This is a genomic window from Pseudomonas sp. GM25 (genome assembly GCF_000282255.1).
Taxonomy (GTDB): domain Bacteria; phylum Pseudomonadota; class Gammaproteobacteria; order Pseudomonadales; family Pseudomonadaceae; genus Aquipseudomonas; species Aquipseudomonas aphyarum.
Map to the genome: position 1 here is coordinate 57672 of NZ_AKJQ01000038.1, position 57473 is coordinate 115144.

Annotated in this window: 51 protein-coding genes and 1 tRNA gene (1 of these 52 only partly in view); 34 read left to right on the top strand and 18 right to left on the bottom strand. The window is 60.5% G+C overall.

Going from position 1 to position 57473, the window contains the following annotated elements:
• Positions 1–10 precede the first annotated feature (10 nt).
• A complete protein-coding gene (locus tag PMI24_RS14470; protein WP_162130481.1) occupies positions 11–1339 on the bottom strand; it encodes a D-arabinono-1,4-lactone oxidase in 1329 nt (442 codons plus the stop codon).
• A gap of 76 nt (positions 1340–1415) precedes the next feature.
• Positions 1416–1778, bottom strand: a complete 363-nt coding sequence (locus tag PMI24_RS14475; protein ID WP_007955117.1) for a c-type cytochrome — start codon at positions 1776–1778, stop codon at positions 1416–1418.
• Between the two features lie 294 nt (positions 1779–2072).
• Here PMI24_RS14475 and PMI24_RS14480 point away from each other — a divergent pair, with 294 nt between their 5' ends.
• Together PMI24_RS14480 and PMI24_RS14485 are read left to right on the top strand one after the other, a co-directional pair.
• Positions 2073–3698, top strand: a complete 1626-nt coding sequence (locus tag PMI24_RS14480) for an NADP-dependent glyceraldehyde-3-phosphate dehydrogenase (protein ID WP_007955118.1) — start codon at positions 2073–2075, stop codon at positions 3696–3698.
• 49 nt (positions 3699–3747) lie between these two features.
• On the top strand, positions 3748–4785 hold the full coding sequence (locus PMI24_RS14485; protein WP_177323251.1) for an FUSC family protein: 1038 nt from the start codon (positions 3748–3750) through the stop codon (positions 4783–4785).
• A gap of 3 nt (positions 4786–4788) precedes the next feature.
• Here the strand turns inward: PMI24_RS14485 and PMI24_RS14490 are convergent, their stop codons facing one another.
• A complete protein-coding gene (locus PMI24_RS14490) occupies positions 4789–5682 on the bottom strand; it encodes a DMT family transporter (protein ID WP_007955120.1) in 894 nt (297 codons plus the stop codon).
• Between the two features lie 139 nt (positions 5683–5821).
• On the opposite strand from PMI24_RS14490, the gene PMI24_RS14495 reads away from it, so the two are divergent.
• Entirely contained in the window at positions 5822–6259 is a 438-nt protein-coding gene (locus PMI24_RS14495; RefSeq protein WP_007955121.1) for an Lrp/AsnC family transcriptional regulator, read from the top strand.
• 40 nt (positions 6260–6299) lie between these two features.
• Entirely contained in the window at positions 6300–6626 is a 327-nt protein-coding gene (locus PMI24_RS14500) for a YceK/YidQ family lipoprotein (protein ID WP_007955122.1), read from the top strand.
• A gap of 72 nt (positions 6627–6698) precedes the next feature.
• On the opposite strand, the gene PMI24_RS14505 is transcribed toward PMI24_RS14500, so the two are convergent.
• The gene (locus tag PMI24_RS14505; RefSeq protein ID WP_007955123.1) at positions 6699–7370 is read right to left on the bottom strand and encodes a Bax inhibitor-1/YccA family protein; all 672 of its coding nucleotides are present in this window, start codon (positions 7368–7370) and stop codon (positions 6699–6701) included.
• A gap of 122 nt (positions 7371–7492) precedes the next feature.
• Here PMI24_RS14505 and PMI24_RS14510 point away from each other — a divergent pair.
• Both PMI24_RS14510 and PMI24_RS14515 read left to right on the top strand, forming a co-directional pair.
• Positions 7493–7580: transfer RNA gene (locus PMI24_RS14510), tRNA-Ser, on the top strand.
• A gap of 378 nt (positions 7581–7958) precedes the next feature.
• Positions 7959–8210 (top strand): DUF2790 domain-containing protein, encoded by a 252-nt coding sequence (locus PMI24_RS14515; RefSeq protein ID WP_007955124.1) that lies wholly within the window; start codon positions 7959–7961, stop codon positions 8208–8210.
• A 76-nt stretch (positions 8211–8286) separates the two neighbouring features.
• On the opposite strand, the gene PMI24_RS14520 is transcribed toward PMI24_RS14515, so the two are convergent.
• Complete coding sequence (locus PMI24_RS14520; RefSeq protein ID WP_007955127.1) at positions 8287–9213, bottom strand: LysR family transcriptional regulator; 927 nt, start codon at positions 9211–9213, stop codon at positions 8287–8289.
• Positions 9214–9451: 238 nt separating this feature from the next.
• Between PMI24_RS14520 and PMI24_RS14525 the strand changes: the two genes are divergently transcribed.
• The 4 genes from PMI24_RS14525 to PMI24_RS14540 all read left to right on the top strand — a co-directional run bounded on the left by PMI24_RS14525 (position 9452) and on the right by PMI24_RS14540 (position 12809).
• Positions 9452–10888: an NAD-dependent succinate-semialdehyde dehydrogenase gene (locus tag PMI24_RS14525; RefSeq protein ID WP_007955129.1), complete on the top strand. Its 1437-nt coding sequence runs from the start codon at positions 9452–9454 to the stop codon at positions 10886–10888.
• A gap of 11 nt (positions 10889–10899) precedes the next feature.
• Positions 10900–11232, top strand: a complete 333-nt coding sequence (locus PMI24_RS14530; protein ID WP_007955131.1) for a carboxymuconolactone decarboxylase family protein — start codon at positions 10900–10902, stop codon at positions 11230–11232.
• Positions 11233–12234, top strand: a complete 1002-nt coding sequence (locus PMI24_RS14535) for an NAD(P)H-quinone oxidoreductase (protein WP_007955134.1) — start codon at positions 11233–11235, stop codon at positions 12232–12234.
• 107 nt (positions 12235–12341) lie between these two features.
• Positions 12342–12809, top strand: a complete 468-nt coding sequence (locus PMI24_RS14540; protein ID WP_007955136.1) for a hypothetical protein — start codon at positions 12342–12344, stop codon at positions 12807–12809.
• Between the two features lie 127 nt (positions 12810–12936).
• Here PMI24_RS14540 and PMI24_RS14545 read toward each other — a convergent pair whose 3' ends face one another.
• Both PMI24_RS14545 and PMI24_RS14550 read right to left on the bottom strand, forming a co-directional pair.
• Positions 12937–16026, bottom strand: coding sequence for an efflux RND transporter permease subunit (locus PMI24_RS14545; RefSeq protein WP_007955138.1), 3090 nt, complete (start codon positions 16024–16026; stop codon positions 12937–12939).
• On the bottom strand, positions 16023–17132 hold the full coding sequence (locus tag PMI24_RS14550) for an efflux RND transporter periplasmic adaptor subunit (protein WP_007955139.1): 1110 nt from the start codon (positions 17130–17132) through the stop codon (positions 16023–16025). Before PMI24_RS14550 ends, PMI24_RS14545 begins: the two co-directional genes overlap by 4 nt.
• 190 nt (positions 17133–17322) lie before the next feature.
• On the opposite strand from PMI24_RS14550, the gene PMI24_RS14555 reads away from it, so the two are divergent.
• Positions 17323–18783 (top strand): efflux transporter outer membrane subunit, encoded by a 1461-nt coding sequence (locus PMI24_RS14555; protein WP_007955140.1) that lies wholly within the window; start codon positions 17323–17325, stop codon positions 18781–18783.
• A 25-nt stretch (positions 18784–18808) separates the two neighbouring features.
• Here PMI24_RS14555 and PMI24_RS14560 read toward each other — a convergent pair whose 3' ends face one another.
• Together PMI24_RS14560 and PMI24_RS14565 are read right to left on the bottom strand one after the other, a co-directional pair.
• On the bottom strand, positions 18809–19429 hold the full coding sequence (locus tag PMI24_RS14560; RefSeq protein WP_007955142.1) for a TetR/AcrR family transcriptional regulator: 621 nt from the start codon (positions 19427–19429) through the stop codon (positions 18809–18811).
• A gap of 126 nt (positions 19430–19555) precedes the next feature.
• Positions 19556–20152, bottom strand: a complete 597-nt coding sequence (locus PMI24_RS14565) for a TetR/AcrR family transcriptional regulator (protein ID WP_007955146.1) — start codon at positions 20150–20152, stop codon at positions 19556–19558.
• Positions 20153–20300: 148 nt separating this feature from the next.
• Here PMI24_RS14565 and PMI24_RS14570 point away from each other — a divergent pair, with 148 nt between their 5' ends.
• The 4 genes from PMI24_RS14570 to PMI24_RS14585 all read left to right on the top strand — a co-directional run bounded on the left by PMI24_RS14570 (position 20301) and on the right by PMI24_RS14585 (position 24247).
• On the top strand, positions 20301–21401 hold the full coding sequence (locus PMI24_RS14570) for an alkene reductase (protein ID WP_007955149.1): 1101 nt from the start codon (positions 20301–20303) through the stop codon (positions 21399–21401).
• Positions 21402–21440: 39 nt separating this feature from the next.
• Complete coding sequence (locus tag PMI24_RS14575; RefSeq protein ID WP_007955151.1) at positions 21441–22229, top strand: SDR family NAD(P)-dependent oxidoreductase; 789 nt, start codon at positions 21441–21443, stop codon at positions 22227–22229.
• A gap of 82 nt (positions 22230–22311) precedes the next feature.
• Complete coding sequence (locus PMI24_RS14580) at positions 22312–23181, top strand: alpha/beta fold hydrolase (protein WP_007955154.1); 870 nt, start codon at positions 22312–22314, stop codon at positions 23179–23181.
• A gap of 67 nt (positions 23182–23248) precedes the next feature.
• Positions 23249–24247 carry an NADP-dependent oxidoreductase gene (locus tag PMI24_RS14585; protein ID WP_007955164.1) on the top strand — a complete coding sequence of 333 codons (999 nt, stop codon included), beginning with the start codon at positions 23249–23251 and terminating at the stop codon, positions 24245–24247.
• 199 nt (positions 24248–24446) lie between these two features.
• Here PMI24_RS14585 and PMI24_RS14590 read toward each other — a convergent pair whose 3' ends face one another.
• Positions 24447–25655, bottom strand: coding sequence for an MFS transporter (locus PMI24_RS14590; RefSeq protein WP_007955166.1), 1209 nt, complete (start codon positions 25653–25655; stop codon positions 24447–24449).
• Positions 25656–25886: 231 nt separating this feature from the next.
• On the opposite strand from PMI24_RS14590, the gene PMI24_RS14595 reads away from it, so the two are divergent.
• From PMI24_RS14595 to PMI24_RS14610, 4 genes are all read left to right on the top strand, one after another.
• Positions 25887–26819, top strand: a complete 933-nt coding sequence (locus PMI24_RS14595) for an AraC family transcriptional regulator (RefSeq protein WP_007955168.1) — start codon at positions 25887–25889, stop codon at positions 26817–26819.
• Positions 26820–26896: 77 nt separating this feature from the next.
• The gene (locus PMI24_RS14600) at positions 26897–27352 is read left to right on the top strand and encodes a (2Fe-2S)-binding protein (protein WP_007955170.1); all 456 of its coding nucleotides are present in this window, start codon (positions 26897–26899) and stop codon (positions 27350–27352) included.
• On the top strand, positions 27352–29601 hold the full coding sequence (locus PMI24_RS14605) for a xanthine dehydrogenase family protein molybdopterin-binding subunit (RefSeq protein WP_007955172.1): 2250 nt from the start codon (positions 27352–27354) through the stop codon (positions 29599–29601). Before PMI24_RS14600 ends, PMI24_RS14605 begins: the two co-directional genes overlap by 1 nt.
• Before the next feature lie 17 nt (positions 29602–29618).
• Positions 29619–30971: a c-type cytochrome gene (locus PMI24_RS14610; protein ID WP_007955174.1), complete on the top strand. Its 1353-nt coding sequence runs from the start codon at positions 29619–29621 to the stop codon at positions 30969–30971.
• A gap of 90 nt (positions 30972–31061) precedes the next feature.
• Here the strand turns inward: PMI24_RS14610 and PMI24_RS14615 are convergent, their stop codons facing one another.
• Positions 31062–31796, bottom strand: a complete 735-nt coding sequence (locus PMI24_RS14615) for an SDR family oxidoreductase (RefSeq protein WP_007955175.1) — start codon at positions 31794–31796, stop codon at positions 31062–31064.
• 180 nt (positions 31797–31976) lie between these two features.
• Positions 31977–32921, bottom strand: a complete 945-nt coding sequence (locus tag PMI24_RS14620) for a helix-turn-helix domain-containing protein (protein ID WP_007955176.1) — start codon at positions 32919–32921, stop codon at positions 31977–31979.
• A 284-nt stretch (positions 32922–33205) separates the two neighbouring features.
• Between PMI24_RS14620 and PMI24_RS14625 the strand changes: the two genes are divergently transcribed.
• From PMI24_RS14625 to PMI24_RS14645, 5 genes are all read left to right on the top strand, one after another.
• Entirely contained in the window at positions 33206–33970 is a 765-nt protein-coding gene (locus PMI24_RS14625) for an SDR family NAD(P)-dependent oxidoreductase (RefSeq protein ID WP_007955177.1), read from the top strand.
• A 177-nt stretch (positions 33971–34147) separates the two neighbouring features.
• The gene (locus PMI24_RS14630) at positions 34148–34360 is read left to right on the top strand and encodes a hypothetical protein (protein WP_007955178.1); all 213 of its coding nucleotides are present in this window, start codon (positions 34148–34150) and stop codon (positions 34358–34360) included.
• A 25-nt stretch (positions 34361–34385) separates the two neighbouring features.
• Positions 34386–34643: an Atu4866 domain-containing protein gene (locus PMI24_RS14635; RefSeq protein ID WP_045121757.1), complete on the top strand. Its 258-nt coding sequence runs from the start codon at positions 34386–34388 to the stop codon at positions 34641–34643.
• A gap of 81 nt (positions 34644–34724) precedes the next feature.
• On the top strand, positions 34725–35642 hold the full coding sequence (locus PMI24_RS14640; protein WP_007955179.1) for an AraC family transcriptional regulator: 918 nt from the start codon (positions 34725–34727) through the stop codon (positions 35640–35642).
• A gap of 300 nt (positions 35643–35942) precedes the next feature.
• Entirely contained in the window at positions 35943–36362 is a 420-nt protein-coding gene (locus tag PMI24_RS14645) for an organic hydroperoxide resistance protein (RefSeq protein WP_007955180.1), read from the top strand.
• Between the two features lie 123 nt (positions 36363–36485).
• On the opposite strand, the gene PMI24_RS14650 is transcribed toward PMI24_RS14645, so the two are convergent.
• Entirely contained in the window at positions 36486–36926 is a 441-nt protein-coding gene (locus tag PMI24_RS14650) for a hypothetical protein (protein WP_007955181.1), read from the bottom strand.
• A 402-nt stretch (positions 36927–37328) separates the two neighbouring features.
• Between PMI24_RS14650 and PMI24_RS14655 the strand changes: the two genes are divergently transcribed.
• Both PMI24_RS14655 and PMI24_RS14660 read left to right on the top strand, forming a co-directional pair.
• Complete coding sequence (locus PMI24_RS14655; protein WP_007955183.1) at positions 37329–39503, top strand: TonB-dependent siderophore receptor; 2175 nt, start codon at positions 37329–37331, stop codon at positions 39501–39503.
• Positions 39504–39848: 345 nt separating this feature from the next.
• Positions 39849–40667 carry an alpha/beta fold hydrolase gene (locus PMI24_RS14660; RefSeq protein ID WP_052026233.1) on the top strand — a complete coding sequence of 273 codons (819 nt, stop codon included), beginning with the start codon at positions 39849–39851 and terminating at the stop codon, positions 40665–40667.
• Between the two features lie 111 nt (positions 40668–40778).
• Here the strand turns inward: PMI24_RS14660 and PMI24_RS14665 are convergent, their stop codons facing one another.
• A complete protein-coding gene (locus PMI24_RS14665) occupies positions 40779–41753 on the bottom strand; it encodes a LysR family transcriptional regulator (RefSeq protein ID WP_045121772.1) in 975 nt (324 codons plus the stop codon).
• Between the two features lie 416 nt (positions 41754–42169).
• Between PMI24_RS14665 and PMI24_RS14670 the strand changes: the two genes are divergently transcribed.
• The 5 genes from PMI24_RS14670 (at position 42170) to PMI24_RS14690 (ending at position 46439) form a co-directional block, all read left to right on the top strand.
• Positions 42170–42817: a response regulator transcription factor gene (locus PMI24_RS14670; RefSeq protein ID WP_007955189.1), complete on the top strand. Its 648-nt coding sequence runs from the start codon at positions 42170–42172 to the stop codon at positions 42815–42817.
• 360 nt (positions 42818–43177) lie between these two features.
• Positions 43178–44638 carry a PAS domain-containing sensor histidine kinase gene (locus PMI24_RS14675; RefSeq protein ID WP_007955190.1) on the top strand — a complete coding sequence of 487 codons (1461 nt, stop codon included), beginning with the start codon at positions 43178–43180 and terminating at the stop codon, positions 44636–44638.
• 47 nt (positions 44639–44685) lie between these two features.
• Complete coding sequence (locus tag PMI24_RS14680) at positions 44686–45396, top strand: AraC family transcriptional regulator (RefSeq protein WP_045121758.1); 711 nt, start codon at positions 44686–44688, stop codon at positions 45394–45396.
• A gap of 15 nt (positions 45397–45411) precedes the next feature.
• Complete coding sequence (locus PMI24_RS14685; protein WP_007955192.1) at positions 45412–45933, top strand: hypothetical protein; 522 nt, start codon at positions 45412–45414, stop codon at positions 45931–45933.
• Positions 45934–46064: 131 nt separating this feature from the next.
• On the top strand, positions 46065–46439 hold the full coding sequence (locus PMI24_RS14690) for a response regulator transcription factor (RefSeq protein WP_007955195.1): 375 nt from the start codon (positions 46065–46067) through the stop codon (positions 46437–46439).
• A gap of 132 nt (positions 46440–46571) precedes the next feature.
• Here the strand turns inward: PMI24_RS14690 and PMI24_RS14695 are convergent, their stop codons facing one another.
• Positions 46572–47522, bottom strand: a complete 951-nt coding sequence (locus tag PMI24_RS14695) for an MBL fold metallo-hydrolase (RefSeq protein WP_007955196.1) — start codon at positions 47520–47522, stop codon at positions 46572–46574.
• 266 nt (positions 47523–47788) lie between these two features.
• Here PMI24_RS14695 and PMI24_RS14700 point away from each other — a divergent pair, with 266 nt between their 5' ends.
• The 3 genes from PMI24_RS14700 (at position 47789) to PMI24_RS14710 (ending at position 50757) form a co-directional block, all read left to right on the top strand.
• Positions 47789–48808, top strand: a complete 1020-nt coding sequence (locus PMI24_RS14700; protein WP_007955197.1) for a GlxA family transcriptional regulator — start codon at positions 47789–47791, stop codon at positions 48806–48808.
• 148 nt (positions 48809–48956) lie between these two features.
• Positions 48957–49331 (top strand): response regulator transcription factor, encoded by a 375-nt coding sequence (locus PMI24_RS14705; protein WP_007955198.1) that lies wholly within the window; start codon positions 48957–48959, stop codon positions 49329–49331.
• A 223-nt stretch (positions 49332–49554) separates the two neighbouring features.
• Positions 49555–50757, top strand: coding sequence for an NAD(P)/FAD-dependent oxidoreductase (locus PMI24_RS14710; protein ID WP_007955199.1), 1203 nt, complete (start codon positions 49555–49557; stop codon positions 50755–50757).
• Between the two features lie 84 nt (positions 50758–50841).
• Here the strand turns inward: PMI24_RS14710 and PMI24_RS14715 are convergent, their stop codons facing one another.
• The 3 genes from PMI24_RS14715 to PMI24_RS14725 all read right to left on the bottom strand — a co-directional run.
• Entirely contained in the window at positions 50842–55968 is a 5127-nt protein-coding gene (locus PMI24_RS14715; protein ID WP_045121773.1) for a trifunctional serine/threonine-protein kinase/ATP-binding protein/sensor histidine kinase, read from the bottom strand.
• A 261-nt stretch (positions 55969–56229) separates the two neighbouring features.
• A complete protein-coding gene (locus tag PMI24_RS14720; RefSeq protein WP_007955201.1) occupies positions 56230–56655 on the bottom strand; it encodes a cupin domain-containing protein in 426 nt (141 codons plus the stop codon).
• A gap of 132 nt (positions 56656–56787) precedes the next feature.
• Positions 56788–57473: the 3' portion of a transcriptional regulator GcvA gene (locus tag PMI24_RS14725; protein WP_007955203.1), read on the bottom strand. Its footprint extends 202 nt past the window's final position; only the last 686 of its 888 coding nucleotides appear in the window; its start codon lies off the right edge, out of view; the stop codon is at positions 56788–56790.

Genomic DNA, 57473 nt, shown 5'->3' on the forward strand with positions numbered 1-57473 from the left:
TTGACCGCCATCAGCTCACCCCCAAGATCGACGACAGATGCCCGTTGAGAAACTTGCCGCTCGGGTCCAGCGCCTCGCGTACCTGAATGAATTCCTGCCAGCGCGGGTACAACGTCTGCAACGTCCGGGCATTCAGCGTGTGCAATTTGCCCCAGTGCGGGCGGCCGTTGTACTTCCAGAAGATCGGCTCGACGGCGGCGAAGAAGTTGTGGTGGTCCATCTGGTAATGCTGGTGGACCGAGATCGAGCAGCTGTCGCGGCCTTCGAACATGCTCAGCGGAATGTCATCGGCCTTGACGTAGCGGTACTCGATGGGAAACCAGGTACGCAGGTCCTTGTCGCGGATCAGCTTGAGAATCTCCCGCAGGCAGGCCGGGCCGTGTTCGGCGGGCACCGAATATTCCATTTCGTTGAAGCGCACAGTGCGCACGTTGGCGTAGATGTCGAACGAGTCGCCGACCCGGTCATCGAAACTCGCCAGATGCCGCAGGCTGTTGAGCAGCGAACTGCGCAGGTTCGGGAAATCGCTGCCGTACTTGTCGATCTTCTCGATCAGGGTCACGAACTCGTTGCCGCCCTCCTCTTCGGGCGGGATCGGTGGCGTGGGCGGGTCGGTGGTTTCGTTGAGGGCGATCGACAAGGCGTAGTCTGAATGGGTGACGACCAGCATTTCCCAGTGCTGGTTTTCGCGGGTGTTCTTGTCCAGGTCTTCGAGCAGTTCTTCGGTTTTGGCGATCCACTGGGTTTCCCGCAGGCGATAGGCCGGGCGGTTTTGCAGGCGGATTTTGGTGGCCACGCCGAGTGCGCCGAGTGACACCCGGGCGGCGTTGAATACCTCGGGATGACGCTGGCTGTCGCAGTCCAGCACCTCGCCGCTGGCGGTCACCAGTTGCATCCCGCAGACGTGTGCGGAATAGGACTGAAAGGTTTTGCCGGTGCCGTGGGTCGAGGTGGAAATGGCCCCGGCGAGGGTCTGGTAGTCGATGTCGGCCATGTTCTGCAGCGCCTGGCCGATGTCTTTGAGCGGCGTGCCCATGCGCGACATCGGCGTACCGGCGGCGAATTCGGCTTGCAGGGTTTTCGGGTCGTGGTCGAGCAGACCGTTGAAGTAGCTCAGCGACAGCAACGTGCCGTCGGTAGGCACCAGCGCGCTGAAGGAATGCGCCGAGCCGACCGGACGAATCTTGCCGGGGGCCTGCTGAATGATCGTCGTCAGTTCGTCCAGATTCTTTGGTGCCACCCGCGCCGCCGGCAGGCAACTCTGCCCGCCCGACCAGTTGCGCCAGGGAATCAGTCGCGGTGCGCGCATCAACTGGCCCAGCGCCGGATTGGAAGCCAGCGCGCTGAACGCACCGACGATGCTTGCCCGGTGCAAAAACTGCCGGCGTGTCAGATCTATCGGCATGCCAGGATCCTTATTGTGGGAGCGGCTGATCGGCCATGAAGCCGATCAACTGAAGGAATTGTTCTTCCGAGCACTCGACGCACTGGCCCATCGGCGGCATGCCGTTGTAGCCATTGATGGCGTGGTCGAGCAGCGTGTCGGCGCCCTGCTGGATGCGCGGCTCCCAGGCCTTGCGATCACCGGTCAGCGGCGCATTCGCGGCGGGGTTGGCGTGACAGAGCTGGCAGCTGTTGGCGTAGATCTGCGCCAGCGCCGGGTCGGAAGGCACGGCGCTACGGGCGATGCCGGATGAAGTCGGGGGTCTGGCGTCTTCGCCGCAACCGGCCAGTGCAACGGCCAGCATCAGCAGCCAGGTGAATCGGGATGCCCGCATAAAGATCCTCGCGTGAGGTGCCGCTTATTGTTGTGATCACACCTTAAGGCAGCGACGGCGGCGGGTTGAGGGCATTGCGGGCCAGTGAAGGGGGCATCCGGGGACAGTCAGGACTCGGCTCGGGACCGGGTACAAACACAAAACTCTGTCGAGGCTGATGTTGCCAGCCCTCTGCTCTGCGCCTTTGCGTGACATTCCCGTGACATTTGCGGGTTTAAATTTCAGTGAATTCAGGCGTATAACCTGTAAAGCCTTTTCCAATCGGCCCGCCGACATCTTCTACGGGGTAGCGACATGACCACAGCAAACATCCTTGGCAACCTGTTCCCTTCTGTCAGCGACATCCCGGAAAAATACCGCCTCGACGGCCAGGTCGAGCAACGCGAATACCTGGTCGATGGCGAGTTGCGCCGCTGGGACGGCCCGCTCGCCACCGTGCGCAGCCCGGTCTATCTGCATGGCGACAACGGCGATGAACAAGTGATCCTCGGCAGCACGCCGCTGCTGGATGCCGACACCGCCCTCACCGCCCTCGACGCCGCCGTGCGCGCCTACGACCGGGGCCAGGGCCTGTGGCCGACCATGCGCGTGGCCGAACGCATCCAGCATGTCGAGGCCTTCCTCGGGCGCATGCGCCAGCAGCGCGACGCCGTGGTGAAGCTGCTGATGTGGGAAATCGGCAAGAACCTGAAGGACTCGGAAAAAGAGTTCGACCGCACCTGCGACTACATCGTCGACACCATCAATGCGCTGAAAGAACTCGACCGCCGCTCCAGTCGTTTCGAGCTGGAACAGGACACCCTCGGCCAGATCCGCCGCGTACCGCTCGGCGTGGCGCTGTGCATGGGCCCTTACAACTATCCGTTGAACGAGACGTTCACCACGCTGATTCCGGCGCTGATCATGGGCAACACCGTGGTGTTCAAACCGGCCAAGCTCGGCGTGCTGCTGATCCGTCCTTTGCTTGAAGCCTTCCGCGACAGCTTCCCGACCGGCGTGATCAACGTGATCTACGGCAGCGGCCGCGAGACCGTCAGCGCGCTGATGGCCAGCGGCAAGATCGATATCTTCGCCTTCATCGGCACCAACAAGGCCGCCAGCGACCTGAAGAAACTGCACCCGAAACCGCACCGCTTGCGTGCCGCGCTGGGGCTGGATGCGAAGAACCCGGGCATCGTCCTGCCGGAAGTCGATCTGGATAACGCGGTGAGCGAAGCGGTTACCGGTTCCCTTTCGTTCAACGGCCAGCGCTGCACGGCGTTGAAAATCCTGTTCGTGCATGAAGATGTGGTGGACAGCTTCATCGAGAAATTCAACGCCAAACTGGCCAGCCTCAAACCGGGCATGCCGTGGGACAGCGGGGTTTCGCTGACGCCGCTGCCGGAGTCGGGCAAGGTCGATTATCTGCACGGGCTGGTGGCTGACGCGCAGAGCAAAGGCGCCCAGGTGGTCAACCCGAATGGCGGCGAAGCGCGGGCCTCGTTCTTCTATCCGGCGGTGCTGTACCCGGTGACACCGCAGATGCGCGTGTATCAGGAAGAGCAGTTCGGCCCGGTGGTGCCGATCGTGCCGTACCGTCACCTCGATACCGTGATCGACTACGTGCTGGAATCGGACTTTGGCCAGCAGTTGAGCATCTTCGGCACCAACCCGGTGGCGGTCGGCCGCCTGGTCGACACCTTCGCCAACCAGGTCGGGCGGATCAACCTCAACGCCCAGTGCCAGCGCGGCCCGGACACTTACCCGTTCAACGGGCGCAAGAACTCCGCCGAGGGCACGCTGTCGGTACACGATGCGCTGCGGGTGTTTTCGATCCGTACGCTGGTAGCGACCAAGTTCCAGGAACCCAACAAGGACCTGATCAGCGAGATCATTCGCGGGCGCGATTCGAATTTCATCGCCACCGACTACATCTTCTGAGGAGGAATCAGCGCTGAGCACTTTCAGCCCCCACCGCTGGCCGCCGCTGTTGCGGCGGATCCTGCGGCCGTTGCTCGACCCGTATCGACGTTATCGCCATGCACGCACGATTCACGCGGTGCGGGTGGCGCTGGGGTTGCTGGCGACGATCCTGCTGACCACCGGCATCAATCTGCCCCACGGCGAATGGGCGTCGGTGACCATGCTGGTGGTGATCGGCGGCTTGCAGCATCACGGCAACATCGGCAAGAAAGCCGCCGAACGCGCTACCGGCACCTTGATCGGCGCCGGCGTCGGTTTGCTGATAGTGGCGCAACAGGCATGGCTGGGCCTGCCATGGCTGACCTATTTTGCGATGGCGGTGGTGTGCGGATTCTTCTCGTATCACGCCATCGGCAAGGGCGGCTACACCGCCCTGCTCTCGGCCATCACCGTGTTCATCGTCGCCGGGCATGGCGACAACCCGATCACCGACGGGCTGTGGCGCGGGGTCGATATCCTGATCGGTATCGCCCTGGCCCTGGCCTTTTCCTTCGCCCTGCCGCTGTACGCGGTGTACTCGTGGCGCTACAACCTGGCCGACGCGCTGCGCGATTGCGCCACTGTGTACGGGCGGATCATCGGCGGCCAACCGGTGACCGCCGACGAACACTTGAAGTTGATGAACCGGCTGAACGCGGCGATGGTGCAATTGCGTTCGCTGATGCCGTCGGTGTCCAAGGAAGTCAAAGTCTCGATGACCGAACTGGACGCGATCCAGCGCAACCTGCGCATGTGCATCAGCACCCTGGAAATCCTCGGCAACATCCGCCCGGACGCCAACGACCCCGACGCCATGGCGCACCTGCAAGCGGCGCTCAAGGCCGAGCACCGGCATATTCGCGTGCAATTGATCGGCATGGCCCGGGCGTTGAAAACCGGTGCGTCCGGTCGATTGGGGCGTCCGGTGGAGTTGCCGGACGCCAGCCTCGATACGCCGGTCTATAGCCCGCTGGATGGCTACCGTTTGCTGACACGGCAACTGGCGGCCAACGTCGGTGAGATGCGCCAGCGCCTTGCGAAGACTGCGCCGCGCTGGAACATCTGAGGTTTACTGCGCGGCCAGGCGCCGCGCCTTCAGGCCCCAACCTTGTTGCATGCCCGCAGCGGCCAACAGGATCGCTGCCACGCCGATCCATTGCAGGGTTTGCAGTTGGTGGCCGAAGGCAAACCAGTCAACGAAAATCGCCGCAATCGGGTAGATGAACGAGAGAGCGCCGGTCAGTGCGGTCGGCAATTTCTGGATCGCGCCGTAGAGCAGCACGTACATCAGACCGGTGTGGACGATGCCCAGCGTCACCAGACTGGCCCAGGCACTCGGTGCCTCGGGCATCGCTGAAAAATGCGCGAATGGCGCGAGCAGCAACACCCCGGTGCAGACCTGGATCAGCGCAATCAGATGCGGCGGCGTGCCGGTCAGGCGCTTGATGATCAACGCGGCGATGGCGTAAAGAAACGCCGCCCCCAGCGCCAGCGCGATCCCCGTCAGGTAATCATTGCCGCCCTCGCCCTGCCCGCGGTGGGCACTGACGATGGCCAGCATTCCCATGAAAGAAATCGCCAGCCAGAACAGCTTCTGCAGGGTGATCTTCTCGCCGAGAAACAGCGCCGCCAAACCCACCAACATGAACGGCTGCACGTTGTACACCGCCGTGCCGATGGCGATCGAGGCCCGTGAGTAGGAGGCGAACAGCAGCACCCAGTTGCCGACGATTGCCACCCCGCTGAGCACCGCGAGCAGAAACGTGGTGCGGGTCAGGATGCCCGGCCGCAGGAACCCGAACGCGGTGCAAATCAGCAGCAAGGTCCCGGCGCCGAACACGCAGCGCCAGAACACCACGTCCAGCACCGGTTGCCCGGACACCAGCACAAACCAGCCAATCGTCCCGGATATCAGCATGGCGGCGGTCATCTCAAATGAGCCGCGACGGATTGTTTTGTCCATCATCAATCTCCTTAATGTGTGGCAAAAGTATGCCAAGCGCGACCGGGGCTTCTCCAGCGCAAAAAGCAGGCTAAACTCGATTTCTGCCTTTTTTATCAAGGGTGATTTGCGTCATTCGCCTAATGCGGGAGTTATTTGTATGACCGACGATATCGACCAGATCCTGATCGGGGCCTTGATGGAGGATTCGCGGCGCTCGCTCAAGGCGCTGGCGCAGATCAGCGGGTTGTCCTCGCCGAGCGTGGCCGAGCGTTTGCGCCGGCTGGAAGAACGCGGTGTGCTCAAGGGCTACACCGTGGAGATCGATCCCAAATGCTTCGGTTATCAGTTGCAGGCGATCGTCCGGGTGCGGCCATTGCCGGGGCAGTTGCAGGAAGTCGAGCGGCAGATTATGTCGATTCCGGAGTTCACCGAGTGCGACAAGGTCACCGGCGAGGACTGCTTTATCGCCCGCCTGCATGTGCGCTCGATGGAACAGCTGGATACCCTGCTTGATCGGCTGAATACGCTGGCGGAAACCAATACTGCGATCGTCAAGAAGACGCCGGTGAAACGTCGATTGCCGCCGATGGCCTAAGCGGCGTAAATTGAGTTTTTTCCGGCGAAGGATTGGCGGTATGAAAATTCAGGCAATGATGCTGACGGTGTTGATGCTGTCCGGGTGCGGAACGGTGCAGACCGTGGCATTCAGTGACAAGCATTCCACGGAGCAGTTGAAAGCGAACAAATCCTACTGCGGCGCTGTACCGCGTATCTACAGTGGCGTGACGTACGACTTCTGCATGCTGCACGCCGAAAAACCGGATGACGTCGATGCGTTCAACTACAAGAACGCGACGCCGGGTTTGCTGGTCGATGCGGCCGTGTCGGGAGTGCTCGATACGTTGCTGTTGCCTTACACGATCTACAAGCAACAGGCCGATGGCAGCATCGTGATCAATTGATCGCCTGCTCGCTTTTTCGCAGGCAACAAAAAACCCGCTTTCGCGGGTTTTCTGTTTATTGCGGTGCAGCGATCAGTCGTCGCGGCTCATGATGCCGAAGATCTGCAACAGGCTGACGAACAGGTTGTAGATCGATACATACAGGCTGATGGTCGCCATGATGTAGTTGCGCTCGCCGCCGTGGATGATGGCGCTGGTCTGGAACAGGATGCAGACCGACGAGAACAGCACGAAACCTGCGCTGATCGCCAGTTGCAGGCCGCTGATCTGGAAGAACATGCTTGCCAGCGTCGCGCCCAGCAGGACGAAGAAACCGGCGGTGATGAAACCACCGAGGAAGCTCATGTCCTTGCGGGTGATCAGCACGTAAGCCGACAGACCACCGAACACCAGTGCGGTCATCGCGAACGCGGAGCTGACCACTTCAGCGCCGCCTTGCATGCCCAGGTAACGGTTGAGGATCGGGCCGAGCAGGAAACCCATGAAACCGGTCAGGGCAAACGCCGACACCAGGCCCCAGGCGGAATCACGAAGCTTGTTGGTGAGGAAGAACAGCCCGTAGAAACCGATCAGCACCACGAAAATATTCGGGTAGCCGACCCGCATCTGCTGGGCCACGAACGCCATCACACCGCTGAATGCGAGGGTGAGCGCCAGTAGACCGTAAGTGTTGCGCAGGACGCGGCTAACCTCTAGCTGCTCAGCCTGCACGCTGTTGTGAACTGCGTAATCCTGTTCGCGCATGGCGACACTCCTGTTGGTTTGAAACGTTCAGTCGCAAAGATCATAACAGACGCTCTGTAACAAGCCATGCACAGAGTTTGACAGTGTGTTTCATTCAGGTATTATGGCGCCCGCAACGCAACGGAGGTGTGGCCGAGTGGTTTAAGGCAACGGTCTTGAAAACCGTCGACTGTAACAGGTCCATGAGTTCGAATCCCATCGCCTCCGCCATATTTAGTACTTCAAAAGCCCTGATTATTCAGGGCTTTGTCGTTTCTGGCTTCCAGGAATTTTACTCCTCTCCCTCAGGATGGTTTGCGCATCTTTTCGGTCACTTCCGCACCCCCTGCTCTTCCGACAAGGCGGCGCCCCCCCCCAAAAAAAAATTAGTTGTCTCCACCTCGCAACTGAGGGAGGCAGCTGTCTTCAACATGCAGTTTTCAGTCAAAAGCCGACAGTCCCAAAATCAAGCGTTCTGACGTCCGAAACCTGACGATTGTGTTCGGAATGTAGAAAAGTCTTTCCCTGATTCACTCCTGTTTCCACAAAACCCTCAAGCCTAAAGTTCGTCCTGCTAGCAAGATCAAACTTACTTCAGGAAATCTCATCATGAAAACTGCAATGATCATCGTCGCACTCTTGGGCTTCAGCTCTGTGGTAGCGGCACAGGACGGTACTGCCAAGAATCAACAGGTCGAGCAATATGGCTACGGCACCCACCTTGATGTCGCCAAGGTCATCTCTGAAGACCCGGTGCCGGATATTTGTGCAGTCGTACCGACACACATGACCTACCAGGATTCGCAAGGCAAACAACACGTACTGGCCTATAACGTCATGGGCCGCTGCAGCCAGGGCTAAGTAACCTGTTCGCCGATCATTGCGCCTCGGGAAGATGCTTCATCGAGGCGCAAATACCTTTCTGCCCCGCAGTGTTTCAACCGATAAGTGCTTTGGCCGTGGCTGCCAGCTGACTGCCAACCTGATCTTTCAACGTTTCGATGAAACGCGTGATTTTTGCATCGACGAACTGTCGCGAGGTATAGACGGCATACACGTTACGCTCGTAGGTATGGTAGTCAGGCAAAACCCGCACCAGCTTGCCGGAGCGCAGGTCGTCGATGGCCGTGAACCCGGCCAGCAAGCCAATCCCGGCACCCTCTCGAATGGCAAGCGCCATCGCATCCATATCGTTGACGCTGAAACTCGGCCCTGTCGGGATAAATGTCGCGTCCCCCGCCTTGCTTTTGAGCTGCCACTCATCCCGCGCATAGTCCACCGTACCCAGCAGCAAACACTGGTGATCACGCAGATCTTCAGGCGTCTCAAGAGGCGCATGCCGGGCAAGGTAGTCTGGCGACGCCACCAGAACACAGTGGCTGACACCGATCTTTTGGCTGACGTACGCGGAATCGGGCAGCGCTCGGGCGATCAGAATCGAGACATCCAGTTGGTCTTCCAGCAGGTTTGGCATTCGTTGCGAAAGCAGTAAATCCACGGACACCTCCGGGAATTGCTGGCGGTACTCCAGCACGGCCCGCGTGACCAGATGCCGAGCCAGCCCGGGAACGCAATGCACCCGCAGTGTTCCCCGAGGCTCCAGCGCCGCATTGCTGGCTTCGGCTTCGGCACTTTCCAGATCAGCCAGAATTTTCGTGCAGCGCTCATAGAACCGTCGCCCCGCATCGGTGACCGACAGGCGCCGCGTCGAGCGCTGCAACAGTCGTGCGTCGAGCACGTTTTCAAGCGCAGATACAGCACGCGATACGTTACCGACCGTGGAGTCCAGATGATTGGCCACGGCCGTGAAACTGCCCATCTCGACAACCTTTATGTACACCGACATGTTCGAAAGCTTATCCATCACGACCTTCCTGTAGATCTGGCGCTCACCCGTGATACCGCTTTTTTCAGGATGCTACACGGTCGGCCCGCAGCCCGATATTACCTCTGCGGACAACAATGATTCCCTTTGGCCCGACTAAATCAACGGGCCCTCCTTCCATAGACTTGGTTGCACAAGCTTCCTGATCTGGCTTTGCAGCACAGCCAATCAGGCACCGAGCTTCATACGAATCTCACAACCAACTGAAGGCCACATCATGAAGACTTCCTACGATCCGCTTTATCTTTTCATCGGTGGTGAATGGCTCAACGCCGAAGGGCGCGAGACTGTCGCCGTCGTTAACCCGGCAACCGGCCGGGAAATCGGACGCGTCCCACTCTCCACCGCAGACGATCTTGATCACGCCCTGGCAGTGACTCGACTGAGCTTCGAGCAGTGGCGCCAGACCGTACCCGACAAACGCGCAAAAATTCTAAAACGTGCCGCCGACCTGATCCTCGAACGTGCACCGCAGATTGCTGCGCAGATGACCCTGGAGGAAGGCAAACCGCTGGGTGAAAGCCTGGATGAAGTGACCCGCGCGGCGGAGTATTTCGAATGGTTCGCCGAAAGTGCCCGGCGAATCGATGGCCGTGTGGTCCCGGCCAATCGACCAGGCGTGCTGCAACTGGTCAAACGCCAGGCCATCGGCCCGGTGGCCGCATTCACGCCCTGGAATTTCCCGGCCATCACCCCGGCACGCAAACTCGCGGCAGCGCTGGCTGCGGGTTGCAGCGTCATTCTCAAGCCAGGTGAAGAAAGCCCCTCCACAGCGCTGGCCCTGGCGCGTGCACTCGACGATGCAGGATTGCCCAAGGGTGTGCTGCAAGTGGTCTTTGGCGTACCGGATCAAGTGTCCAGCCATCTGATCGCCTCGCCGATCATTCGCAAAGTGACGTTCACCGGTTCGGTGCCCATCGGGCGCCTGCTCTCTGCACGAGCGGCTGAAGGCGTGAAGCCCATCACCCTCGAACTGGGTGGGCACGGACCGGTTCTGGTATTCGAAGATGCCGACATTGAAAAAGCCGCCATCGAAGGTGTCGCCAATCGGTTTCGCGGGACCGGGCAAGTGTGCATTTCATCCACTCGGTTTCTGATCCAGCGTGGTGCCTATCAAGCCTTCGTTGATCACTTTGTCGCTGCGACCCAGGCCCTGCGGATCGGCGACGGCTTGCATCCTGACACCCAGGTCGGACCGTTGGCCAACCCGAGGCAATTGGCAAAGATGGAAGAACTGGTGGCCGATGCCGTCGAAAAAGGTGCGCGGGTATTGGTCGGTGGTGAAGCCTTGTCAGGCGAAGGCTACTTCTTCCAACCCACGGTTCTGGCGGATGTGCCGATGGATGCCCGCGTGATGCACGAAGAGCCTTTCGGCCCTATCGCCGTGCTGATGCCGTTCGATGAACTGGCAGATGGTTTGAAAGAAGCCAACCGCCTGCCCTACGGCCTCTCTGCCTATGCGTTCACCACCAGCGCTCGCACGGCCATTGACGTCGCGGACGGATTGGAGGCCGGGATGATCGGGATCAACCAATACCGCATCGTCGCTACCGAGCTCCCCTTCGGCGGGATGAAAGAAAGCGGTCACGGCTCCGAAGGTGGCATTGAAGGTATCGAGCACTATCTCACCCACAAATTCATCAGCCAGGTTTAAGGAGTTCGCCCATGTCCAGGATCAATTTCAGCAGTCCTCGCGAAGCCGCGCGCGCGTTCACGCCAAAGCTGGCGCAATTCGTCGACTCGACGCTTTATCCGCAAATCTGGAGCGATCCCGCGCTGTCCCCGCGCGACCGTAGCCTGATCACCGTGGCGGCATTGATTGCCGCTGGTCACTCGGAAGAGTTGCCTGCCCACTTACGCCGCGCGGCTGGCAACGGTGTAACCCAAGGCGAACTGGCGGCAGCGATCACGCACCTGGCTTTCTATGTGGGCTTCCCTGGCGCCATCACTGCTTCTGCTATTGCCAACGCCACGTTCAGCGAAACGGAGAACAACTGAATGAAAGCCATCAACATCAGACAATTCGGTGCGCCAGACGTCCTTGAACTCGTCGAAGTCGCCAATCCTGAAGTGCGGCCTGACGACCTGCTGGTACGTGTCTATGCCGCCGGGGTGAACCGTGCGGATCTGACGCATCGAACCGGTGGGTACGGCCATCCGAATTTCGGCGACTCGCTGATCATCGGCCTGGAAATCGCCGGCGAAGTGATCGGGAAAGGTAGCGCGGTGACGGGGTTCGAAGCAGGTGATCGAATCATGGGCGTGGTCGGAGGCGGTGCCTACGCCGAACTGGCACGCATCGATTACCGCATGGCCATGCACATCCCGGCGCAGCTTGACTATGTACACGCGGCGGCTATTCCAGAGGTCTTCGTCACGGCCCATGAAGCGATGATGCATCTGGCTCGGCTCAAGGCCGGCGATTCAGTGTTGATTCATGCGGCCGCCGGCGGCGTCGGGTCTGCCGCGGTGCAGCTGGCTTATGCCACGGGTGCCACGGTGTATGCGACGGCCGAAGGCAGCAAGTTGGCGCGTGTCGAGCATTTGGGCGCTGACGTGGCGATCGACTACAAGACGCAGGATTTCGCTGACGTAATCGCCGCCAAAACCCAGGGTCGCGGCGTCGATGTCATCATCGACTTTATCGGGGCGCCCTATTTCGCACGCAACATCGCATCCCTTGCAAAGGGCGGTCGCCTGGTTCAGGTGGGCATCCTCGGCGCAGGCGGCAACGTGACCGTAGCGCTGGAGGACATTCTTTACCGCCATTTGCAAATCATCGGTACGGTGATGAAGTCGCGTACGCAGCCGGAGAAGCACGACATGATCAAGCGCTTCCGCGAGCACTGGCTTGATCGCTTTGAAGGGGCCGGAAGCCTTGAGCCTGTCGTCGATAGCACGTTTGCGTTATCACGGGCTGCCGATGCTCACCGCCGAATGGAGTCTTCCGAGAACGTCGGGAAAATCATTCTGACGATGCAGCCTGAAGACTTGCTTTGAGTCTGGCCAAAACGGGGTGAAGACGCCTCCTGGAAAAATCGGCAAGACTATTTTGCTAACATCGCGCGCTCCAGCCCAATTGCACGAAGTAAACCGCAGGTATTTACATGTTCGACAGAAGCGATTTCGATCAACTATCGAGTGACCAGCAGATTTGTAGTGCTGCACGAAGTGAATATCGCGGTCTCTACTACGTCACCTATCCAAACGACGCCTTTCGATATTCTGAGTCGCAGGAGACCATCAGAATAACTCGCGCACCCAAACGGCATGGTGAAGACGGACTGAAATTCTGGCTCCAGGCGGAGTACCTGGATTGGCGACCTGAAAGTGACAGCCGTTTCCCGCAACACGTATCCGACGCCAAGTTTGAGAAAATCCCGGAAGCTGTTTTCAATCAGATGATTGTGGATCGGACGATTGATTTGATTGCTCCGCTCAAGCAACCGCTGCATGAGCCGACAGGTTTTGTCGGAGCGTTGTTGATGTACTCAATGAAGACGGATTTCATCGTTTCACTGTTCGCGGAGTATGAAGACGAGTACATCCATTTCCACTGGTACACGATTTCATAAGCTATGGCACCAAGGGCTCACGCGGACGTTTCCGGGGTTTGGAAATGACGAGCCAATAGCGCCAGGCTGTTCACGTGCGCGGACAAAGAGGCCCGCCAGAACGGGCCTCGATTTCCTGCATTTATCGCTACATCGGTTTGACTATTGCAGCCCGCGCCCTGGCGTCGGGACCGATCTTGAACCAGATCGAGTACATCGCGGGCAGGAACACCAGCGTCATGACGGTGCCGACGAGCGTACCGCCAATCAGGGTATAGGCCAACGTCCCCCAGAACACCGAGTGTGTCAGGGGAATGAACGCCAGGATCGCCGCCAGGGCTGTCAACAGTACCGGTCGCGCACGTTGCACCGTGGCTTCGACGACAGCGTGAAACGGATCCAGCCCTTCTTGCACGTTGTGATGGATCTGACCGATCAAAATCAGCGTATTGCGCATCAGGATCCCCGACAGTGCAATCAACCCGACCAACGCATTGATGCCAAACGGCTGATTGAAAATGAGCAGTGTCGGCACCACGCCAATCAAGCCCAACGGCGAGGTCAGGAACACCATGATCATCGCCGAGATCGAACGGACCTGCACAATGATGATGACCAGGGTCATGGCGATCATGATCGGCAACAACGGCAGGATCGCCTTGCCGGCCTTGCCGGACTCTTCGATCGCACCCGCCTGCTCGATCCGGTAACCGGAAGGCAGTTTCTCGATGATCGGCTGCAGTTGCTTCAGCAGCGCACTGGAAACGTCCGGTGGCTGCAAGTCTTCGGCAATGTCGCCGCGCACGGTGATGGTCGGGGTGCGATCACGCCGGCGCAGGATCGGATCCTCCATGCGCACATCGACCTCGCCTATCTGCGACAACGGGACACGCTGCCCCGCCGCACCGACCAAGGTGAAGCCTTCGATTTGCTGAGGATCGAGCCGGATATCGCCCGCTGCCCGCCCCATGACCTGCACAGAACGAATGTCCTCACGCACCGCCGTGATCGGTACTCCGCTGAGCAGGAACTGCAACTGCTGTGCAACCGCAGTCGATGTCAGCCCCACTGCCTGCAGACGATCCTGATCCAAATTGAAATGCAACGACGGAGACAGCGGACCCCAATCAGTGTTCACGGTTCTCATCATCGGGCTGTCCTGCATCACGCCCCGCACCTGCTCGGCGATCACCCGCAACTTGGCCGGATCAGGCCCCATCACCCGGTAGGCCACCGGAAACGGCGAGTAAGGACCAAACACGATTTGAGTTGCCCTGAGACGCGCCTCCGGGGCGAGCCCTTGAGCGACCGCGTCACGAAAACGCAACTTGAGGGTTTCCCGTGCTTCCTGACTGTCGGTCAGTACAACGATCTTGGCGAACGACGGATCGGGCAGTTCCGGCGCCATCGCCAGAAAGAAACGCGGCGCCCCTTGGCCGATATAGGCCGTGACGATTTTTGCCTCATCCTGCTGGCGCAGCCAGGCTTCGACCTTGGCGGCCGTGGCGCTGGTCTGCTCGATGGAGGTGCCGTAGGGCATTTGCACCTCGATCATGACTTCGGGACGGTCTGAGGTCGGGAAGAACTGTTTCTTCACCAGGCCCATGCCTGCCGCCGCCACGAAGAACAGTCCGATAACCATGCCCGCGACCAGCCATTTGCGCGCAATGACCCGAGTCAGAATCCGACGGAAGCGGTTGTATCGCGGCGTGTTGTAGATCGCCGCATGTCCACCGTCCACCGCCTTGATATCCGGCAACAGTTTCACGCCCAGATAAGGGGTGAACGCCACTGCCACGACCCACGAAGCGATGAGAGCTATGCCAACGATCCAGAACATGTTGCTGGTGTATTCGCCGGCCGTGGACTGAGCAAAACCGTTCGGCAAAAAACCGATCGCCGTCACCAGGGTTCCGGACAGCATCGGCGCCGCCGTGTGGCTCCAGGCATAGGCAGAGGCCTTGATGCGATCGTAGCCCTCCTCCATTTTCACCACCATCATTTCAATGGCGATGATCGCGTCATCGACCAGCAGCCCGAGCGCCAGAATCAACGACCCCAGGGTAATACGGTCAAAGTTTTTGCCGGTGGCTGCCATCACCACAAACACGATCGCCAGGGTCAAAGGCACGGCGGCGGCGACCACCACGCCGACACGCCAGCCCATGCTGAGAAAGCAGACGAGCATGACCACCAGCAGCGCGACGAAGAATTTGACCATGAACTCGCCGACGGCAGAGTCGATATTCACAGCCTGGTCGGTGACCTTCGAGAGGCTCATGCCCAGTGGCATTTCCTCATTGATCCTTGCGGTCTCGGCATCCAGCGCCTTGCCCAGATCAAGGCCGTTCCAGCCCTCACGCATCACCACTCCGAGCAACAGCGCCTCTTCGCCGTTATTGCGCACCAGAAAGGTGGCCGGGTCTTCGTAACCGCGTTCGACCGTCGCCACATCAGACAACTTGAGTGTCCGCCCCTGCACGATCACAGGGGTGTCGCGGATTTTTTGCAGCTTGTCGAACGCACCATCGAGGCGCAGAAAAACCTGTGGCCCGCTGGTGTCGATTGATCCGGCCGGGGTCAGTGCGTTCTGACTGTTCAGCGCGGCGAAGATGTCCTGCGGTGACAAGCCCAGGGTCGCCAACCGGTCATGCGAAAAGGAAACAAATATTCGTTCGGCTTGTTCGCCGATGATGTTGACCTTCTTCACCCCCGGCACATGCAACAGGCGCTGGCGCATGGACTCCGCATCGCGGACCAGCAGACGTTGCGGCTCGCCCTTGGCTTTCAGGGCGAACAGCGCAAAGGTCACGTCCGAATACTCGTCGTTGATCATCGGCCCGATGACGCCCGCCGGCAACTTGATCGCTTCATCGTCGAGTTTTTTACGCGCCTGATAGAACTCCTCCTGCACTTGCGCAGGCGGCGTGCTATTGAGCAACGAGACCATCGTGAAAGCGAGCCCTGGCCGCGTATAGGTTTCCGAGCGGTCGTACCATTTGAGTTCTTGCAGGCGCTTTTCCAGTGGCTCCGCGACCTGATCCTGCATCTCCTGTGCGGTCGCCCCCGGCCACGCCGTGATGACGGTCAACTGCTTGACCGTAAACGGAGGATCTTCGGCACGCCCCAACTGGAAGAACGCCAGGATGCCGGCAACGGCGATCAGGAAAATCAGAAAGACCGTAATCGAACGCTCGCGAACGGCGATGGCTGAAAGGTTGAATCGGCCCTCGCTCATGGACGACTCCCGGCAACGATCGTCGCATCAGGCACGGGCATTCTTACTGCTTCACCTTCGCGCAACAGGTGAGCGCCCAGCGCAACAATCTGTTCGCCGACCCGGAGATCGCCGGCTACTCGGGCCGAATCGTCGCTCAACCCCAGCACCTGAACCGGTCGCCAGGTCACGGTTGGCGGTGTACCGGCGATGACCCACACGCCAGGACCTTGACCCGCGTCATAAAGCGCGGCGATGGGCACTTGTAACGACGCGCCAGGTGTCGAACCCTCGGCGATTCTGATGGTGACAGTCGAACCTATCGGCGCATTGGCCAGCGCGCCTTCGAGTACATAGCGGGCCTCGAACGTACGCGTCGTGCGGTCCGCCGAATCCGAAAGCAACCTCAGTTTCGCGGTAACAGCCCCCGAAGCGTCGCCGTATCGCGTGGCTTGAGCGGTGGATCCTGCTGCGGGACGCAACGTCTCGGGCAAGTGCACGATGGCCTCGCGCTGCCCTGCCCGCGCCAGTCGAACCACCGGTTGTCCAGGGCTGACGACTTGTCCGGGTTCGGCGAGTGTTTCCACCACAACGCCGTCGGCATCGGCGACCAGCACCGCATAACCGGAAGCGTTGCGGGCTACGTCCGCTTGCGCTTCAGCAGCGCTGAGTTGCGCCTTGGCGGTATCTGCGGCGGCTTTGATCTGATCGTAGGCCGATGCGGAAATGGCGCCGGCGCTGACCAGAGTGCGATAGCGGGCTTCGTCATCGGCTGTCTGCCTGGCCCGGGCCCGGGCGGCGGTGACCGACTCCTGCTGCGCGCGTGCCTGCAACCCCAGGTCGATGGGGTCGAGCCGCATCAGCGGCTGACCGCGTTTGACGCTCTGCCCCGTGTCAACCAGACGCTCGAGCACCTTGCCCGAAACGCGAAACCCCAGATCGCCCTGAATGCGCGCCGTCACCACTCCCGTGAAGGTGCGAGAACCGTCAGCCGCAGCCTGAACGGCGGTGAACCTGACCAGAGGCGCCTGTGTGCGCGGGTCTGCAACGGATGAGGAATCACCGCACGCCGCCAGGGCGAGTGGCAACAGGCATGCGGCAATGGGGGAAATTCGAAGCCGGCGCATAGGTTCACTTACTGAAATAGGATGATCATCATATTCTCATCTTTGTGACCAATATCGTCAACAGTCACATTAAATGAGGTATTCGACGCTCCAGTTTTATCATTTATGCCGTGATTGACTTTTCAAGCCTTAATTGACACGCTGTGACCATTGCTTAATATGGTCACAAAAATCTCGTTAAGGAACGCCGATGCCTCCCCTGCGCCCGATTGCTCTTTTGGTTAGCGCCAGCCTCATGGCAGGTTGTGCGGTGGGTCCGGATTACCATCGTCCAGACGCCCCGCTTTCAGATCATTACCTGGCGCGGTCTGCTGTCGAACCGCGATCCGGATCTACACCGGACAGCCTTGCCGCCTGGTGGGAAAGCTTTAACGATCCGCTACTGAGCAACCTCATCGACCAGGCCTTGCAGCAGAATCTGGACCTTGCACAGGCATCAGCGCGCGTCACCCAGGCCAAGGCCGGCCTGGGCGTCGCAAATGCAGCACTGCTGCCCTCGGCGAACATCAGCGCACAGGCGGCACGCGCTTATCAGTCCGTCGAGACGCCACTGGGCCAGGTGTTGAATTCAACACCCGGCTATGACCGTTACGGCAATGCCTACGAGGCCAATCTCGAGGCGGGCTGGGAAGTCGATGTCTTTGGCGGACTGCGCCGCGGGCGTGAGGCGGCACTGGCTGAGTATCAGGCCTCAGCAGCCGGTTTCACGGCGACGAGGTTGGCGATCGCTGCGCAAACGGCCGATATCTACATCACCCTGCGCGGATTACAGGCGCGGCTGGACATCGCCAACCGGCAAGTCGATACTCGGCGCGCGTTGCTGGAAAAGGTCCGGTTGCTTTACGGCAAGGGTCTGGCCGCGGAGTATCAGGTGCGCCAGGCCGAGGGTGAGTTGTCGCAAGTCGAGGCGACCGTTCCGGTACTGCAAAGCGGTCTGGAAGCAGCAATGAATGCGATGGACGTACTGCTCGGCACGCCTCCCGGCACTCACCGCACGCAACTGGCACGTGAGGACGAAATTCCCGATGTGCCGTCGCTGACTGCGCTGGGCACACCGGCAGATCTGCTGCGGCGCAGACCGGACCTGATCGTGGCCGAACGCCGCCTTGCGGCCTCTAACGCGCGTATCGGCGAAGCGATTGCCGAGTACTACCCGAAATTTTCTCTCAGCGCCTTGCTGGGCAGCGCGACAGCCGTCTCCGGCGGCAATCTTTTCACTGGTGGCGCAAGCCAGTCTGCCGGTGTCTTGGGTTTGCGCTGGCGGCTTTTCGACTTCGCACGCATCAACGCCCGGATCGATCAGGCCAAAGGTCAGGAATCAGAAGCATTGGCGGCCTATCGCCAGTCGGTACTGCGTGCCACCGAAGATGTAGAGAACGCGGTGTCCTCACTGGTGAATCGGCAAGCCCAGACCACCCCCCTTACCGGCGGCGAAGCCGCGCTGACTCAAGCTCGCCAGTCCTCGTTCACCGCCTATGAAAAAGGCACCGCGAGCCTGATTGATGTCCTGCACGCCGACGAAACACTGTTGCAGGCCTCCGACGCCAGAGCGCAGGCGCGGACGGAATCGGCCCGTGCGGCGGTGGCGGTATTCAAGTCACTTGGTGGTGGCTGGCAACCCACTGAATCACAACCTGTAGCGGCACGCTGAGCAGCACCACCAGATCGCTTTCAGGTCAGGGCATCAGGCTGCGCAGAATGAGGTTCGAGGTCAGCGTGGGCGCTACCTCGATAAAATCGAGATTGTGCTGCAGCAGCAACGGGTTGACGAAGGGACGCAGAGCCAGATGAATCGCCTCGACGGTCTCGTCCAGCGGAGTCTTGCGCTCGAACTCTCCGAGCTCTCGCCCTTCACGCACGATGTCGAAAATAAAGCGCTTGATCTGCTCCTCATACACCTGAGCACTTGGCCAACGCTCCGCTGCCGAGAATGCCGCGATGTCGTAAAGCTTGCGATCATTGAAGAACAGGTCCACACCCGTGGCAATCACGGTCTTCACCAGCCGGCGTAAACGCTCGGTCGGCGAAATCGCCTCTGCGTTAACAGCCTGTTCGACCGCTGCAACCATTTGCCCCAGACAATTTGAGCAGATCGCTTCGCCGATCGCCTGCTTGGAATCAAAGAATTTATAGATGTACGCCTTGGAAAAACCGATGGCCCTGGCCAGATCGGAAACCGTGGTTTTGCCATAGCCGTATTGGCTGAAGTGTTCATTGGCTGCCGCGACGATCTGATCACGAATGTCGTGATCGACTGGGCCACGTGGGCCGGGCGAAGATATGGATAGCTGATTCATGGGCGTAGCTTACTCAGCCTGTCGAGGTCTTACAAATCGTGACCAACAGAGTACATATTTCACGAAAAACCGGCTGGCTGAAAACGGGCTGACGTTCAAGTCATCGAACAGGGCGGATCAGTCCTTCTACAAGGTTTCTACTTCATCGACCGGCAACACCGGCAATGAAGCAAACATTTCGGCGCGGCATACCTCAAGGATTTCATCCGCCAGGGCGGAATCATCCGGGCAGGCGCGTGACAGGATGATTGCGCCGAGCGCACGCGACAGCAGGTCGATCATTTTCTTTCTCCCCTCGCCCTCCCCAGCATCCGGCCCTGTCGGATATTTTTCCCCCAGAGTTTGCAGGGTGCGTTCAATGCCTTCGGCAAACGTTGCTTTCACATCGTCCGACTGACGCGCCGCGTCGCCACACAGTGCGGCCATCGTGCAACCGCTGCCGCGTCCGTCGCGATGTTCTCTGTTCACATAGACGTTGATGAAACCGGGAACATCGAGCGCCTGGGCGCCGGTCAACGATTTGCCGAGACTGCAGGCCGAAGCTTCGGCCATCAGGTCGGCCTTCGACCCGAAATGCTTGTAGAAGCCCCCATGGGTGAAACCGGCAGCCGCCATGAGATCCGCCACACCGACGCCGTCAAAGCCACGCTCACGGAACAGCTCTGAGGCCGTCTCGACGATGTGTTCTCGATTGGCCTGCGCCTGGGCCTTGGTCACTCTCACGTGCAATACCTCGTGTTCAGCGGGATTTCCTGCGTCCGATGATACATAGATGTTGGCCATAATCAAAACTGTTGACAGTTTAGATTTCGATCATCATCCTAATTTCACACCCACCGATCTCCATTCACGGGCACGGAAGATTCATCAGATGACCAAGCAGACTCTGTTCACCCCTTACACCCTGGGCAGTCTCACGCTGTCGAACCGCGTAGTTCTCGCGCCGCTGACACGCAACCGCGCAGGCCAGGGCTTTGTCCCCAGCGAATTCGCGGCCGTCTATTACACCCAGCGCGCCAGCGCCGGTTTGCTGATCAGTGAAGCTACACAGATTTCCCGACAGGGCCAGGGTTATCAGGACACACCCGGGATCTACACCCAGGCGCAAATCGATGGTTGGCGCGCAGTCACCGATGCCGTCCACGCTAAGGGCGGAAAAATCTTCCTGCAGTTGTGGCATGTCGGCCGCGTCTCACACGTTGACCTGCAAGAAAACGGCGCCGCACCGGTGGCCCCTTCTGCGCTGCGTGCCGCGACCAAAGTGTTCGTCAACAACCGCTTTGAAGACGTCTCCGAACCCCGCGCCCTGGAAACCAGCGAACTGCCGGGGATCGTCTCCGATTTCCGCCAGGCCGCGGCCAACGCGGTCGCCGCCGGGTTCGACGGCGTGGAGATTCACGGTGCAAACGGCTACTTGCTGGATCAATTTCTCAAAGACAACGCCAATCTGCGCACCGACGCTTACGGCGGTTCGATTGAAAATCGTGCACGTCTGTTGCTCGAAGTGACGGCGGCCGTCATCAATGAGATCGGCGCGGATCGCACCGGTGTGCGTCTGTCTCCCGTGTCGCCGGCCAACGGCGTATCCAGCAGCGATCCGCAGGCGCAATTCAATTACGTCGTCGAGCAACTCGACGCCCTCGGTGTGGTTTATCTGCACATGGTCGAAGGCGCGACCGGCGGCCCGCGCGACGTGGCCCCTTTCGATTTCGGGGCCCTGCGCCAACGCTTCAAAAACACCTATATCGCCAACAACGGCTATGACCTGGACCTGGCGAACGCGCGGCTCGCCGAAGACCAGGCCGACCTGATCGCCTTCGGTCGACCGTTCATTGGCAACCCGGATCTGGTGGAGCGCCTCAAGCAGGGCGCGCCGCTGTCCGCGTTCAATCCCGCCACCCTCTACGGCGGCGGCGCGGCGGGCTACATCGACTACCCGACTCTTGCTGAATCGAGCGTCAGCGCAAGCTGAGCGCGTTCCGTTTCTCACCTCCTGAAAAAGAGATACCCCATGAGCACTCGCCCTACTGTTCTCATCACCGGCGCCTCCACCGGCATTGGCGCCGTCTATGCCGAACGCTTCGCCAGACGTGGCCACGATCTGGTACTGGTCGCCCGCGATCAGGCTCGCCTGGACGCACTCGCAGCGCGCTTGCGCAGCGAGCACGACGTCGCCGTCGATGTCATCCCGGCGGACCTGACCCAACTCGCCGATCTGACCACCGTTGAAAGCCGCCTGCGCGACGACGCCCGCATCGGCATTCTCGTCAATAACGCCGGCGCTGCGCTGTCCGGCCACTTCGTCGATCAAAGCACCGACAGCGTTGCGCAACTGGTTGCCCTCAACACCACGGCGCTGGTGCGGCTCGCCAGCGCCATCGCCCCACGCCTGGCCAAGGCCGGCGATGGTGCGATCATCAACATCGGTTCGGTGGTGGGTCTGGCGCCGGAGTTCGGCATGACGGTCTACGGTGCGACCAAGGCCTTTGTGCTGTTCCTTTCCCAGGGCCTGAGCCTGGAGCTTTCGCCTCAGGGCGTCTACGTGCAGGCCGTGTTGCCCGCCGCCACCCGCACGGAAATCTGGGATCGCTCCGGCGTCGACATCAATACCCTGAGTGAAATCATGGAAGTGGGTGATCTGGTGGATGCCGCACTGGTCGGCTTCGATCGTCGCGAACCTGTGACCATCCCGCCGCTGCACGAAGCGGAGCGCTGGGATGACCTGCAGGGCGCACGCCAGGGCCTGCTGGGGCAAATCCGCCAGTCTGCGGTCGCCCAACGCTACCAGACGCCACAGTGATTTTTTGCTAGCGAGCATTCGCGGCAGATTCGATGCAGGCACCTGGCATTGCATCGAATCCTGCCCGCTGGCCGGAGTGACAATGAGTTCAATACAGACAAATTCCCGCTCGGGTTCGCCGACGTCATTCATCGACGCGGCGAACCAGTCGATCACGGTCAACGGCATTCCCTTCGCCTATCGCGACACTGGGCCCGCAACCGGCATGCCCCTGGTACTGTTCAACCATTGGGGCGCGGTACTGGACAACTTCGACCCCGCGATCATCGATGGCCTGGCGCAAACCAGACGCGTCATCACCACCGACTATCGCGGCATCGGCAACTCGGGTGGAACCGCGCCACTGACGGTGGGCGAAATGGCCGACGATGCCATCCAGCTGATCAGGGCGCTGGGGCTGAAAACCGTGGATGTGCTCGGTTTCTCCCTCGGAGGTTTCGTCGCTCAGGACATTGCCCTCAAGGCGCCTGACTTGGTACGCCGGTTGATTCTGACCGGTACTGGACCGGCGGGCGGCACCGGCATAGACAAGGTCGGCACAGTTTCATGGCCATTGATCCTCAAAGGTTTGCTGACCCTGCGCGATCCCAAGTTCTACCTTTTCTTCACCTCGTCGGCCAATGGGCGACGGTCTGCCTCGCAGTATTTAAGACGCCTCAAGGCACGCAAGAAAAATCGCGACAAGGGCCCGACGCCCCGCGCTTTCCTGCGGCAATTGAAAGCCATCACCGCGTGGGGCAGACAACCGCAACAAGCGCTTGGACGCTTGCGCACGCCGACGCTGGTCGTCAACGGCGACAACGACATCATGGTGCCCAGCGTTAACTCGTTTGAACTGGCGGGGCTTATCCCCAACGCACAGTTGGTGATTTTTGAGGATGCCGGGCACGGTGGGATTTTCCAGCATCACGCCGACTTTGTGGCCAAGGCGCAGGCGTTTCTCGATGCTTGACCACGTCACGCAGCAACACCGCAACCCACCGACTACCCTCCGTACAACCAGCAAGAGCCGCACCACGATGAAAGCATTTCTGATTGATGGCTATGGCAAGAATCCCGGACGCATTGGCGAAGCGCCCGCCCCTGCAGTCGGTGCCCACGACGTCTTGATCGAGGTCCATGCGAGCAGCGTCAACGTGCTGGATTCGAAGATCAGCAAAGGCGACTTCAAGCTGATTCTGCCCTATGCCTTTCCGTTGATATTGGGCAATGACCTGGCGGGGGTTGTGGTTGAAGTCGGCCCGCAGGTGACACGCTTCAAACCGGGAGACGAGGTATACGCTCGCCCGCCCGAAGCGCGGATCGGGACGTTCGCCCAATTGATCGCCGTGAACGAAAACGCGGTCGCCCTGAAACCCGCCAATACCGACATGGCCCAAGCCGCATCCCTGCCCTTGGTTGCACTGACCGCCTGGCAAGTACTGGTTGAAACCGCCCGGCTGCAAAAGGGCCAGAAAGTGCTGATTCACGCGGGTTCCGGCGGCGTCGGCACAATTGCGATTCAGCTTGCCAAACACCTCGGTGCGTTTGTCGCCACAACTACCAGCACCGCCAATGTCGAATGGGTCAAAGCGCTGGGGGCCGATCTAGTCATCGACTATAAACAGCAGAACTTCGAAAATGTGCTGCGTGACTACGACGTGGTGCTGAACAGCCTTGGCGCCGACGTGCTGGAGAAATCACTCGCGGTCCTGAAACCCGGTGGTCAACTCATTTCCATCTCGGGCCCACCCACTGTGCAGTTCGCGAGGGAGCAAGGATTGTCCTGGCCATTGCAGCAAGTCATGCGACTGCTGAGTCTTGGCATTCGTCGCAAAGCGCGCAAGCAGGATGTCAGCTACGCGTTCGTGTTCATGCGGGCCAATGGCGCTCAACTGCAACACATCACCGCGCTCGTGGAGGACGGGATCATCAAACCAGTGGTTGATCGTTCCTTCCCCTTTGAATCAACGGCTGAAGCATTGAAGTACGTTGAGCAGGGACGCGCCAAGGGCAAGGTCGTTGTTTCTCTCAAATGACCACGCCGCCTACTCATGAGTCGACCATAGAAACTGCACAGCTTTTACTGCTTGAGCGCTCATCATCCGAAGTGATTTCGCCAGAGGTGCAGGAACAGCAAGCGCCGCAACCGGATGTTGCGCGGGTTGAACCGCCCGTTATCGTTTGGCGCAGTTTGATGCTTGAGCCATAAGGCGAAACCGGTTGCAGGTGATCTCGTCAGGCTGTCGCGTTCGGCTCGACAAGATGAACTTCCGTGGCATTGCGTCCGGCCAGCCAGGCCAACACAGACGCGGCGACCAGGACAGCGGCGCTAAGCTCGAAGGTGGCTTTGTAGCCGCTCAAATCAAAGGCCAGACCGCCAATGATTGCACCGCCGGCGATCGCCAGTTGGACGATGGCCACCAGCAAGCCGCCTCCGGCTTCCGCATCATCCGGGAGCGTCTGCGCCAGCCACGTCCACCAGCCAACCGGCGCGGCCGTGGCGACCAGCCCCCAGATTCCGAGCAACACGGCGGTCAGCTCCGGTGATTTGCCGAAGCTGACCAACGCCAGCGCGATGGCCGCCATGATCAGTGGAATGGCAGTCAGCGTGCGGTAGAGGCCGCGACCCATAAACCGTTCGATCAGAAAGGTGCCGATAAAACCTGCCACTCCAAGCCCCAGCAGCATGAAGGACAAGGTTGAGACACTGACGCCAGTCACGCCTTCAAGAAAGGGCCGTAGATAGGTGAACAGCATGAACTGCCCCATGAAAAAGACACTCACGGCGACCATGCCCAAGGCCACTGGCAATTGCTTCATCAGACGCAGAACGTTGCCGCTACCTGCCTGGCGTTCGGCCTTGAAGGACGGCAGGCTGATCAGCAGCCACACGGCGGCAAGCACCGCGACCGGAACCACACAGAAGAATGCACCGCGCCAGCCGATCAACGAGCCGAGAAAGCTGCCCGCCGGAGCGGCGATGACCGTGGCCAATGCGTTACCGCCATTGACGATGGCCAGCGCACGGGAAACCTGTTCAGGCTTCACCAGGCGCATTGCGGTCGCCGCCGACAGTGACCAGAAACCACCGATCGCAATCCCGATCAAGGCACGTCCAAACATGAATGACGGGTAGCCCGGAGCGAGCGCGACAACCGTTCCGGAGACGATCATCAGCAAGGTCAGGCCCAGCAGAAGCTGCTTGCGTTCGATGCGAGCGGCGACCGAGGCGATCAACAAACTGGTGATCAAGGCAAAAACACCGGACACGGAAATCCCCTGCCCGGCCTGGCCTTCGGTGATCTGCAGATCTGCCGCAATCGGCGTCAGCAGGCTGACGGGCATGAACTCGGAAGCGACCAGAGCGAATGCGGCCAGCGACATCGCCAGCACGGCGCTCCAGCCGCCTGTTCTTTTAGAAGGATCTGTAGAAGGAAACGTCATGGGAACTACCTGTGGTGCGAAAAACGTGTGGGGGGGGTGATGCGCAGGGGCAAACAGTTTGTCGCCTATCCGGGCAGTGCCCCTGTAACAGATAGACACATTCTCCCGGTCAGTCCGGTGCTTCCCTAGCGCATTCCTCTTGAATGCTTGCCTGATCCTCTGGCGATGCAGGGTCATGGATAGGAAACGTCGCGCGCGCGCATTAGAGTTCGGTCAAAGGAGCGAGCCCACATGATCCCGACCCCTCTGTCCCAGGAATCACCTTTGGCACGGCACATCGACCCGCGTGTGAACGCGCCGGGTGACTTCGCCACGTCGATACCCGGGCTGTCGCTGTTTCGTCGCGACCAGCCGGCGCCTCCCGTTGTGTGCATGATCGAGCCCAGCCTGATTTTCGTGGGCCGCGGCGAAAAGCGCCTGTGGGTGGGCGGTGAGGGTTACAGCTATGACCCGTCGCAGTTTCTGGTCACGTCGCTGGACCTGCCCGCCAACTCCGAAGTGATGCTCGCCAGTTCCGGACAGCCCTGCGTCGGCCTCGTATTGAAACTGGATGTCAGCATGCTTGCCGAGGTCATTACCAAGAGCGGCTTGCCCGCGAAACGCCAGCCATCAACGGGTACGGGCGCTGCGATTGGCAGCCTGTCGTCAGCTTTGGAGGACGCGCTCGATCGCCTGCTGGCATTGCTCGATGAACCCGAGGCGATCCCGGTCCTGGCACCGCTGATTCTGCGCGAGATCCACTATCGGCTGCTCCATACCGACCAAGGCCCGCGGCTGCGGCAGATCACTGCCGTCGACGGTCAGGGTTATCGCATCGCCAAGGCGATCGACTGGCTCAAGGTCAACTACACCGATGCCCTGCGCATCGATGATTTGGCCGCGCGGGTGCAGATGAGCGCGCCGACTTTTCACCATCATTTCCGCCAGCTCACCGGCATGAGTCCGCTGCAGTACCAGAAATGGCTGCGGCTCAACGAAGCCCGGCGGCTGATGCTGGTCGAGCGCCTGGACGTGTCGCGGGCGGCGTTTGCGGTCGGCTATGAAAGTCCTTCGCAGTTCAGCCGCGAATATGGCCGCCTGTTCGGCACCGCGCCGAGTCGCGACATGGCTCTTTTGCGCGGGCAGCCCTTCGAGGCAGAAGCGCTCGGCACAGTCGCGAATTGAACGAAAACCGGTGATGCGCCTCGCCGCATGTCACCGCTCATAACAATGCACGTCAACCGATGATCAGCGGGTGAATCATGGAACTACGAATCAACCAGAAGACCTATCAGGTCGATGCCGACGCCGATACGCCCTTGCTGTGGGTGATCCGCGATGATCTGGGCATGACCGGCACCAAGTACGGCTGCGGGCTGGCGCAATGCGGCGCCTGCTCGGTGCTGGTGGACGGCAATGTGGTGCGTTCCTGCGTCACGCCGGTGGCGGGTGTGGTTGGCCGCGAGGTCACCACCATTGAAGCCATCGAAAGCGATGACGTGGGCAAACGAGTGGTCTCGACCTGGGTCGATCTGCAGGTCGCCCAGTGCGGCTACTGCCAGTCCGGGCAGGTAATGGCCGCCACCGCGCTGCTCAAGCAGAACCCCAAACCGAGTGATGCGCAGATCGAGGCGGCGATGGTCAATCTGTGCCGCTGCGGTACTTACAACGCCATTCATGCCGCCGTGCATGAGCTTGCCGGCAAGGGAGAAGCGTAATGGACGTTCGGATCAACCCTTCACTGCAAGCCTCAGCACTGGATCTGCATGAACCGATCAATGTGTCGCGCAGACGTTTTCTGACCGGTACCGCCGTCGGCGCACTGGTGCTCGGCTTCGGTCTGCCACTCGGTGTGACACGGGTACAAGCGGCAGCGGCAGCGACTGCCGAGCGCGGCACACAGGTCCCGGCGTTTCTCGAGATCCGCCCGGACAATCGGGTGCGCCTGCTCTGCCCGTTCATGGAAGGCGGACAAGGGACGTTCACTGCGATGGCGCAGATCGTCGGTGAAGAACTGGATGCCGACCCGGCAACCTTCCTGGTCGAAGCAGCGCCGCCCGGAGAAGCCTACGTAGTGATGGAAAACGGCATGCGCATCACCGGCGGCAGTATGTCGGTGCGCATGAGCTATCCGGTGATGCGCCGCCTCGGCGCCCTCGCCCGCGCCATGTTGTTGCAGGCGGGCGCGCAGCAACTCGGCGTGCCGGTAAGTGAATTGACCACCGAGCCTGGCAAAGTCGTGCACGCCAAGTCGGGCCGCTCGCTGGCCTACGGTGAACTGGCCGAGCGCGCGATGGATCTCCCGGTTCCCGACCCTGCCTCTGTAAAGCTGCGCGATCCGAGTCAGTTCCGCTGGATCGGCAAACCGGTGAAGCGTCTCGATGCCTATGACAAGTCCACGGGCAAGGCGCTGTACAGCATCGATCTGAAAGTCGACGACATGCTCCATGCTGCTGTTCAACATGCGCCGCGTCTGGGCATGACCGTGGGCAACCTGCGCAACGAAGACCAGGTCAAGGCAATGAAAGGCGTGCATTCCGTGCATCGTCTGCCCGGCGCCGTGGCGGTCGTTGCCGAGCGCTGGTGGCACGCCAAACGTGCGGTCGAGGCGATCCAGGTCGACTGGCAAGAGCCAAAGGCCGATAGCAAAGTGCGGCCGATGCCCGCCGACTTTTCCAGCGATGCCTGGTTCAAGCGCCTCGCCGAAGACAAGGGCCCGGCCAAAGATGATGAAAACGAAGGCGACGTGGCTGCGATGCTCAAGGGAAGCAAAACCCTGATCGATGCCACTTACCATAACCAGTATTTGAACCACGGCCAACTGGAGCCTCCGTCGGCATTGGCTCGATTCAATCCGGACGGTTCGCTGGAAGTCTGGCTGCCGAATCAGGCGCCGGACATGTTCCGTGCCGACATCGCCAAACGCACGGGCCTCGATCTTTCGCGCATCACCTTGCACTCACCGCTGCTGGGAGGGTTCTTCGGCCGGCATTTTCTCTACGACTCGGCCAGTCCCTACCCTCAGGCGATCACGCTGGCGAAAGCGGTTGGCCGTCCCGTCAAACTGATCTGGAGTCGCGAAGAAGAGTTCCTGCGTGATGTGCTCCGTCCGGTTGCCGCAGTGAATTTCCGTGGCGCTCTGGACGCCGACGGCTGGCCGCTGGCAATCGAAGCGATAAGTGCCACCGAAGGCCCGACCGAAGCCCTCGCCGGCAAGCAAGGTGAAAAGCTCGACCCGACGGCGCTTGAAGGCTTGTCGGGCAAGTCCTACGCGATCCCCAACAAGCGCATCGCGCAGATCTACGTCAAAGGCCCGGCCATGCTCGGTTACTGGCGCTCGGTGGGTAATTCGCTCAACGACTTCTTCTATGAATCGTTCCTTGATGAGCTGGCCGACAAGGGCGGCAAAGACCCATTCGAGCTGCGCCTGCATTTGCTGCGTGAGAACAAACGGCTGACCACGTTGTTGCAAGCAGTGGGTGAATTGTCGGGCGGCTGGAAGCGCGGCCCGTTTACCGCCGAAGACGGCAGCCGACGTGCGCGAGGGGTGGCCATGGCTTCGCCGTTCGGTACCGAGACGGCGGTGATCGCCGAGGTGTCCATCGAGAACGGCCAGGTCAAGGTGCATGACATCTGGCAAGCGATTGATCCGGGCAGCATCGTCAACCCGGCGATTGTCGAGGCTCAGGTGAATGGTGCCGTGGCGTTGGGACTGTCGCAAACGCTGGTGGAGGAAGCCGTGTGGGTGGATGGCAAACCCCGGGCGCGCAACTACGACTTGTATCCGATCCTGCCGCCTGCGCGGATGGCACGGGTTCATGTGCGTGTGGTCGAGAGCGGGGAAAAAATGGGTGGCATCGGTGAACCGCCATTGCCTGCGGTCGCGCCCGCTGTCGCTAACGCGGTGGCAGCGCTAACCGGTCAGCGGGTGCGCAGCCTGCCCCTGAGCCGACACACCTTCACCTGATCAGCGCCGGAGCGTTCATGAATAACAGCCGATTCGCAAGAACCGCTGGCTGGCTGGCCGTGCCGTGTCTGGTCGCGGCAGGCCTGCTGGCCTGGTATGTCACCCGCGAGCCCGTCTCGCGCCTGGAAAACCACCAGATCGCCGTGGCCGACATCGACCCGGCATTGGTTGCTCGGGGCGAATACGTCGCCAGGTTGAGTGATTGCGTGGCCTGTCACAGCGTGCCGGATGGCGCGCCGTTCGCCGGTGGGCTGGAAATGGCCACACCGCTGGGCGCGATCCATGCGACCAATATCACCCCGGACACGGAAACCGGAATCGGCCACTACAGCTTGGCGGACTTCGACCGTGCCGTGCGCCACGGCGTAGCTCCCAACAGTCGCCGGTTATACCCGGCGATGCCCTACCCGTCCTATGCCAAGCTCAGTGACGATGACGTGCGTGCGCTGTATGCGTTCTTCATGAAAGGCGTGGCGCCGGTCAAACAGGCGAACATCCCGAGTGCGATTCCGTTTCCGCTGAACCTGCGTTGGCCGATTGCACTGTGGAACGGTGTGTTTGTCGACGCCGAGCCCTACGTAGCCAAACCGTCGCAGGATGAACGATGGAACCGCGGCGCTTATCTCGTGCAGGGCGCCGGGCACTGTGGCAGTTGCCACACGCCGCGCAGCCTGGCGTTCAACGAGAAGGCACTGGATGAGTCCGGCAAACCATACCTCGCTGGCGCCTTGCTCGATGGCTGGTACGCACCGAGCCTGCGCGATGACCACAACACCGGGCTGGGCCGCTGGAGCGAGCAAGAGATCGTGCAGTTCCTCAAGACCGGTCGCAACCAGCACGCGGTGGTCTACGGCTCGATGACCGAGGCGTTCAACAACTCCACGCAGTTCATGAGCGATGATGATCTGACCGCGATTGCCCACTACCTGAAGTCGCTTCCCGGCGATCGTGAACGGGATGGCGCACCCTGGCAGTACCAAGCGGTTTCGGCAGCGCAACGTCTGGACTCGCCCGGTGCGCATACCTACGTGACGCGCTGTGCGTCTTGCCACGGTCTGGACGGCAAGGGTCAATCGCAATGGATGCCGCCGCTGGCCGGCGCGACGTCTGCACTGGCCAAGGAAAGTGCCTCGGCGATCAACATCACCCTCAATGGCGCGCAACGTGTGGTGGCGGCTGGCGTGCCGGATGCCTATCGCATGCCGGCCTTCCGTGAGCAGCTGTCGGATCAGCAGATCGCCGAAGTGCTGACCTTCATGCGCAGCACCTGGGGCAACCACGGCAGTGCCGTTGATGCGCAGACGGTGGGCAAGCTACGTGAGCACACCGATCCGGCCAGCAGCAGTCCGATCATCCTGCAGATGCGCTAGAGGAGAGATTGATAAAACATCGACTTGCGGGTCCCGCGCACGGCGCGGGACTGGCTAGCCGCCGGCGAGCGCGCCTTGCCCCCAGACTGCTCAGTGTGGACTGGCGGTCGGGCGAACCACAATCTCACTCACATCAACATCGTCAGGCTGCTCGATGGCATAGGCGAGCGCTCGCGCAATGGCGTCTGCATTGAGTGCCACACGACGGAAGGCTTTCATTTCCTCGCGTGCCACCTCATCGGAAATCGTATCGGCCAGTTCGGACTCGACCACACCCGGGCACACCACGGTCACCCGGATCTTGTCCGTTTCCTGGCGCAAGCCATCCGAGATAGCCCTGACTGCGAATTTGGTCGCGCAGTAGACCGCAGCGGTCGGAGAAACCGCCAGGCCACCAATGGACGAGATATTGATGACCTGCCCGAAGCCCTGCGCCTGCATGTCCGGCAAGACGGCGGCAATACCGTGCAGCACACCGCGAACGTTGACATCGAGCATCTGGTTCCATTCATCGACCTTCAACGAAGCCAGCGGAGACAAAGGCATCACCCCCGCGTTGTTGATGATCACATCGACCTTGCCATGTTGCGTCTTGGCGAATGCCACGAAGGCGTGCATCGATTGCAGATCCGTAACGTCCAGTGCGCAGGCACTTGCGGAGCCCCCTGCGGCCTGGATCTCGCTGACCAGTTTGTCCAGACGCTCGGTACGGCGGGCGCCGAGAACCACATGCGCGCCTTTGGCAGCAATCAACCTGGCCGCTGCTTCGCCAATACCACTGCTTGCACCGGTAATCAGGACGACTTTGTTTTGAATGTTCGACATATCCGTAGCTCCTGCTGTCTGCATTGAAGTTCAGCACCGACCGCTGAAGACGCGTTCGTTACTGCGGGGTACGTCGAAAAGATTAAGGGCACGAGCCTCGTCGACGCGTGCCGAAACCTGCGCAACTTTTGCCTATTCGTGTCTGTGTGCATCGCCTGCAAACCTGAAACGCAGCGGCGCTCAAGCCCCACGGAACTCGCTAGGCGTTACGCCCACTTCACGCCGAAAGATCTGAGAGAAGTGACTGGGGCTTGAGTAGCCGACTTCCAGTCCGACATCGATGACGTTAAGGCGGGTTTTCAGCAACAGGTGCCGCGCGCGAGCCATGCGCAAGCGAATGAAGTACTGCGACGGCGAAAGCCCCGTCGCCCGCTTGAACAGGCGGCTGAAGTGGTACTCGCTCAGCTCGGCAAGACTGGCCAGTTTGGCCAGGCTGAATTCAGCGCTCAGATGCGCGCTCATGGCGTCCGTGACTTTGCGCAATTTGTAGGCTTGCAAGGCATTGACCCGACGCCCGGGCTGGCCTTCATCGAGATAGCTGCGCACCAGATGCACGGCCAGCGCCTGTGCCAGCGAGCGGGCGAAAAGAGCGCTGGGCGAGCGTTCCAGAAGCAGTTCGGTGCGCAATTGCTCCATCACAAATGCGACGCGCTCGTCCCGTGCCCCTGAAACATCGCGCAAACGCACAGACCCTGCGTGCTGACCCGACAGCTCTCGAGACGCTTGCTCGATCAGCGGCAGCCCGAGATAAAGATGCATGACTTCGAAGGTATCGCCTCCGTGCGTCTGCCAGCGCATTTCATACGGCTCATCGGAACTGGTAAGGAAAAAATCGCCGGCACTGACCTGCGCAGTTTCCCACTCGCCACCCAATGCGCGCTCCTCCACCCTGGCCGCCCCGGCCAGAACCAGAACGAGCAACGGCTCCACCACTGCAGGCACGAGAATGGGTTCGGTAACACTGCGATGGGTGAACAGCTGAATCACAACATCCGTGATTTCCGGGCGCGAGGGTAACGCCTGCGGTTCGCCTGGCAGGAACTCAGCCATCGACTCGCCGGTGATGCGCAAGTCTCGAGAAGATGTCGACATCTGTTCCTGGGAGGTACGCCCGGTATTTGCCATGAACTCGTCCTTTTCAGATTCGGCTGTGCCAAGCCCGACAGGTCTTGGATGCTTGCCCGCACGCCGCGTCAGCAGACCGGCTCGATGATATCGGGCTTTTGCCGTGGATTGAATCGAGCACCGAACCTTCCTCACTGACATTCAGCGCAAAACCCCGACAGCGCGGGCAATCCCACGAAAGCCGACTTCGCTTCGCTGCGAGACAGTGGGCCTGTCGCCGATGACAGCGCCTCGCCGGCGCCAACACGGCTTGTCGCTACTCGATCAAATCGCTGGAGAACATCATGAACGACTTCAAGAACAGCACCCCAAACGAAGTGGCCGGTAAAGTTGCGCTGGTCACTGGCGCGGCCAGTGGCATCGGCAAGGCCATCGCACTGCTGCTGCATGCCCGCGGCGCCCAGGTCATTGCTGAAGATATAAACCCTGAGGTTGAAGCGCTGGCCCGCCCAGGCCTGATCCCCCTGGTGGCAGACATCACTCAGGACGGAGCAGCCGAACGCGCGGTCGCCCTGGCCGTCGAGCAATTCGGTCGGCTGGACATTCTCGTCAACAACGCCGGCATCATCATCAACAAACTGGTCATCGACATGACCCGCGAAGACTGGGAACGCATTCAGGCGGTCAACGCCACGGCGGCCTTTTTGCATAGCCGGGAGGCGGTCAAAGCGATGATGCCCAACAAGTCCGGATCGATCGTCAACATCGCGTCCTACGCTTCCTATTTCGCCTTCCCCACCATTGCCGCCTACACCGCTTCCAAAGGCGCGCTGGCCCAATTGACGCGCACCCTGGCGCTTGAGGTCATTGGCCACGGCATCCGCGTCAACGCTGTCGGTGTCGGCGATGTGGTGACCAACATCCTCAACAATGTGGTCGACGACGGCCCTGCCTTTCTCGCCCAACATGGCGAAGCGGCGCCGATCGGCCGCGCCGCCCAACCGGAAGAAATCGCCGAAGTGGTCGCGTTCATCGCCTCGGATCGGGCCAGCTTCATGGTCGGTTCGGTGGTCATGGCCGACGGCGGGATGACGGTCACGGCCGGCTGAGCCGCAGCAAAAACGCGCCGCACGGCATGCCCGACCAGCTCGAGAGGATCAGGCAAATCTGCGGCAGTTTCGTCCTAACACCGCTGCGCTCGGCTACGTAATCTGAAAGCACGCAACGGATGCACACACAGGCCACGGCAGGCCGTTCAGATGAACAACGTCAATGAGGACTGAACAATGAAAAACGCAAAACGGCTTTCCCTTTCACTGTTGATCGGCGCGATGGTGGCCTGCGCGATCAACCTTTCCTCGACCGGCCTGTACCTGGCCGCTGACGGATCTGACCGAACTCCCGGCATGCGCGTGAGTGAAGGCGGCAGTGACCGCACACCAGGGTTCCGGGTTGCCGAAGACGGTGCTGATCGCACGGCTTTGGGACGTATCGGCTGAGTCTGAAAATAGAGGAGAAAAGCTGATGAAAAATGCCAGACAAACCACTCAGGATCATCGTTACGCAGGCATGTGGGTCACCGCGGATGGATTCATCTGTCATGAGCTTCTGACGACTGGTCGTTACGACGAGGCCCGTGGTAAAAACAAGAGCGCCTATCAGGGCCGCTACGAACTGGTTGGTGATTACATCCAGTACTGGGACGACACCGGCTTCACCGCTGATGGCCACTTTCATGACGACGTGCTGTATCACGCCGGAATGATCCTGTATCGGCAATGAGTACTTTCATGATGTCGGGTGAATATCGTCTGCCCGGGCAGTTCCGGGCAGACGCTCATGAACACTTGTGAGAGCCTTGAAATGGAACAGAGCGATGCTTTCATCCTTCAGAACACCGCCATCTACCGTGACGAACTGGTTCGCCTGCTGACGCAACGGTTTACCACACCCGGGATCTATGAGACCGCCATAGCTCCGCTGCATGTGATTCGTTTCGATGCACCTTCGGAGCTGATCCATACCGTGCACAAACCGGCACTTTGCCTGATCGTCCAAGGACAAAAAGAAATCAGCCTGGGTGATGATCATTACCTCTACGACCCGCTCAGTTACCTGGTGGTCTCGGTGACGCTCCCGGTTGCCGGGCGCGTGCTGAAGGCCAGTCCGGAATCGCCCTACCTGTGTATCCGGTTCGATTTCGAGGCCACGGAAATTGCGCAGGTCATCGCCGACGCTCCGCCCTCGGGCGTACCGGACGAGCCGGAATTGGGCCTTTTCCTTGAAAGGGTCGATGTGCCCCTGCTGGAAACCATGCTTCGACTGGTCCGACTGCTGGACACCCCGAAAGACATCGGCATGCTGGCACCTCTGGCCCTGCGGGAGCTGTATTACCGCCTTCTACGCGGCATGCACGGCCGTCGTCTGTATGAGCTTGCCCTCGGCGACTCGCAAACACGTCGGGTTACGCGGGCAATCGATTGGTTGAATAACCACTACACCCAACCCTTGCGCATCGAAGAACTCGCCCGGGTCGCCAATTTGGGCAACTCCACATTGCATCATCGCTTCAAGGCAGTGACGGCCATGAGCCCGCTGCAATATCAGAAACAACTGCGCCTGCAGGAAGCCCGCCGTCTGTTGCTCGGCGAAGGGCTGGACGTGGCGAGCGCCTGTTATCGTGTGGGCTACGAAAGCCCGTCGCAATTCAGCCGGGAATACAGTCGCCAGTTTGGCTGCCCACCTTCCAAAGATGCCAGCCGCACGCGTCGCACTGGGTAAATCCCGCACTTTGACGCAGACGCGGGGAACGGTTATCCGCCCGGATCGCGAAAGAGGCAGGCAGACGCAAGCCTGCCCTATTGCGCAATGCACAGCGACCTCTGTACGCCATCAATGCGTATCGCCACGTGATAAACGACAGGAACCAATGGCCTGCCGCGTCCCCGATGTCCAGGCCAGGCTACAGAGCGATACAAAAACGCCGCTGCACGACACATCCCGGGTACATGCCAATGCAAAAGTGTGAGCCATCGGAACCTTCACTGTCCTACATCAACCATCACTCAGGCAGGTATTTCCATGATCAATCAAATCGACACCGTGCTGTACACCGGCAAGACTCGCACCACTGGCGGGCGCGATGGCGCGTCGCGCAGTTCGGACGGCAACCTGGACATCAAGCTCTCGCCACCCGGTTCAAATGGCAGCGGCACCAATCCGGAACAGCTGTTGGCAGCCGGTTGGTCGGCCTGCTTCATCGGCGCCATGGGCAAAGCAGCCGCGGCACAGAAGATCAGGCTTCCGGCGGATGTGGCGGTCGAAACCGAAATCGATCTGGGCAAGGCCGGCGATGCATTCTTTCTTCAGGCGCGCTTGAGTGTCAGCCTGCCGGGGCTGGAGCCTTCGGTTGCTCAAGCGCTGGTGGACGCTGCGCATCAGACCTGTCCTTACTCAAAGGCCACTCGCGGCAACATCGACGTAAACCTGCGGTTGATCTGAATCAACCCTGTTTGATCCTGCAAACCGCCCGATGCACGGCTTCGGGCGGTTTTTTTTACAGGGTTGGAGCGATGCCGTTCCTGCGGTTCAAATAACCAGAGGAGCGAACGGTCATTGAATGATTTACGCGAACGACGTCTCGTGCTCGCTTTCGTGGACGTAAATCCACGAGATTCCCGACGGTGAATCCGGGTCGAGGCGCATCAGCGCCGAGTCGACTTTTTTCTTGGTGATCCCGTTCTTGACCAGGTCGAAAACCGTCAGGAAGAAGTCACCGGGCAGTGGTGTGATCGAGAGATTGATGATGTGCGATTCCGGGCTTCCGGCACGCTGGCCGTGCAGGCCCCAAAGGCGTTCCCAGTAGTTTTCCCGGTCCATGATCTGACCGTCCGTGAGCACTACGCGGAAATCGTTTGCCAGGGCATCGTACAAAGGCTTTATCGCGTCTTCCGACTGGGAAGCCACGCCGCGCGACCACGGGAAAAAGAGGTTGTACCAGCGGTACACCTCGGCTTGGACCAGCGCTGTTTTATCGGTTGTTTCGGTGACTCGGCTGATTGCCATCTGCGTTCTCCTTAACGAGTTCAAAGGCGCGGGTTTCCGTTACGCATCGCCTGAGCGACGCTCCGCGCCTCATTCAAGATCCATCCTGAAATCAACGTCACGGGGCCAGTTCGAATTCGCTTCAATGACTTCAGAATTTCTCCTGTCATTTGGCTGACCCGGCCACAAAAGTAGACGCCAACCCGTTGGTGCATTGGAAACTGACAAACGGCTTTTCGGCTGTCTGCGTTGCAACGTCCGTGCTTGAGCGGTTCCGTAATGACTCAAGCCCATCTCCCTCTCCCGTTGCACGATTTCACATTTTTTTCACGAATCGCTTTGTCGCTGTAAAAAACCCTGACACAATTATTGGCAATGATTCTCAACTGCTCTTTGTTTGCTATTTAAAATCAGGAAGCCTCAATGTCGCGTCCCACCTCGCAGAGTCGTTTCAACCCGTCACGCAATCTCCTGTCCATGGCCATCTGCATGGCCGTCATGACCCCGGCGCTGGCCGATGAAACCCGCGAGGCCCAGGACAGCGCCCCGCCCGCCACCCTCGAACTCGGCGCGACCGCCATCACGTCCACCCAGTTGGGCAGCACCACCGAAGGCTCCGATTCCTACACCACCGGCACCATGGCCACCGCCACCAAACTGCCCTTGACCCTGCGCGAAACGCCGCAAGCCGTCACCGTCATCACCCGCCAGCGCATGGACGATCAGGCGATGACCAGCATCAATGACGTGGTCAACGCCACGCCGGGCCTGTTCCTCGACTACTCCAACGGCCCCGGCCGACAGTCCTACAAGGCCCGCGGTTTTGACATCGACAACCTGATGTACGACGGCATTCCGAGCGGCTACAACGGTGTGAACGTCGGATCCCAGCCGAATCTGGCGATGTTCGACCGGGTAGAGGTCGTCCGTGGGGCGACCGGTCTGGTCACCGGCGCCGGCAACCCTTCGGCGGCGATCAACCTGGTGCGCAAACGACCATTGGCCGAGCAGCACGTCACCCTGACCGGCGCCGCCGGGACTTGGGACAACTATCGCGGCGAGCTCGATGCCTCCAGCCCGCTCAACGACAGCGGCACCCTGCGCGGCCGGGTGGTCACCTCCTACCGCGACGCCAACAGTTTCATCGATGACGTGGGCGAGCGACACAACCTGTTCTACGCCGTCACCGAAGCCGACCTGAGCGATGACACCACCCTGACCGTCGGTTTCTCCAACCAGAAAGACAAGACCAACTACTTCTGGGGCTCGTCGATGATCGGCCTCGACGGTCATCACCTCGACCTGCCGCGCTCCTACAACCCCGGCACCTATTGGGAGAACAAGGATCAGGAGATCAACACCGTCTTCGCCGAGATCCGTCAGCAACTGGCCAACGACTGGAAGCTGCAGGTCAACGCCAACTATTCCGAGCAGAACGCACTGTTCTCCGGCTCGTACCAGTCGCGCTGGGTCAACAACACCCTGGCCCGCACGGTTTACCAGTCCAAGGCCGATGAAAACCAGGCCGGTCTGGACGCCTTCTTCAGCGGCCCGTTCGAAGCCTTCGGACGTAGCCATGAACTGGTGGTCGGCGCCAGCAAACGTATCTACGACCTGACCACCCACAACTACTCGCCGTACGACACCAACTGGCCGATCAACGCCGGTAAACCGGACTTCGTCCACACCGACAACGGGCGTGAAGTCACCACTCAGGACGGCGTGTACCTGACCACCCGCCTGAGCCTGGCCGACCCGCTGAAGCTGATCCTCGGCGGGCGTCTGGACTGGTACGACTACGACAACCGCGATGGCGACGGCGACTACAAGGTCACCCGCAACGTCACCCGCTATGCCGGCCTGATCTACGAACTGGACGACCATCACTCGGTCTACGCCAGCTACAGCGACATCTTCACGCCGCAGAGCAGCAAGGACACCTCCGGCAGTCCGGTCAAACCGATCGTGGGCAAAAACTACGAGGTCGGCATCAAGGGCGAATACCTGGGCGGCGCGCTGAACGCCAGCCTCGCCGTGTTCCGCGTCGATCAGGAAAACCGCGCGGTGCAAGTGTTCGTGCCGAACTGCCCGCAGTCGTCTTGTTATGAGGCCTCCGGCGAGATCCGCAGCCAGGGTATCGACTTCGAACTGCAAGGCGCGCTCACCGACAACTGGCAGATCGGCGGCGGCTACACCTACGCCCGCACGCACACCATCAAGGACGAGGCGAACCCGCAGAACGTGAACAAGCAGTTCGACACCGACACGCCGGAACACCTGTTCAAACTGACCACCCGCTACAACTTCCAAGGCCCGCTGGAAAAACTGCGCGTGGGCGGCAACATCTCCTGGCAGAGCCGCATGTACAACGACATCGAACTGCTTGATGGCGGCAACTACCGCCTCAAACAAGGCGCGTACGCCGTGACCGACCTGATGGCCGGCTACCGGGTCAATGAAAACCTCGACCTGCAACTCAACGCCAACAACATCTTCGACCGCAAGTACTACTCCACCATCGCCAACTCCGTCAGCTACGGCGGCGATAGCTATGGCAGCCCGCGCAACATGATGTTGACGGCCAAATACACCTTCTAATTTGTCCAGGCGCAGGGACGCGCCACCCCCGCCAAGATTCCTCCCGCCACACCTACATACCAAAGCGTTAATTTCGAAAACCCATGTCTGGTATTCAGCGGCTTTCCTTTGCCCAAAGATTGCCTTCGGCCAGGGCAGCAGCCTTGCGCCGCCTGTGCGACTTCAATAACTCAATGGGTGTTCAAAATGACTGACGAGAAAAACGGAACCACGCGTCGTGGCTTGATCACGACGGGGGCCATGGCCGCGACCCTGGCGGTGGCATTACCGGCGCTGGCGACGCAGCAGACACCGGCATCCGCGTCAGGGGCCAGCAAAAGCGCCGGCAACGGCAGTGGCTCGGGGATGATTACCGTCAAGGATGGCACGCAGATTTTCTACAAGGACTGGGGCCAAGGCCAGCCGATCGTTTTCCACCACGGCTGGCCCCTTTCCAGTGATGACTGGGATGCGCAAATGCTGTTTTTCCTCAGTAAGGGCTTTCGCGTCATTGCCCATGATCGACGTGGCCATGGTCGCTCTTCGCAAACCGCCAAGGGCAACGAAATGGACACCTACGCTGCCGACGTTGCCGAGTTGATGGCGCACCTGAACATCCGCAACGCCGTGCACATCGGCCACTCCACCGGCGGTGGTGAAGTGGCGCGCTACGTTGCGCGTCATGGTCGCGGACGGGTGGCCAAGGCCGTGCTGATCGGTGCCGTGCCGCCGATCATGCTGCGTACCGCAAAAAATCCCGGCGGCCTTGCAATGGAAGTGTTTGACGGACTGCGCAAAGCACTCGCGCAGAATCGCAGCCAGTTTTATCGTGACTTCCCGAGCGGCCCGTTTTACGGCTTCAATCGCCCAGGTGCGAAAGTGTCTGAGGCGATCGTCGAAAACTGGTGGCGTCAGGGCATGAACGGCGGGATCAAGGCGCAGTACGACTGCATCAGCGCGTTCTCCGAAACCGACTTCACGGATGACCTGAAAAACATTGATGTGCCGACCCTGGTGTTGCACGGCGAAGACGATCAGATCGTGCCCATTGCGGATTCAGCTCATCTGTCGATCAAACTGCTCAAGCACGGGACACTTAAAACCTACCCCGGCCTGCCCCATGGCATGTGCACCACGAACGGCGACACCATCAACGCGGACCTTCTGGCGTTCATCAATGCGTGATGTGCCGGGTCCGCGCCCGCACGGCAAGCCGCGTAAAACCCTGTAAAAAGAAAAAGCTCCGATCAAGTCGGAGCTTTTTTATTGGGCGAATGACACAGCCGTTGCAGTTATCTACCGGGCCATCATCAACGTCTGATCGACGGGCAACGCCGGGCGCAGCTTGGGCACTACCTGCAACTCGATCGGCGTGCCGAAAAACGCCTGGCAACGCGACCGCAGCCAACGCTGAGCGGAATCGTTGTGCGCAGCCGCACGCCAGACCATGGAAAGCTCCCGCGATGGCAGCAACAGAGGGGCCGGTTCGGCCCTGATACCCTCAACCGAGGCCATGGCCCTGGCCACGTAATCCGGAACGATGACCAGCATGTCGCTCTGCGCCAACAACCTTGGCAAGGCACTGAACTGCGGCACCGCCAGCACCACTTTGCGCCGACGCCCGAGCAGGTCCAGCGCGTGGTCGGTGTCATCCCTGGCCTTGCCCATGGATGACACGATGGCGTGCGGTCGCTCGCAGAATTCATCGAGCGCCAGCAGACCCGGGCGCATGTCCGAGCGCAAAAGCATCGGCCGGATCGACCGCAGACTCTTGCGTCGGGCGTTGGCCGGCAGATCGAGCGTAGGGCTGATCCCCAGAGAGATCTCGCCATTGAACAGCCGCTGCGACATCTGTTGCTGATCGACACGCAACACCACCAAGGCGATGTTGGGCGCCTCGATACGAAGCTGGCGCAACAGTCGCGGGAGCAACGCATATTCGACATCGTCGGACAGGCCGACCTGAAAGGTCGCCTCGCTGGTACCCGGATCAAACGGCTGGCAACGGCTCAACGCCGCGACCACACCATCCAGCGCCGGCGTCAGGTTGGCGAAAATCTCCTCGGCCCGCGCCGTCGGCTCCATCACCCTCCCCGCGCGAACAAACAATGGATCGTCGAAAAGCACGCGCAAACGCCCCAGCGCCGCACTGATGGTCGGCTGGCCGAGAAACAGCTTCTCGCCGACCCGGCTGACATTGCGCTCATGCATCAGCGTCTCGAAGACCACCAGCAGATGGATGTCGACACGACGGAGATCATTTCTGTTCATGAAGTTCACCACCCGGCACGCGGCCATTGAGATCGACGGAGAGCGCTTAAAGGTTAAGGGCGCGCCTGCCGGGCGTCTGTGGTACTTGGGGTCAGCGAGATCATGCGTTAGGTGAGTGTTTTGATACTTGCGTATGAACCGTTTGATACGGGTGGCTGTATCCGGCCGCGAAAAGACCGCTGCGATGGCCGTTTTTTCGGGTTTTTTGTCCTAGCTGATGCAGTGCCGCGCCACTACGATGCTGAACCGTTTATCTGCTCCCCCGCCCACACCTGCAGCATGACCGTGCCTTTGGTCGGGCATAAACTTGAACGAGCAAACACAGGCCCCCGTGCCGAGGGATTCGCATATTCTTGATGGGTCCTCGCCGATACCACGACGAGACCCACAACGTCATAACTCTTGGGAAAAAAGCAATGAACAACAATCCCATCAGCAACACCCCCAGCGAGCCGGTGGTATTCATCGTCGACGACGATGCAGCGCTGCGCGAATCCCTCGGCAGCCTGTTGCGTTCCATTGGCCTTAAGGTCGAACTGTTCGGGTCGGTCGCCGAGTTCATGAAGTATCAACGTCCGGACACTGTCAGTTGCCTGGTGCTCGACGTGCGCCTGCAAGGCAACAGCGGGCTGGATTTTCAAAGTGAACTGGCCGCCGCCGGCATCAACGTGCCGATCGTGTTCATCACCGGACACGGCGATATCGCCATGACGGTGCGCGCCATGAAAGCCGGCGCGGTGGACTTCCTGACCAAACCGTTTCGCGAGCAAGACCTGATCGATGCAGTGTGTGCCGCGCACTCGCGGGACAAGCAGCGTCGCGAGTCCGGGCGACATGCCGATGAGCTGCGCGCACGCCATGGGACGCTGACACCCCGTGAGCAGACGGTCATGGCGCTGGCAGCCTCGGGCCTGATGAACAAGCAGATCGCCGGGGAAATCGGCCTCAGTGAAATCACCGTGAAGATCCACCGGGGCCAGGCCATGCGCAAAATGGGCGCGCGCTCTTTTGCCGACCTGGTGCGCATGGCCGAAGTCATCGCGGCGCAGCCTGTCAATCGGTGACCGAATGAACCGATACGGTACGGCTCAGGATTGCCGGGATGGCGCATGCTTGCGCCATCAGGCAAAACATCGACAGACCCGGCACAACTAACACTTAGGTATATCCCTTTCATACATAGTCATACTTCGATTGACCCAATGCAGCGGTGCCAGAGAACAACGCTTCGAATAACATCTTTATTCAAATAAACATTACTCAATACAACGATTGGTGAATGACCGACAGTCGCCAACAACCGTCATGCCTGAAAAACAACTTCAGACTTTTCAATCTCTTCATTAATACGCCCTTCATAGCGTTTGCCTGCTTCATCGAAAGAACACGACCTGCCGTCCGATAGCAAAAATCTGGAAGAATAAATGTCTATCATCAAACGTCGCGCACAACTTCTTTGCTCAGACGCCTTCGCCTGGCTTGCCGCCATTGCGGTCGGCAGCATGATCTATATCACCAATGCGTACCTTGATCTGGATGTTGCGCCGACGTTGTTCTACATCACGCTGGTGTTCATGTCCGCGAACATCTTCCCGGTTCCGGTATTCCTGGCCGTCGCGCTGGGTTGCCTCACGCTGCTGACTGCCGACTTCCTGGTCGACGAAGGTTATCGCGATCACCGGGGCATCGCTGGATTCGTCAGGTGCGTGATCGCGCTGACGACCATTTCCCTGCTGGCACTGCGCAGCAAGCGCGCCACTGAAACGCTGCGGCGCAAGGAAGCATTTTTTCTCGGCGCACAGAAACTCAGTCACACCGGCAGTATCGGTTTCATCATCGACAAGAACGTCAGCGTGTCCTTGTCCTGGTCGGAAGAGTCCTCGCGCATTTTCGAGTATCCGCCGAACGTCCCCCCGACACTCGCCCTGGTCAAATCACGCACCCATCCGGATGACTTGCCGGTGATCGATCAGGTGCTGGACCAGTTCGCGCGCCGGCAGGAGCTGATCGAAGCAGAGCATCGGCTGCTCATGCCCGATGGCCGGATCAAGCATGTGCAGATGATCGCCAGCCCCATGCCCAGGCATCGCGGGCGCACGGAATACGCCGGGGCGCTGATGGACGTGACCGCCAGCAAACAGTCCGAAGAGGCGCTGTTTCACTCGCAAGCCACCCTCGCCCACGTCACGCGCCTGACGTCGATGGGCGAACTGGCCGCGTCGATTGCCCACGAAATCAATCAGCCGCTGGCGGCGGTCATCACCAGCGGCGAGTCCTGCAAGCGCTGGATCAACCGTCCCGAGCCGAACCTGGAAGAAGCGCGCCGTTCGCTGGACCGGATCATTCAAAACTCCGTCCGGGTTTCCGACGTCATCGCCTGTATCCGGGCCTTGTCGCGCCACAGCGAGGTACAGCGCAATGTCGAAGTGTTCGACGACATCGTCAGTGACTCGCTGACGCTGATGCAACACGACATCTGCTTCCATGAGGTTCGCCCGCATGCGCAACTGGGCACTCGCGGCGCACTGATCAAAGGCGACCGGGTGCAGTTGCAGCAAGTCATCATCAATCTGATCATCAACGCCTGCCAGGCCATGGCCAACGTGCATGACCGGGCCCGGACGCTGCGGATCACCACCTCGCTCCTGCACAGCGAGGCCGTGCTTGAAATCGCCGACTCCGGCGTCGGCATTGCCGAAGACATCCTGCCTTCGCTGTTCGATCCGTTCTTCACGACCAAGCCCACGGGCCTGGGAATGGGGCTCTCGATCTGCCGCTCGATCATTGAATTCCACGGCGGGCGCATCTGGGTCAACAGCACCGAGGGCGTCGGCACGCAGTTTGTGTTTGCGATTCCATTGGCTGCGCCCGAACACGATCAATGACCGTCATCCACCCCTGATGTCGCCGGCCGGCGATATGGAGATCAGCATTGTCTATCGAAAGTACAAACCCTGGCGCTGGACCCGAAACCCCGCAATCAGGCCGTACCGTTGTTTTCGTCGCGTACCCGCAAATGGGCCTGCTGGATCTGACCGGTGCGCAGACCGTGTTCTGGGCGGCGACCTGCAGACTGGCGCAACTCGGTTTGCCCGGTTATGCCCTGCACACCGCGAGCCTGCAAGGCGGGCCGGTGCGGACCGGCGAAGGCCTGGTGGTTCAAACCCGGCGACTGGATGAGCTAAGCGACGAGCCGATCAATACGCTGATTGTTCCGGGCTCGGCGTCCATCCGCCAGGCCATGCTCGACAACGCGCCGCTGGTGGACTGGTTGCGCGTCACCTCAGCCACGGCCAGCCGTACGACGTCGGTGTGCAGCGGCGCTTTTTTCCTGGCCCAGGCGGGCTTGCTCGATGGCCTGCGCGTGGCGACACACTGGTTGATGGCTGACATGTTCGAGCGGCTGTACCCCAAGGTCGAACTGGATCGCGAAGCGATTTTCGTCCGCCAGGCCTCGGTGTGGACCTCCGCCGGCGTCAGCGCGGGGATCGATCTGGCGCTGGCGCTGGTCGAGACCGACAACGGTCGCGATGTGGCCATGCAGGTCGCCCGGCGCATGGTTGTTTACTACCGGCGCCCGGACAACCAGGAGCAATGGAGTCCGCTGCTGCAATCACAACATTCAATCGCGCCCGAGCGCTAGCCGGAGACGGTGGTCATGAACGCACCGCACACACTGTACCTGGTCAGTCACCCGCCCTGCGTCAGCCGCTATGGCACGCACACCTCGTTATCAACCGCTGAACGCGTGGAGATCATCGACGCGTTGACCCAGACCCTGGGCGCTACGCTGGGCATTCTGGCGCGACTCAGACACAGCCAGCAGACATTGCGTACCGTCAGCTTTTTGCCGGTGCAGACACTGTTGCGCAGATTGCTGAATGCCAATACCCGATACGCCGATTTCCTCGTCACCGGCATCACAGATCTGGGCGGCCATGCCCAGCGTGACGCGCTTTACCGTCTCAATGACGCTGCAGAGCCTTTGTGTTTCGCCGACTGCCTGAAAGGCATCGATCGCGCCCTGCGAACGCTACGGGCTGCCGACGCCTTGTTCCGTGACTGTCGCGCCAGCGCAATTGCCAACAACGACTACGCCAGCCGGCAACTTTTCGAGGCCTGCACTCGGCATAACGGTTATTTTCTTTCGTTAATCAACAACCACTTGTTTCCTGAATAATTGATTAACTGTCGCAACTAACAAAAAACCAACCAAACATACGCACGTATACTATTCCACAATTTTTGAAAGCGTATCTTGCAAGTATGGCGGGCGCTACAGCCACCCGCAAAAGACGCAAGGTTTCCCCCATGTTCAACTCAGCTATTATTTCAGTTGTCGATGATGACGAACTTGTTCTGGTTTCACTGGACAGTTTGCTGCGGTCTTGCGGTTATACAGTCAAGACTTTCACCAGCGCTTTGGCATTTCTTGAATCCGGCGCGCCAGAGCAGACCGGGTGCCTGATTTCGGATATTCAGATGCCCGGCATGTGCGGGGTCGAAATGTACGAGGCACTGGCGGCCAGGAAGATCCACATTCCGACGATCTTCATCACCGGCAAGCCAGGCCTGCCCCCTGAATTCAGCACCCGTGTGAAAACGCCGGAGGGCTACTTCTCCAAACCCTTTCATACCGAGGCACTGCTGGCCTGCATCGCGCAGGCGCTGATGCGCGGACGTTGAGCCCCCAAAAAAAAGCCGCTTCCCTGCCCGACCGATAAACCTCAAAACAGAAAAAGGCCCCGCAAGTTCATCACTTGCGGGGCCTGATTTTTATCGAGCCCGGCCGAATCCAGCCGGGCCGCCAGCAGCCGATCAGTAATCCCAGAACGCTGCGATCCAGCGGAACGCATCACCATCGACCGCCACTCGGCCTACCGACGGGAACGGCAGATGGGTGGCGACAAACCACTCACCGCTCGCCGCTGCCTCGCGCATCAGCCGTACGCGAACACGCACCGACTCTTCAGGATCATGCTCGAAACCGTTGTGCCATTCCGGATGTTCGAAGGCCACCGGAAACAAGGCGTCGCCGGCGAAGGTCAGGCGTTCGCCGCCGGAGTTGACGTAGACAACGCTGTGCCCCGGCGTATGGCCGCCGGTGAGTTTCACCACCACGCCCGGCGCCACTTCGTATTCATCCTCGAAGGTGCGCACCTGGCCGCGGTAATCGTTGATGAACTGATTGGCCGTCGCGCGCAGAACGTCAGGCACCGGCGCCGGCATGACAGTCTGGGTGAAGTCCGGCGTTTCCCAGAACTCGACCTCTTTTGCCGAAACGTGGATGCGCACGTCCGGACGCAGCCGGCTCTTCACTTCGTCGACCAGCAGACCGCCGACATGGTCCATGTGCATGTGGGTGATCACGATGTCGGTCACGGCTGCCAGATCGATGCCCGCCGCCTCCAGCCGTTTCGGCAACTGACCGGCCCGAGGGAAGCCGGGAAACTGCCCGCCCAGTCCGGCGTCGACCAGAATGATCTGCTCGCCGCTGCGCACCACCAGCACGTTGAGTGCCCAGTCGAACGCGTCCGGCCCCAGGAACATGTCCTTGAACCACGCGGCGCGAGCCTGCGGATCGGCATTGGTCGACATGGTCGAGGTCGGCAGCGGCAGCACGCCATCGCTGATCACCACCACGTCGATGTCGCCGACCTGCAGTGCGTAGCGCGAAGGCACCAGCTCCTGGGCCTGACCAAAGTTCGAGGTGAATGGCAGACTGTTGGCTGTGCTGGTTTGTTGGGAGTGATTCAGATAGGTAGACATGGTCGCTTTCCTTTTGGCTGAGTCAGGATTTCTCGGAGGAATGCCGCAAGAGCGAAATAGCGCTCCTTGAAATCGAGTGTGCATCGCGACCACGGCGGCCAACACCATACGCGGGTATAGGGTTTGCGCCGGATTGAGCGAGTACGACCGGCGCTGAAGTGGCTGTGCCCCATACCAATGTATATTCGCGCTCCTGCCCGCAAACGCGGACACTACGCCACACCGGATCGTCGAAAACTGGCGGTCACTTAGCCTTCAAAGCCGTCATGAACTCTATTTTTCACCAACCCGACCCGCTCACCTGTCTGCTCGCGCAACCGCGCACGCTGGTGTTCCTGGCGTATCCCCAAATGGGCTTGCTGGACCTGACCGGCGCACAGACCGTGTTCTGGGCAGCGTCCAAAGCCAGGGCTGAACGCGGTTTGCCTGGCTACGCGATACACACCGCAAGCCTCGACGGCGGATTGATCGCTACCGCTGAAGGGCTGTCGGTCGACACCCTGCCCCTGCACACCTTTGACGACACCGTGATCGATACCCTGATCGTGCCCGGTGCGCCGAACATCCGTCAGGCCATGCTCGACAATGTTGCGCTGGTGGACTGGCTGCGCGCGGCGTCAGTCAACGCCAGACGCACCGCCTCGGTGTGCAGCGGTACTTTTCTAATGGCCCAGGCCGGGCTGCTGGAAGGATTGCGAGCGACCACCCACTGGGGAATGTGCGACATGCTCAAGGGTGGTTTTCCGAGTGTCGATGTCGACCTTGATGCGATCTACATCCAGCAAGGCAAGGTCTGGACTTCCGCCGGGGTCACCACCGGGATCGATATGGCGTTGGCGCTGGTCGAGGCCGATTGCGGCCGTGCGGTGGCATTGCAGGTGGCAAGGGAGCTGGTGGTTTTTCTCAAGCGTCCCGGCGGTCAGGCGCAGTTCAGCCAGTTGCTGCAATCGCAGATCGACGACAGAGGCTGCTTCGACGAATTGCACCTGTGGATCAGCGAAAACCTCGGCGACACGCGCCTCAACGTCGAATCGCTCGCCCGGCAGGCGCAGATGAGCCCGCGCAATTTCGCGCGGGTTTACAAGCGCAAGGTCGGTCGCACGCCGGCCAAGGCGCTCGAGCTGTTTCGTCTGGAAGCCGCACGACGGATGCTCGAAGACTCCCAGCGCAACATCGATCAGATCGCTCTGCTGTGCGGGTTCGGCGACGAGGAACGCATGCGCGATACCTTCTACCGTCACCTCTCGGTCACGCCCCGGGAATACCGCAGCAGGTTCTCGCGCTGACGCCACACGCCGCAATGACACCGGGCTCGCCGACGTTCAAATACTGTCGCTATACACACGTATAAGTACGCCGCCGGACCGAGCGGCGTATGGTGCGGGAATGGCGGGCGTCCTTGACGGGCTACCCGAGATCAGCCCTGGTAAAGCAATGTCCCACACCGCTGTTGTTTCGGTTGTCGATGATGATGAATCCGTGCGCATGGCGCTGGACAGCCTGTTGCGCTCCCACGGCTACACCGTGCAGTTGTACCCGAACGCGGAGGCTTTTCTGGCGATGACTGCACCGCCCCGCCCCGGCTGCATCATCTCGGACATCCAGATGCCCGGCCTGTCCGGCATCCAGATGTACGACGCACTGTGCGCCCGAGGCATCCGCATCCCGATCATTTTCATCACTGGCTATCAAGGGCCACCGCCACAGGTCGACGCAGCATTCCCCGAGCCGCTCGCCTACTTCCCCAAGCCTTTTCCTTGCGGCGAACTCATCACCTGCATCGAAAGTGCGTTCAATCGGCCCGTTTGACCGCCCTCTTCCTATACCTGTGTATACCCCACCTCACACCTAAGCATGTCGGCACTGACCCTATGTAGAAGTGTCCCGGCGCGCCTTCCCCGATAGCATCATCTCCAGCGAATCGAACCGGTTCTGCGGTTGTTCACAACAGCCATTTTCGTGCAGACCGGGAGACGGTCACGCGTGAACAGACAAGCCGTTCAACGATCAGAATTTCCTCAGGAGTCATCCGATGAAACAGCACATTTTAGTGATAGGCGCAGGGTTTGGTGGAGTCTGGAGCGCCTTGAGCGCCGCACGCCTGCTGGACCAGCATGATCGTAACGACGTGCAGATCACCGTCCTCGCGCCCCAGGCAGAACTGCGCATCCGCCCGCGTTTCTACGAGCCGGATGTCCACAACATGAAGGCGCCGCTGGGTGAACTGTTCGATGCGGTCGGCGTGAAATTCGTCAAAGGCATCGCCGACAGCATCGACACCGCCAGCAAGCAAGTGACCTACAGCGATGCCTTCGGCACGCAAGGTACGCTGAACTATGACCGGCTAGTACTGGCCGCCGGCAGTCGCGTGATCCGTCCACCGCTCAAGGGCATGATCGAACACGCTTTCGACGTCGATCAGATCGAAGAAGCCGCCCGCCTCGAAGCTCATATCAAGTCCTTGAAGAACCAGCCGTCGAGCGCTGCGCGAAATACCGTGGTGGTCGCCGGTGGTGGTTTTACCGGGATCGAAACCGCCACCGAAATGCCGGCTCGCCTGCGTGCCGCCCTGGGTGACGATGCGCCGATCAGGGTCATCGTGGTGGATCGCGCACCGCAAATCGCTGCAACGCTGGGCGACGGCATTCGCCCGTCCATTGTCGAAGCGTCCAAAGAGTTGGGCATCGAATGGGTACTCGATGCCTCGGTCGCCTCGGTCGATGCCGGCGGCGTGACTCTGGCCGACGGCAAACGGATCGAGTCCAACACCGTCGTCTGGACCGTTGGTTTCCGCGCCAGCCCGCTCACCGAACAGGTGCCTGGCAGCCGTGATCCGCAGGGTCGTCTGCATGTCGACGGCAACCTGAAAGTGCTGGGACACGTGGATGTCTTCGCCGCCGGCGATGTGGCTTATGCCGCCACGGATGACCTCGGAAACTACGCTGCAATGTCCTGCCAGCACGCCATTTGCCTGGGCCGTTATGCCGGCAACAATGTGGCGGCTGACCTGATCGGCGTCGCACCGATGACCTACAGCCAGCCCAAATACGTGACCTGCCTTGACCTCGGCGCCTGGGGCGCGGTGTTCACCGAAGGCTGGGACCGCCAATTGAAACTGGTCGGGCAAGAAGCCAAAGACCTCAAGACCCAGATCAACACCGTGTGGATCTACCCGCCAGCCGCCGATCGTGCAACCGCACTGGCCGCTGCCGACCCGTTGATTCCGGTGGCCTGATCCCCCGACGCTCCACGATCACCCTACTGCTGCGCACTCCCAGGCGCCCGCCACGGTTATTTTGGCGGGCGCCTTTTTTTGTGCTCACGGAAGCAGTACGGCATCCGCCGGCAGAACAAACTGGACGATCGCACCGCACGGCTGATTGGCCTCGATCCACAATTGGCCGCCATGGGTCTCGATGATCGAACGGCAAATCGACAGTCCCATGCCCAGCCCCGTGGGTTTGGTGGTGTAGAACGGCGTGAACAACTGCCCGATCGAATGCGCGCCGAAACCCGGTCCCGAATCGCTGACGCAAACCCACACCTGCCCCGCTTCATTGGTTTGCGTGCGGATGCGCAGCTCCCCTTTGACGACACCTGCTCCACTCATGGCTTCCAGGGCGTTCATCACCAGGTTGAGCACCACTTGCTGCAGCTCGACCCGGTCGCCATCGACCCGTGGCAAACCGGACGCCATCTGCGCCTCGACCAAAACCCCACCCTTCTGCGCCTGACTTTGAGTGATCTCGATGACCTCGCCAATCACCTCGTTGAAGTTGACCGGCTCCTTCGGCTGAGGGGCCTTGCGAATCAGCCCGCGAATGCGGTCCAGCACCTCACTGCCCCGATGGGCATCCTTGACGATGCGCTCCAGGCACAGGCGAGTCTCCTCAAGGTTAGGTGGCGCGGCACTCGACCAGCGCAGCGCGGCCTGGGCGCTGGCCAGTGTCGAGGCCAGCGGTTGACTGACTTCATGGGCAATAGAGGCCGCGAGCTGCCCCATCGTCGCAACGCGGCAGGCATGGGCCAGCTCCGCCTGTATCTCGCGATAACGCTGCTCGCTCTCACGGCTTTTGACCTCGCGCTCGGCGACATCGCGGTACAGGCGCGCATTGACCAGCGAGATCGCCGCCTGCGAAGCGACCAGCCTGAGCGCAGCGATTCGTGCAGGGCTGAATACCCGTGACGTCAGGTTGTTTTCCAGATAAAGCGCGCCGATCAGCTTCGCCTGATTGAGCAACGGCAGGCACAGTACCGAGCGCGCGCGATGCTGGCGAACGTACGGATCGGCAGCGAACGATGGTTCGGCCAACGCGTCATCCAGCACCAGATTTTCCTGGGTGCGCAGCACGTGGTTCAGGACCGATTCCGGCAGCAGCTTCGCCGCCACCGGCGCATCACGCAGATCCAGCTGCGTGGTGTCATCGCGGGTAGTTGCCTCGGCGACGATCCGCTGCTCGCCCTGCTCCGTCAGGACCAGCACGCCGCGCTGCGCGCCGGCCTGTTCGATCGCGGTGCGCATGATCATGTCGACCAGCTTTTCGAGGACGATTTCACTGGAGGCCGCTTGTGACACCTTCAACACGGTGGCCAAGTCCAGATGCTCGACCGGTGTGGCGATGGTATTGGTGGGACCGGGCAGCGGTGTTTCAACCCGCAGAAACGGGTGCTCCGCCTCCAGTTGTCGAACCTTGCCCTCGGCACCCCAGCGCTGGTAGCCGTAGCGGGCATCCTGCAGATAGACCCGGGCAATCTTTTGCAATCCACGGTGTTGATAGAAGCGCGCGGCGAGCTCGTTGGCCAATGCTTCGATCTGCAGGAAGCCGCTGCGCTGAGCCAGTTCGATCGCCTGCTCGTAGCAGTGCTCGGCCTCCAGCAATCGACCTTCAAGTCGGGCAATTTCCCCCTCCAGCAACACGGCATGGCTGGCGAAATTGTCCGGGCAGAGTTCGGCCCAGACCTGCAACTGCCGGTGTTGCGCGGTAATGACCTCGAGTTGCTCGTGCCGCTCTCCGGCAGGCTTGGTGCTGCACAGGGCGGCGAAGGTCAAAGCCTGGTAGAAGCAATATTCTGCCTCCTCGAGGAACGAGTGCGATGAGCGAAGCAATTGTCGAGCGGCCGCACCGGCCTCTGCCGCTGCCTCGTACTGGCCGGCGAAGTAGCAGGCCTGCAAGGTGCGAATCCAGTGCCAGCAAATGGCGACCAGCGAGGTCTGGTGATCCTCGGGGTGGCGCTCGGAAAACGCTCCCGGGCCGATATTGCCGAAGATTGGCATCTGGCCCCGGAGCATCCGGATAAACGCCAACTGGGTTTCGATGAAATCGATGACCACGCCGAAGCCGATTTTTCTGGCGTACGCCAGCCCGCGCTCGGCTTCTTCCTGCAACCCGGCCAAGGGTTCGCCGGTGGCCAACAGATTGGAGACCCGGCTGTTGCCGGTAAACGCGGCAATCGGCAGATCGCCGGTGCGGTTCGCCACTTCAAATATTTGGGCCAAAGGTTCAAGGCAGGTGCGTATCGGTTGAGCCCAGCGCTTGGCAAACAGCCAGAACGCCAGTTGCGTGCGCGCCTTGTAGCGTTCCAGATCGCGTCGTTCGACCAGCCGACAGCCCAGCTCCGCGAACGCCAGGCCGGCGGGATAGTCCGCAAACCGCCGCCCGGCGATCCGCGACACGTTGGCATAGGCCACGCACGAGGCATCGCTGTTGCCGTATTCGATACTCAGGTTGATCGCCCGGCACATGGCCAGGCCCGGAAGATTGCCGTCCATGTGGACCGCCGTGACGATCAGCTTGGTCAGTGCTTCAAGGCTGGCAAGCGCGGTTTCATCCACCATGGGCGGCAGGTCGATCAATACCTCTATGGAGCGCTCGCCCAGCCGTTGCCCGATCCGCTGATATTCGTCACGCACCTCGTCGTCATCGGGATGAGGCGACCACTCGATCCCCAGATAACGCAGGAAAGTCAGACACACCGCCACCGCGTTGTCGCTCTGGTTCAGAATCAGATAGAGATCCGCTTGCAGGCAGGCGACCCGGGTGCGTTCGATCAAGGACTCTGCACGGCGTGACAATTGCCGCAGGCGTGCTTCGGCTGCCCCTAATTGCCGGGTGAGGAATTCGCACAAGGCCCGCCCGGACTCCAGCGCAAACATCAATTCACGCTGATGCTCCCAGCCGCCCTCATCCAGCAACGTTGCGCCCTGGGCAAAATACGTCAGCGCCGAAGCGTAGGCCGTCGATGCCCTGGCCCGTTCGCCCGCCAGCAGGTTCAACTGCGCCAGGTGTTCGCGCTCCTGTTGTCGGTCCATCAGCACGGCGCCACGATTGAGCTGGCCGACCATCTCGAAAATCTTTTCTGCATGCTTGTCTGCCGGCGTCTTCTCTACCAGCAAACGCCCGATCCGCAGGTGATGCTGCGCACGGGAAGCCTCATCAACCAGCAGATACGCGGCTTCCTGGACCCGGTCGTGAACGAACCCATAGACGCTGTCCTGACGCGTGATCAACTCGTGACGAACCGCCGGCCACAACACCCCGTGAACCTGCCCGTCAGGCAGGCCCAGAACGGTAGCCAGCGAAGCGACATCCGCGACGTTGCCCAGGCAGGCCATCTGCTGCAACGCCTGCTGCGTTTCAGCGGGCAACCGCGCCAGTTTGTCGAGCATCAGATCGACCACATTGTCGGTGTAGCCCTTGGCGTGAATACGTTCTGCGTCCCAGACCCACTGCCTGCGGTCATGGTCGAAGGCCAGCAGATCCTGTTCGACGAGGGTTTGCAGAAACTGAATGACGAAGAAAGGATTGCCCGCGGTCTTGTCCAGAATCAGTTGCGCGAGCGGTGCGATGTACGGCTGCTCGGAACGCGACGACTCGGCGACCAATTGCGCGATATGCGATCCGGCCAGCGGCAACAAAGTGATCTCCTGCACCCGGCCGCCCGCCGCTTTGATGGCGCTCAACCGGGTGCTCAACGGGTGCGAGGCATCCACCTCGTTGCTGCGGTAGGCGCCGATCAGCATCAAGTGCTGCAAGTCGGAACGGGTCAGCAGTTCCTCCAGCCAATTGAGCGTCGCCACGTCCAGCCACTGCAAGTCGTCGAGAAACAGCACCAGTGGATGTTCGGCGCGGGCGAATACGCCGATGAACCGTCGCAATACCCGCAAGAACCGGCGTTGCGCCTGTGGCGGTTCCAGATCCGCCACAGGCGACGTATCGCCGATGATCAGTTTCAGTTCCGGGATCAGGTCCGTCACCAGCCGCGCCTCGGCGCCCAGCGCTTGCAGCAGCGCGTTGCGCCAGCCGGCCATCTGCGAATCGCTCTGGCCCAGAAGCGTGCGCACCAGTCCTTGAAACGCCTGGGCCAGGGTCGAATAAGGCACGTCGCGTTTGTACTGGTCGAATTTGCCGCTGGCGAAGAACCCGTGCACCGGCACCAGAGTTTGATGCAGCTCGTGGACCACCGAGGATTTACCGATGCCCGAATAGCCGGAAACCAGCACCAGCTCCGGTCGGCGGCTGACGGCGATCCGTTCGAATGCGGCGATCAGCGTCTGGACTTCAGCCTCTCGGCCGTAGAGTTTTTCGGGGATCAGCAAACGGTCGCATGTCCCCTGCTCGTCCAGCGCAAACTCATCCACGTGCTGCTGATGCCAGCCTGCCAGACAACGGCGCAGATCCTGCTCCACGCCAAGGGCAGACTGATAACGCTCCTCGGCGGTCTTGGCCAACAACTTCATGACGATTCGCGAGAGCATCTCCGGCACCGTCGCCACGCGCGCACTCGGCGGCATTGGCGTGCGCGCGATATGGCAATGCAGCCATTCCATGGGGTCGGCGGCGCTGAACGGCAGCGACCCCGTGAGCATTTGATAAAGCGTGACGCCGAAGGCATAGAGGTCGCTGCGCGAATCCACCGAGCGGTTCATCCGGCCCGTCTGTTCCGGGGCCATATAGGCCAGGGTCCCGGACAACGTCTCGGGTGGCTCAGCGGCGTGGCGTTCGCGAGGCAGGCGCGATGCCAGGCCGAAACCGGTGAGTCGGGCGTGGCCGTCGGGGCAATTCACCAGAAGGTGAGCGGGCTTGATGTCTTTGTGAATCAGGCCACACCGATGCAACTTGCCCAGCGCCACCGCCACGCTGATGGCCAGCGGCAGAAACGTCGCAACGTCCAGGGGAGCCGTCAGCAAACGGGCCAGCGGCACACCACCCGGATCTTCGAACACCAGTTGCACGCGGCCATCGTCCTGCGACAGCTCCAGAGGACGCGCCGCCCAGTCGCCGTCCAATTGGTCTCTCAGGGAAAATTCATGGGCAAGACGCTCGACGCTGGCGCCCGATGGTTGCTCCGCCGCGAGCGAGGCGATCAGGACATCAACCTCGCAGCTGCCAGAGGCACGTCTGCCCCGTTGGAGAATGCGTTCTCCGTCGTCCCACAGAATCTGCATGCCTTCATTCATCGCCGTCGCAGCCGTTGGTAATCGCTGGATCATGGGGCACCGTTACCTGTATGCCGTTCGGCACCATTGCTAACCGTAGCTGAGAGAAATGCAGGGGGAAAAACCAACGAAAATCTTTGCAGTAAAACCGACACGCGGCAATCAAACGAAGGTGTTAAGGGAGCAGTTCCATTCCAGACTGCCCGGCTTGGGACGTCAGACGCAAAAAGGCCTGCCACATCGGCAGGCCTTCTTCGTTATGGCGGGGCGTTACTGCTTGAGAATCAGCAGCGGCTCGCCCTTCTTGACGATGTAAGTCGCCAGCTCCGAGCCTTTCTCGTTACCGACATTCTTCGCGATATGCGCCACACCGGCCGGGATGAACAGCGAATCCCCCGCCTTGAGCGTCACCGGTGCCTGACCTTCCAGCCGATACTCGAACGTGCCGCTGATCACGTAAGCCACTTCCACACCTGGATGCGCATGGTTGGGCGACGTGACGCCCGGTTCAAAGTCGACACGAGCCTGGATCACTTCGCGATCCGCAGCGCCCAGATCCTGACGAACCAGATCGGTACGGCTCAGGCCCTGTTGCCAGCTTTTCGCCGGGGCGGCGGATGGGGTGTCAGCCGCGTGGGCAAGGCCGGTCAGCGAAACGAGTACGGCGGCAGCGGTCATCAGAAGTGTGCGGCGCATGATGTTGCCCTCTTGGAAGTAGTGATGTGTTGACGACTACTTTGACCGAGGCATGTACGCGGGATGTGTCCTGAGGTCGGGGTTTGTTACCCGATTGTGTATGGCGGCAGGATTGATACACGCGCATACAACTCACAGCACTTCTGACAGCCATTGCCTGAATGCCACGATCTTTTTCGACTCGGCGTTTTCATGGGGCGTGACAAAGTAGAAACCCGAGCTGGACTTCAGCCGCAGATCAAACGGCGCCACCAGTCGCCCGGCGCGCAAATCGTCATCGACGTAAGTCGAGCGACCGATGCACACGCCCTGCCCGTCAATCGCGGTCTGCACGGCCATCATTGCCAGATCGAAAGTCAATCGCGGGCCTTTGGCCGTGAGCGGTGGCAGGCCTGCCGCGTGCAGCCAGTCGTTCCAGTCATTGGCGGTCAGGCCGCTGACTTGCAGCAAAGGGTGATGGGCCAGATCCGCCGGCGTCTTCAATGGCTTGTCGCCGGTCAGCAGTCGCGGGCTGCACACCGGGAAGATCTCGTCGGACATCAGCCAGTCCGCCCGCAGCCCAGGCCATTCGCCGTTACCGTAGCGGATCGCCGCGTCTATCCCGGCCTTACGAAAGTCGACCAGTCGGGTCATGGCACTGATCCGCACATCGATCTCGGGATATGCCTCGCGAAACGACGGCAGACGCGGCAACAACCATTTGGACGCCACCGACACCAGCGTGCTGATCGTCAGGACGCTGTGGTCGTTCGCCTCCAGCAAACGCTCGGTCGAGTGGCGCAACTCCAGAAACGCCGAACGAACGCCGGGAAAATAAG

Bases quoted from the DNA above. Each gene is read 5' to 3' on its own strand.
- PMI24_RS14475 (WP_007955117.1), bottom strand. From the start codon at position 1,778: ATGCGGGCATCCCGATTCACCTGGCTGCTGATGCTGGCCGTTGCACTG.
- PMI24_RS14480 (WP_007955118.1), top strand. From the start codon at position 2,073: ATGACCACAGCAAACATCCTTGGCAACCTGTTCCCTTCTGTCAGCGAC.
- PMI24_RS14490 (WP_007955120.1), bottom strand. From the start codon at position 5,682: ATGGACAAAACAATCCGTCGCGGCTCATTTGAGATGACCGCCGCCATG.
- PMI24_RS14495 (WP_007955121.1), top strand. From the start codon at position 5,822: ATGACCGACGATATCGACCAGATCCTGATCGGGGCCTTGATGGAGGAT.
- PMI24_RS14500 (WP_007955122.1), top strand. From the start codon at position 6,300: ATGAAAATTCAGGCAATGATGCTGACGGTGTTGATGCTGTCCGGGTGC.
- PMI24_RS14505 (WP_007955123.1), bottom strand. From the start codon at position 7,370: ATGCGCGAACAGGATTACGCAGTTCACAACAGCGTGCAGGCTGAGCAG.
- PMI24_RS14515 (WP_007955124.1), top strand. From the start codon at position 7,959: ATGAAAACTGCAATGATCATCGTCGCACTCTTGGGCTTCAGCTCTGTG.
- PMI24_RS14520 (WP_007955127.1), bottom strand. From the start codon at position 9,213: ATGGATAAGCTTTCGAACATGTCGGTGTACATAAAGGTTGTCGAGATG.
- PMI24_RS14525 (WP_007955129.1), top strand. From the start codon at position 9,452: ATGAAGACTTCCTACGATCCGCTTTATCTTTTCATCGGTGGTGAATGG.
- PMI24_RS14530 (WP_007955131.1), top strand. From the start codon at position 10,900: ATGTCCAGGATCAATTTCAGCAGTCCTCGCGAAGCCGCGCGCGCGTTC.
- PMI24_RS14535 (WP_007955134.1), top strand. From the start codon at position 11,233: ATGAAAGCCATCAACATCAGACAATTCGGTGCGCCAGACGTCCTTGAA.
- PMI24_RS14540 (WP_007955136.1), top strand. From the start codon at position 12,342: ATGTTCGACAGAAGCGATTTCGATCAACTATCGAGTGACCAGCAGATT.
- PMI24_RS14545 (WP_007955138.1), bottom strand. From the start codon at position 16,026: ATGAGCGAGGGCCGATTCAACCTTTCAGCCATCGCCGTTCGCGAGCGT.
- PMI24_RS14550 (WP_007955139.1), bottom strand. From the start codon at position 17,132: ATGCGCCGGCTTCGAATTTCCCCCATTGCCGCATGCCTGTTGCCACTC.
- PMI24_RS14555 (WP_007955140.1), top strand. From the start codon at position 17,323: ATGCCTCCCCTGCGCCCGATTGCTCTTTTGGTTAGCGCCAGCCTCATG.
- PMI24_RS14560 (WP_007955142.1), bottom strand. From the start codon at position 19,429: ATGAATCAGCTATCCATATCTTCGCCCGGCCCACGTGGCCCAGTCGAT.
- PMI24_RS14570 (WP_007955149.1), top strand. From the start codon at position 20,301: ATGACCAAGCAGACTCTGTTCACCCCTTACACCCTGGGCAGTCTCACG.
- PMI24_RS14575 (WP_007955151.1), top strand. From the start codon at position 21,441: ATGAGCACTCGCCCTACTGTTCTCATCACCGGCGCCTCCACCGGCATT.
- PMI24_RS14580 (WP_007955154.1), top strand. From the start codon at position 22,312: ATGAGTTCAATACAGACAAATTCCCGCTCGGGTTCGCCGACGTCATTC.
- PMI24_RS14585 (WP_007955164.1), top strand. From the start codon at position 23,249: ATGAAAGCATTTCTGATTGATGGCTATGGCAAGAATCCCGGACGCATT.
- PMI24_RS14590 (WP_007955166.1), bottom strand. From the start codon at position 25,655: ATGACGTTTCCTTCTACAGATCCTTCTAAAAGAACAGGCGGCTGGAGC.
- PMI24_RS14595 (WP_007955168.1), top strand. From the start codon at position 25,887: ATGATCCCGACCCCTCTGTCCCAGGAATCACCTTTGGCACGGCACATC.
- PMI24_RS14600 (WP_007955170.1), top strand. From the start codon at position 26,897: ATGGAACTACGAATCAACCAGAAGACCTATCAGGTCGATGCCGACGCC.
- PMI24_RS14605 (WP_007955172.1), top strand. From the start codon at position 27,352: ATGGACGTTCGGATCAACCCTTCACTGCAAGCCTCAGCACTGGATCTG.
- PMI24_RS14610 (WP_007955174.1), top strand. From the start codon at position 29,619: ATGAATAACAGCCGATTCGCAAGAACCGCTGGCTGGCTGGCCGTGCCG.
- PMI24_RS14615 (WP_007955175.1), bottom strand. From the start codon at position 31,796: ATGTCGAACATTCAAAACAAAGTCGTCCTGATTACCGGTGCAAGCAGT.
- PMI24_RS14620 (WP_007955176.1), bottom strand. From the start codon at position 32,921: ATGGCAAATACCGGGCGTACCTCCCAGGAACAGATGTCGACATCTTCT.
- PMI24_RS14625 (WP_007955177.1), top strand. From the start codon at position 33,206: ATGAACGACTTCAAGAACAGCACCCCAAACGAAGTGGCCGGTAAAGTT.
- PMI24_RS14630 (WP_007955178.1), top strand. From the start codon at position 34,148: ATGAAAAACGCAAAACGGCTTTCCCTTTCACTGTTGATCGGCGCGATG.
- PMI24_RS14635 (WP_045121757.1), top strand. From the start codon at position 34,386: ATGAAAAATGCCAGACAAACCACTCAGGATCATCGTTACGCAGGCATG.
- PMI24_RS14640 (WP_007955179.1), top strand. From the start codon at position 34,725: ATGGAACAGAGCGATGCTTTCATCCTTCAGAACACCGCCATCTACCGT.
- PMI24_RS14645 (WP_007955180.1), top strand. From the start codon at position 35,943: ATGATCAATCAAATCGACACCGTGCTGTACACCGGCAAGACTCGCACC.
- PMI24_RS14650 (WP_007955181.1), bottom strand. From the start codon at position 36,926: ATGGCAATCAGCCGAGTCACCGAAACAACCGATAAAACAGCGCTGGTC.
- PMI24_RS14655 (WP_007955183.1), top strand. From the start codon at position 37,329: ATGTCGCGTCCCACCTCGCAGAGTCGTTTCAACCCGTCACGCAATCTC.
- PMI24_RS14660 (WP_052026233.1), top strand. From the start codon at position 39,849: ATGATTACCGTCAAGGATGGCACGCAGATTTTCTACAAGGACTGGGGC.
- PMI24_RS14665 (WP_045121772.1), bottom strand. From the start codon at position 41,753: ATGAACAGAAATGATCTCCGTCGTGTCGACATCCATCTGCTGGTGGTC.
- PMI24_RS14670 (WP_007955189.1), top strand. From the start codon at position 42,170: ATGAACAACAATCCCATCAGCAACACCCCCAGCGAGCCGGTGGTATTC.
- PMI24_RS14675 (WP_007955190.1), top strand. From the start codon at position 43,178: ATGTCTATCATCAAACGTCGCGCACAACTTCTTTGCTCAGACGCCTTC.
- PMI24_RS14685 (WP_007955192.1), top strand. From the start codon at position 45,412: ATGAACGCACCGCACACACTGTACCTGGTCAGTCACCCGCCCTGCGTC.
- PMI24_RS14690 (WP_007955195.1), top strand. From the start codon at position 46,065: ATGTTCAACTCAGCTATTATTTCAGTTGTCGATGATGACGAACTTGTT.
- PMI24_RS14695 (WP_007955196.1), bottom strand. From the start codon at position 47,522: ATGTCTACCTATCTGAATCACTCCCAACAAACCAGCACAGCCAACAGT.
- PMI24_RS14700 (WP_007955197.1), top strand. From the start codon at position 47,789: ATGAACTCTATTTTTCACCAACCCGACCCGCTCACCTGTCTGCTCGCG.
- PMI24_RS14705 (WP_007955198.1), top strand. From the start codon at position 48,957: ATGTCCCACACCGCTGTTGTTTCGGTTGTCGATGATGATGAATCCGTG.
- PMI24_RS14710 (WP_007955199.1), top strand. From the start codon at position 49,555: ATGAAACAGCACATTTTAGTGATAGGCGCAGGGTTTGGTGGAGTCTGG.
- PMI24_RS14715 (WP_045121773.1), bottom strand. From the start codon at position 55,968: ATGCAGATTCTGTGGGACGACGGAGAACGCATTCTCCAACGGGGCAGA.
- PMI24_RS14720 (WP_007955201.1), bottom strand. From the start codon at position 56,655: ATGCGCCGCACACTTCTGATGACCGCTGCCGCCGTACTCGTTTCGCTG.